This window comes from Rhodococcus sp. DMU1 (genome assembly GCF_012272955.1).
Classification (GTDB): domain Bacteria; phylum Actinomycetota; class Actinomycetes; order Mycobacteriales; family Mycobacteriaceae; genus Rhodococcus; species Rhodococcus aetherivorans.
On record NZ_CP050952.1, the window covers coordinates 1363012 to 1420682 of the forward strand.

General features: G+C 70.5%; 51 protein-coding genes (2 of these 51 only partly in view). 24 read left to right on the forward strand and 27 right to left on the reverse strand.

What is annotated here, in order from left to right:
- The 7 genes from HFP48_RS06430 to HFP48_RS06460 all read left to right on the forward strand — a co-directional run.
- On the forward strand, positions 1-477 hold the final stretch of the coding sequence (locus HFP48_RS06430; protein ID WP_006936246.1) for a cytochrome P450. Its footprint begins 735 nt before the window's first position; the window shows 477 of its 1212 coding nt (coding positions 736-1212); its start codon lies off the left edge, out of view; the stop codon is at positions 475-477.
- Positions 470-1270: an SDR family oxidoreductase gene (locus HFP48_RS06435; RefSeq protein ID WP_006936244.1), complete on the forward strand. Its 801-nt coding sequence runs from the start codon at positions 470-472 to the stop codon at positions 1268-1270. The genes HFP48_RS06430 and HFP48_RS06435 overlap by 8 nt, the downstream gene beginning before the upstream one ends.
- Positions 1267-2625, forward strand: coding sequence for a cytochrome P450 (locus HFP48_RS06440; RefSeq protein WP_168579240.1), 1359 nt, complete (start codon positions 1267-1269; stop codon positions 2623-2625). The genes HFP48_RS06435 and HFP48_RS06440 overlap by 4 nt, the downstream gene beginning before the upstream one ends.
- Positions 2626-2636: 11 nt before the next feature.
- A complete protein-coding gene (locus HFP48_RS06445; protein ID WP_006936239.1) occupies positions 2637-2831 on the forward strand; it encodes a ferredoxin in 195 nt (64 codons plus the stop codon).
- A 17-nt stretch (positions 2832-2848) separates the two neighbouring features.
- Positions 2849-3400, forward strand: coding sequence for a nuclear transport factor 2 family protein (locus tag HFP48_RS06450; RefSeq protein WP_168579241.1), 552 nt, complete (start codon positions 2849-2851; stop codon positions 3398-3400).
- On the forward strand, positions 3394-4653 hold the full coding sequence (locus tag HFP48_RS06455; protein WP_168579242.1) for a hypothetical protein: 1260 nt from the start codon (positions 3394-3396) through the stop codon (positions 4651-4653). Before HFP48_RS06450 ends, HFP48_RS06455 begins: the two co-directional genes overlap by 7 nt.
- Before the next feature lie 145 nt (positions 4654-4798).
- On the forward strand, positions 4799-5599 hold the full coding sequence (locus tag HFP48_RS06460) for a hypothetical protein (RefSeq protein WP_246872523.1): 801 nt from the start codon (positions 4799-4801) through the stop codon (positions 5597-5599).
- Between the two features lie 41 nt (positions 5600-5640).
- Here the strand turns inward: HFP48_RS06460 and HFP48_RS06465 are convergent, their stop codons facing one another.
- Together HFP48_RS06465 and HFP48_RS06470 are read right to left on the reverse strand one after the other, a co-directional pair.
- A complete protein-coding gene (locus HFP48_RS06465) occupies positions 5641-7110 on the reverse strand; it encodes an FAD-dependent oxidoreductase (protein ID WP_168579243.1) in 1470 nt (489 codons plus the stop codon).
- Positions 7111-7138: 28 nt separating this feature from the next.
- Entirely contained in the window at positions 7139-7990 is an 852-nt protein-coding gene (locus HFP48_RS06470; protein WP_168579244.1) for an LLM class F420-dependent oxidoreductase, read from the reverse strand.
- A gap of 160 nt (positions 7991-8150) precedes the next feature.
- On the opposite strand from HFP48_RS06470, the gene HFP48_RS06475 reads away from it, so the two are divergent.
- Positions 8151-8798, forward strand: coding sequence for a TetR family transcriptional regulator (locus HFP48_RS06475; protein WP_006936229.1), 648 nt, complete (start codon positions 8151-8153; stop codon positions 8796-8798).
- A gap of 48 nt (positions 8799-8846) precedes the next feature.
- On the opposite strand, the gene HFP48_RS06480 is transcribed toward HFP48_RS06475, so the two are convergent.
- From HFP48_RS06480 to HFP48_RS06505, 6 genes are all read right to left on the reverse strand, one after another.
- Positions 8847-9671: a hypothetical protein gene (locus HFP48_RS06480; protein ID WP_006946975.1), complete on the reverse strand. Its 825-nt coding sequence runs from the start codon at positions 9669-9671 to the stop codon at positions 8847-8849.
- A gap of 212 nt (positions 9672-9883) precedes the next feature.
- Positions 9884-10021 (reverse strand): methionine/alanine import family NSS transporter small subunit, encoded by a 138-nt coding sequence (locus HFP48_RS06485; RefSeq protein WP_072634473.1) that lies wholly within the window; start codon positions 10019-10021, stop codon positions 9884-9886.
- Positions 10018-11541 carry a sodium-dependent transporter gene (locus HFP48_RS06490; RefSeq protein WP_152103895.1) on the reverse strand — a complete coding sequence of 508 codons (1524 nt, stop codon included), beginning with the start codon at positions 11539-11541 and terminating at the stop codon, positions 10018-10020. Before HFP48_RS06490 ends, HFP48_RS06485 begins: the two co-directional genes overlap by 4 nt.
- A gap of 117 nt (positions 11542-11658) precedes the next feature.
- On the reverse strand, positions 11659-12816 hold the full coding sequence (locus HFP48_RS06495) for a YbhN family protein (protein ID WP_210432807.1): 1158 nt from the start codon (positions 12814-12816) through the stop codon (positions 11659-11661).
- Positions 12813-14246: an HAD-IB family hydrolase gene (locus tag HFP48_RS06500; protein WP_006946961.1), complete on the reverse strand. Its 1434-nt coding sequence runs from the start codon at positions 14244-14246 to the stop codon at positions 12813-12815. The genes HFP48_RS06495 and HFP48_RS06500 overlap by 4 nt, the downstream gene beginning before the upstream one ends.
- Positions 14243-16585, reverse strand: coding sequence for a glycerol-3-phosphate 1-O-acyltransferase (locus tag HFP48_RS06505; RefSeq protein WP_168579245.1), 2343 nt, complete (start codon positions 16583-16585; stop codon positions 14243-14245). The genes HFP48_RS06500 and HFP48_RS06505 overlap by 4 nt, the downstream gene beginning before the upstream one ends.
- Before the next feature lie 170 nt (positions 16586-16755).
- Here HFP48_RS06505 and HFP48_RS06510 point away from each other — a divergent pair, with 170 nt between their 5' ends.
- Entirely contained in the window at positions 16756-18237 is a 1482-nt protein-coding gene (locus HFP48_RS06510; protein WP_168579246.1) for an AAA family ATPase, read from the forward strand.
- A 52-nt stretch (positions 18238-18289) separates the two neighbouring features.
- Positions 18290-19015 carry a VIT family protein gene (locus HFP48_RS06515; RefSeq protein ID WP_006946958.1) on the forward strand — a complete coding sequence of 242 codons (726 nt, stop codon included), beginning with the start codon at positions 18290-18292 and terminating at the stop codon, positions 19013-19015.
- Between the two features lie 38 nt (positions 19016-19053).
- Here the strand turns inward: HFP48_RS06515 and HFP48_RS06520 are convergent, their stop codons facing one another.
- The 3 genes from HFP48_RS06520 to HFP48_RS06530 form a co-directional block, all read right to left on the reverse strand.
- Complete coding sequence (locus HFP48_RS06520) at positions 19054-19947, reverse strand: universal stress protein (RefSeq protein WP_044476559.1); 894 nt, start codon at positions 19945-19947, stop codon at positions 19054-19056.
- Positions 19948-19999: 52 nt separating this feature from the next.
- Complete coding sequence (locus tag HFP48_RS06525; RefSeq protein WP_168580529.1) at positions 20000-20992, reverse strand: zinc-binding alcohol dehydrogenase family protein; 993 nt, start codon at positions 20990-20992, stop codon at positions 20000-20002.
- 102 nt (positions 20993-21094) lie between these two features.
- On the reverse strand, positions 21095-22621 hold the full coding sequence (locus HFP48_RS06530) for a CYTH and CHAD domain-containing protein (RefSeq protein ID WP_168579247.1): 1527 nt from the start codon (positions 22619-22621) through the stop codon (positions 21095-21097).
- A 221-nt stretch (positions 22622-22842) separates the two neighbouring features.
- On the opposite strand from HFP48_RS06530, the gene HFP48_RS06535 reads away from it, so the two are divergent.
- Both HFP48_RS06535 and HFP48_RS06540 read left to right on the forward strand, forming a co-directional pair.
- Positions 22843-23376 (forward strand): flavodoxin domain-containing protein, encoded by a 534-nt coding sequence (locus HFP48_RS06535; protein WP_006946953.1) that lies wholly within the window; start codon positions 22843-22845, stop codon positions 23374-23376.
- The gene (locus HFP48_RS06540) at positions 23366-24373 is read left to right on the forward strand and encodes a nitroreductase family protein (RefSeq protein ID WP_044476558.1); all 1008 of its coding nucleotides are present in this window, start codon (positions 23366-23368) and stop codon (positions 24371-24373) included. Before HFP48_RS06535 ends, HFP48_RS06540 begins: the two co-directional genes overlap by 11 nt.
- A gap of 24 nt (positions 24374-24397) precedes the next feature.
- Here the strand turns inward: HFP48_RS06540 and HFP48_RS06545 are convergent, their stop codons facing one another.
- Both HFP48_RS06545 and HFP48_RS06550 read right to left on the reverse strand, forming a co-directional pair.
- Complete coding sequence (locus tag HFP48_RS06545) at positions 24398-24904, reverse strand: SRPBCC domain-containing protein (protein ID WP_006946948.1); 507 nt, start codon at positions 24902-24904, stop codon at positions 24398-24400.
- 29 nt (positions 24905-24933) lie between these two features.
- Complete coding sequence (locus HFP48_RS06550; protein ID WP_168579248.1) at positions 24934-25854, reverse strand: pseudouridine synthase; 921 nt, start codon at positions 25852-25854, stop codon at positions 24934-24936.
- 100 nt (positions 25855-25954) lie between these two features.
- Here HFP48_RS06550 and HFP48_RS06555 point away from each other — a divergent pair, with 100 nt between their 5' ends.
- Complete coding sequence (locus HFP48_RS06555) at positions 25955-26815, forward strand: universal stress protein (RefSeq protein ID WP_050034685.1); 861 nt, start codon at positions 25955-25957, stop codon at positions 26813-26815.
- Here the strand turns inward: HFP48_RS06555 and HFP48_RS06560 are convergent.
- Together HFP48_RS06560 and HFP48_RS06565 are read right to left on the reverse strand one after the other, a co-directional pair.
- A complete protein-coding gene (locus HFP48_RS06560) occupies positions 26812-27990 on the reverse strand; it encodes a site-2 protease family protein (protein ID WP_168579249.1) in 1179 nt (392 codons plus the stop codon). The two genes, HFP48_RS06555 and HFP48_RS06560, sit on opposite strands and share 4 nt — an antisense overlap.
- A gap of 2 nt (positions 27991-27992) precedes the next feature.
- Positions 27993-28892: a universal stress protein gene (locus HFP48_RS06565; protein WP_168579250.1), complete on the reverse strand. Its 900-nt coding sequence runs from the start codon at positions 28890-28892 to the stop codon at positions 27993-27995.
- A 141-nt stretch (positions 28893-29033) separates the two neighbouring features.
- Here HFP48_RS06565 and HFP48_RS06570 point away from each other — a divergent pair, with 141 nt between their 5' ends.
- Positions 29034-30023, forward strand: coding sequence for an alpha/beta hydrolase family protein (locus HFP48_RS06570; RefSeq protein WP_006946930.1), 990 nt, complete (start codon positions 29034-29036; stop codon positions 30021-30023).
- On the forward strand, positions 30016-30894 hold the full coding sequence (locus tag HFP48_RS06575) for an oxidoreductase (RefSeq protein WP_065922954.1): 879 nt from the start codon (positions 30016-30018) through the stop codon (positions 30892-30894). Before HFP48_RS06570 ends, HFP48_RS06575 begins: the two co-directional genes overlap by 8 nt.
- Here HFP48_RS06575 and HFP48_RS06580 read toward each other — a convergent pair.
- The 3 genes from HFP48_RS06580 to HFP48_RS06590 form a co-directional block, all read right to left on the reverse strand.
- Positions 30869-31615, reverse strand: a complete 747-nt coding sequence (locus HFP48_RS06580; protein WP_050034687.1) for an aspartate/glutamate racemase family protein — start codon at positions 31613-31615, stop codon at positions 30869-30871. The two genes, HFP48_RS06575 and HFP48_RS06580, sit on opposite strands and share 26 nt — an antisense overlap.
- 5 nt (positions 31616-31620) lie before the next feature.
- Entirely contained in the window at positions 31621-33192 is a 1572-nt protein-coding gene (locus HFP48_RS06585; RefSeq protein WP_065922953.1) for an NCS1 family nucleobase:cation symporter-1, read from the reverse strand.
- A gap of 127 nt (positions 33193-33319) precedes the next feature.
- Positions 33320-34060, reverse strand: coding sequence for a GntR family transcriptional regulator (locus tag HFP48_RS06590; RefSeq protein WP_168579251.1), 741 nt, complete (start codon positions 34058-34060; stop codon positions 33320-33322).
- Positions 34061-34227: 167 nt separating this feature from the next.
- Between HFP48_RS06590 and HFP48_RS06595 the strand changes: the two genes are divergently transcribed.
- On the forward strand, positions 34228-35097 hold the full coding sequence (locus HFP48_RS06595; RefSeq protein ID WP_168579252.1) for an oxidoreductase: 870 nt from the start codon (positions 34228-34230) through the stop codon (positions 35095-35097).
- A gap of 64 nt (positions 35098-35161) precedes the next feature.
- Here HFP48_RS06595 and HFP48_RS06600 read toward each other — a convergent pair whose 3' ends face one another.
- The 4 genes from HFP48_RS06600 to gvpJ all read right to left on the reverse strand — a co-directional run bounded on the left by HFP48_RS06600 (position 35162) and on the right by gvpJ (position 38897).
- The gene (locus HFP48_RS06600) at positions 35162-36232 is read right to left on the reverse strand and encodes a potassium channel family protein (RefSeq protein ID WP_168579253.1); all 1071 of its coding nucleotides are present in this window, start codon (positions 36230-36232) and stop codon (positions 35162-35164) included.
- Between the two features lie 96 nt (positions 36233-36328).
- A complete protein-coding gene (locus HFP48_RS06605; RefSeq protein WP_282597456.1) occupies positions 36329-36994 on the reverse strand; it encodes a TrkA family potassium uptake protein in 666 nt (221 codons plus the stop codon).
- Positions 36987-38318, reverse strand: coding sequence for a potassium transporter TrkG (locus HFP48_RS06610; RefSeq protein ID WP_168580531.1), 1332 nt, complete (start codon positions 38316-38318; stop codon positions 36987-36989). The genes HFP48_RS06605 and HFP48_RS06610 overlap by 8 nt, the downstream gene beginning before the upstream one ends.
- Positions 38319-38477: 159 nt before the next feature.
- Positions 38478-38897 carry a gas vesicle protein GvpJ gene (gvpJ, locus tag HFP48_RS06615; protein ID WP_006946912.1) on the reverse strand — a complete coding sequence of 140 codons (420 nt, stop codon included), beginning with the start codon at positions 38895-38897 and terminating at the stop codon, positions 38478-38480.
- Between the two features lie 395 nt (positions 38898-39292).
- Here gvpJ and HFP48_RS06620 point away from each other — a divergent pair, with 395 nt between their 5' ends.
- Positions 39293-40678 carry a wax ester/triacylglycerol synthase family O-acyltransferase gene (locus HFP48_RS06620; protein WP_043799852.1) on the forward strand — a complete coding sequence of 462 codons (1386 nt, stop codon included), beginning with the start codon at positions 39293-39295 and terminating at the stop codon, positions 40676-40678.
- Here the strand turns inward: HFP48_RS06620 and HFP48_RS06625 are convergent.
- From HFP48_RS06625 to HFP48_RS06635, 3 genes are all read right to left on the reverse strand, one after another.
- On the reverse strand, positions 40638-42953 hold the full coding sequence (locus HFP48_RS06625) for a DEAD/DEAH box helicase (RefSeq protein WP_006946907.1): 2316 nt from the start codon (positions 42951-42953) through the stop codon (positions 40638-40640). The genes HFP48_RS06620 and HFP48_RS06625 overlap by 41 nt on opposite strands.
- 146 nt (positions 42954-43099) lie before the next feature.
- Positions 43100-43522 carry an organic hydroperoxide resistance protein gene (locus HFP48_RS06630; RefSeq protein ID WP_168579254.1) on the reverse strand — a complete coding sequence of 141 codons (423 nt, stop codon included), beginning with the start codon at positions 43520-43522 and terminating at the stop codon, positions 43100-43102.
- Complete coding sequence (locus tag HFP48_RS06635) at positions 43519-44010, reverse strand: MarR family transcriptional regulator (RefSeq protein WP_029541744.1); 492 nt, start codon at positions 44008-44010, stop codon at positions 43519-43521. Before HFP48_RS06635 ends, HFP48_RS06630 begins: the two co-directional genes overlap by 4 nt.
- A 149-nt stretch (positions 44011-44159) precedes the next feature.
- Here HFP48_RS06635 and HFP48_RS06640 point away from each other — a divergent pair, with 149 nt between their 5' ends.
- The 6 genes from HFP48_RS06640 to HFP48_RS06665 all read left to right on the forward strand — a co-directional run bounded on the left by HFP48_RS06640 (position 44160) and on the right by HFP48_RS06665 (position 53364).
- A complete protein-coding gene (locus HFP48_RS06640; protein WP_168579255.1) occupies positions 44160-46586 on the forward strand; it encodes an ATP-dependent Clp protease ATP-binding subunit in 2427 nt (808 codons plus the stop codon).
- A 326-nt stretch (positions 46587-46912) separates the two neighbouring features.
- Positions 46913-47908: an MCE family protein gene (locus HFP48_RS06645; RefSeq protein ID WP_006946898.1), complete on the forward strand. Its 996-nt coding sequence runs from the start codon at positions 46913-46915 to the stop codon at positions 47906-47908.
- 365 nt (positions 47909-48273) lie between these two features.
- Complete coding sequence (locus HFP48_RS06650; protein ID WP_239010498.1) at positions 48274-49413, forward strand: 3-oxoacyl-[acyl-carrier-protein] synthase III C-terminal domain-containing protein; 1140 nt, start codon at positions 48274-48276, stop codon at positions 49411-49413.
- A gap of 10 nt (positions 49414-49423) precedes the next feature.
- Positions 49424-49939 (forward strand): isoprenylcysteine carboxylmethyltransferase family protein, encoded by a 516-nt coding sequence (locus HFP48_RS06655; RefSeq protein WP_006946895.1) that lies wholly within the window; start codon positions 49424-49426, stop codon positions 49937-49939.
- Positions 49932-50948: an NAD(P)/FAD-dependent oxidoreductase gene (locus tag HFP48_RS06660; RefSeq protein ID WP_168579256.1), complete on the forward strand. Its 1017-nt coding sequence runs from the start codon at positions 49932-49934 to the stop codon at positions 50946-50948. Before HFP48_RS06655 ends, HFP48_RS06660 begins: the two co-directional genes overlap by 8 nt.
- Positions 50949-50985: 37 nt before the next feature.
- A complete protein-coding gene (locus HFP48_RS06665) occupies positions 50986-53364 on the forward strand; it encodes an MMPL family transporter (RefSeq protein ID WP_168579257.1) in 2379 nt (792 codons plus the stop codon).
- Here the strand turns inward: HFP48_RS06665 and HFP48_RS06670 are convergent.
- Positions 53330-54727: a hypothetical protein gene (locus tag HFP48_RS06670; protein WP_029541761.1), complete on the reverse strand. Its 1398-nt coding sequence runs from the start codon at positions 54725-54727 to the stop codon at positions 53330-53332. The two genes, HFP48_RS06665 and HFP48_RS06670, sit on opposite strands and share 35 nt — an antisense overlap.
- Positions 54724-56562 (reverse strand): maltose alpha-D-glucosyltransferase, encoded by a 1839-nt coding sequence (gene treS / locus HFP48_RS06675; RefSeq protein WP_006946891.1) that lies wholly within the window; start codon positions 56560-56562, stop codon positions 54724-54726. The genes HFP48_RS06670 and treS overlap by 4 nt, the downstream gene beginning before the upstream one ends.
- Positions 56563-56867: 305 nt before the next feature.
- Between treS and HFP48_RS06680 the strand changes: the two genes are divergently transcribed.
- On the forward strand, positions 56868-57671 hold the 5' portion of the coding sequence (locus HFP48_RS06680) for a 3-deoxy-7-phosphoheptulonate synthase (protein ID WP_029541763.1). 279 nt of this gene lie beyond the right edge of the window; only the first 804 of its 1083 coding nucleotides appear in the window; it begins with the start codon at positions 56868-56870; the stop codon falls past the right edge of the window.

The following is a 57671-nucleotide window of genomic DNA, read 5'->3' on the forward strand; positions in this document are numbered from 1 at the left end:
CTGCTCGGCAACGCACTGTACTGGGGCGCGAAGAACAAGACCGAGGTGGCCCGCGTCCTCGGCAACCCGGACGCAGCCCCGGGCTGGGTGGAGGAGACGCTGCGCTACGACACCTCCAGCCAGATCGTCGCGCGCACTGCCGCCACCGACATCGACGTGCACGACAGCACCATCCGCGCGGGCGACAAGGTGCTGCTGCTCATCGGTTCGGCCAACCGCGACGCCGAGGTGTTCGAGGATCCCGACACCTTCCGCATCGGCCGCGACAGCGCGTCCAAGATCGCCAGTTTCGGTGGCGGCGTGCACTTCTGCCTCGGTGCCCACCTTGCGCGCCTCGAGGCGAACATCGCGCTCGAACAGTTCGCCGCGCGCGTCGCCGACTACGACGTCGACTTCGACCGCTGTGAACGCGTCCACTCCACCAACGTCCGAGGCCTCGCGGCCCTGCCCGTAGAGGTGACCCGGCGACATGCCTAGATTCGAACCCAATCCGCCGCGCCGGCCCGCGATCGTCAGCGGCGCCTCCTCCGGCATCGGTACGGCCACCGCCTTCGCGCTCGCCGCCCTCGGTCACCCGGTCGCCCTCGGTGCGCGGCGCGTCGAACAGTGCGAGGCCCTCGCGGAGAAGATCCGCGGCGAGGGCGGCGAGGCCTTCGCGCACTTCCTCGACGTGGCGTCCACCGAATCGGTCGACGAGTTCGTCGCCGCCGCCGAGAAGGCCCTGGGTCCCACCGAGATCGTCCTGTCCGGCGCCGGTGACATGGATTTCCGGCTCGTGCACGAGATGGATCCGGACCGGTTCGAGTTCCAGGTGAACGTCCATCTCGTCGGCACGCAGCGTCTCGCCCATCGCGTGCTGCCGGGGATGATCGAACGGCGCCGCGGCGACTTCGTCGTCATCGGTTCGGACTGCGCCGACGTCGCGCGGCCCCGCATGGGCGCCTACGTCGCCGCCAAGACGGGCCTCGAGGCGCTCGTGCGCCAGATGCGGATGGAACTCGAGGGCACGGGGGTTCGCGCGTCGGTGGTGCGTCCCGGCCCGACACAGACCGGGATGGGACTCGATGCCCCCGCGGAGATCATCGAGCCGCTGATCGCCGACTGGACCAGATGGGGCTTCGCCCGGCACTCCTACTTCCTCCGCGCCTCCGAGATCGCGAACGCCGTCGTCGCCGTCGTCTCGGCCCCGCGCGGAACCCACCTGGTGCTGACCGAAGTGCAGCCGGAAGCGCCTCTGCAGAAGGATTCTCGGGGAAAGGACCCTGAATGACCACGATCACCACCCCCACGCGCGTCTCGGGGGGCGAGCACGAACACGGCCACCTCGAGGAACTGCGCACCGACCCGATCGGCCTGATGCAGCGAGTCCGCGAGGAGTGCGGCGACGTCGGCGCCTTCCAACTCGCCGACCGCAACGTCGTGCTGCTCTCCGGGGCTCGGGCCAACGAGTTCTTCTTCCGCTCCGCCGACGAGGACCTCGACCAGCAGGCCGCGTACCCGTTCATGAAGCCGGTCTTCGGGGAGGGCGTGGTCTTCGATGCCAGCCCCGAGCGCCGCAAGGAGATGCTGCACAACTCCGCGTTGCGCGGCGAGCAGATGAAGGGCCATGCCGCCACGATCGAACGCGAGGTCCGTGACATCGTCGCCGGGTGGGGTGACGAGGGTGAGATCGACCTGTTGGAGTTCTTCGCGGAGCTGACCATCTACACGTCCTCGGCCTGCCTGATCGGCAAGAAGTTCCGCGACCAGCTCGACAGCCGGTTCGCGAGCCTCTACCACGACCTGGAGAAGGGCACCGACGCCCTCGCCTTCGTCGACCCCTACGCGCCCATCGAGAGCTTCCGTCGCCGCGACGAGGCCCGCCGCGGGCTGGTCGCCCTCGTCGAGGAGATCATGGTCGACCGCATCGCGAACCCGCCCCATGGCAAGGAGGATCGCGACATGCTCGACGTCCTCGTCTCCATCAAGGACGAGAACGGCAAGGAGCGGTTCAGCGCGGACGAGATCACCGGCATCTTCATCTCGATGATGTTCGCCGGCCACCACACCACGTCGGGGACGGCGGCATGGGCGTTGATCGAGTTGCTGCGCAATCCGGAGTACCTGCGCGGGGTCACCGACGAGCTCGACGTCCTCTACGCCGACGGTGAGGGCGTGAGTTTCCATGCGCTGCGGCAGATCCCGATGCTCGAGTCGGTACTCAAGGAGACGCTGCGGTTGCACCCGCCGCTGATCCTGCTGCTGCGCGTCGCGCGCGGCGAGTTCGAGGTCGAGGGGTACCGGATCGGCGAGGGCGACCTCGTCGGCGCTACCCCGGCGATTTCCAACCGCATCCCGGAGGACTTCCCCGAGCCCGATGCCTTCGATCCGGGCCGCTACCTCGATCCGCGGCAGGAGGACATCGTCAACCGCTGGACCTGGATCCCGTTCGGGGCCGGCCGGCACCGGTGCGTGGGAGCGGCGTTCGCCCTCATGCAGCTCAAGGCGATCTTCTCGGTCCTGCTGCGCGACTACGAATTCGAGATCGCTCAGCCGGCCGACACCTACCGCAACGACCATTCCAAGATGGTGGTGCAGCTCGCGCAGCCGTGCGCCGTGCGCTATCGCCGTCGCACCCGGATGTAAGGACTCGCGCCGTGAAAGTGGAAGCAGACCTCGATCTGTGCCAGGGCCACGCGATGTGCTCGCTGGAGGCACCGGACGTCTTCGACGTTCCCAAGCACGGCAAGGTCCGGATCCTGATGGACGACATACCCGAAAAACTCTGCGGCGACGTCCGATCCGCCGTACGGTACTGCCCCACCCGAGCCCTCCGCATCGTCGAGGACTGATCCAGAGGAGACAAGTCATGGCACCCTTCGACCGAGCAGAACTCGACGAGATGATCGAGCGCTGGATCGAGGCCAACAAGAAGGCCGAGGCAGCCGGTGACTGGAAGCCCTTGGCCGACATGTACACCGAGGACGCGACCTACGGCTGGAACTACGGTCCCACGGCCGACTTCATGGCCGTCGGGCGCGAGGAGATCCGCGAACTCGCGCTCGGTCAGGAGATGGCCGGCCTGGAGGGCTGGCAGTATCCCTATCAGCGGTTCGTCGTGGACGAGCGGACCGGCGACGTCATCGGCTTCTGGAAACAGGTCGCCGACGCCACCCGCGACGACGGGTCGCACTACGAGGTGCACGGCTTCGGCGGCAGCTGGTTCCGCTACGGTGGGAACTTCCGATGGTCCTGGCAGCGTGACTTCTTCGACTTCGGGAACGTCTCCCACCTCTTCCTGGAGATGATCACGGGCAACGCCCTGTCCGACGGCATGAACAAGCGGATCGAACGGTCGACGTCGACGAAACGTCCTCCCGGCTGGTATCCGGCCGGACAGGCGCCGGTTCCGCTGTGGTGAGCCCGGTGAACGTCCGCGACTCCTTCGCGGCGCTCTCCCGGGCCGACCTCGCCGTCCTCGTCCCCGAACTGCTCCTGTGCGGTCAGCTCATCGACCGCTCCGGGATGGCGCACCTGATCTCGGCGTTCGGACGGGAGGGAATGACCGAGGTCGCCGTCGAGGAGTGGCAGGCGTCGAGCCCGTGGTACACCCGGCGCATGCAGCGGGCCCTGCGGTACGAGGGCGACGGTGTCGAGACGATCTTCAAGGGGCTGCAACTCGACATCGGCGCGCCCCCGCAGTTCATGGACTTCCGGTTCCGCGTCGACGACCACGACCACGGTGAGTTCCGGCTCGACCACTGCGGCGCGCTCATGGACGTCGAACCGATGGGCGACGCGTACGTGAAGGCCATGTGCCACGACATCGAGGACCCCACGTTCGACGCGACCGCCCTTGCCACCAACCCGCACGCCCGGGTGCGGCCGATCCACCGGCCGCCGCGCCGGCCGGTCGGCCGCCATCCGCACTGCGCGTGGACGGTGACGATCGACCCGTCGCACGTTCCGCCGCAGGCCGCGCCCCACACCGAGGCGATCGGGCGTACCGCGGCCGTCGCAGTGGAACTCAGCGCGATCGACCCGGCGGACGAGGGACTCGGCGACTATTCCGGGCCCCTGCTCTCCGACCTGCGGTTCGCGGACTTCTCGCACTCGGCCCTGGTGCGGATCGCGGAGGAGGTGTGCCTGCAGCAGCATCTGCTCACACTGGGTTTTCTCATCGGCGTGCGCAAACGCACGGACGAGGACGCCGCGCTGGCCCTCACCCGCAAGCAGTTGACCGGCATTGCCGGGCTGGCGTCCGAGCGGATACGCGACGCCCTCGGCCTGCCGCGCGACTTCGAGGGACTGGCGACGGTGCTGTCGGTCCACCCCGTGTTCGCGCCGAGGCAGTACGTCCAGCGCGACATCCGGTGGGAGCCGGACAGACTGCGCCTGCGCCTCGGGCGAGCCGGGGGTGCCGACGCGGACGGGTCGTGGCCGACTCTGGTCGACGGGCACCACCTCGAGCCGCTGCAGGCGCTGGTGCGCGGCGTCGACCCGCACTTCACCGCGCACGTGGTGTCCGAGGACGCACACGCGCTCACCGTCGAGGTGATCCGCCACGCCGAACCCGCGAAGGAATGCGGCGAGGTGGCGATCACCCGCTTCAGCACCGGTGCGAACTTCACGTTCGCCGACCGCGGAATCCCCCTGCCGCTCACCGTCGTCTGAGCGTCCCGTCCATTCCCACCCCCACCCCCACGCGCCCCCAGGTGAGCGAATGTATCGTTCTGTCGGCCTGAAGAGGTGAGCGATACATTCGCTCGGGTGGCTGCGTGCAGTCAGGGTGGTCGGCAGTTCCCTTCTCTACCAAGGGATGACGCTGCAGCCCGACGGTGAGCGTTTCGCGCAGAGCGTGTCGTCGCGCATCGACTACGACCTGCTCGCCGCCGAGCGCTTTCCCCGCGTGGCGCGGACGCTGCGCCTGCAGACCATCCCCGACGATCTGCTGAACCACGAGCGCTACCGCTCGTCGAGGCAGTTCCTCGACCGGGTCGCCGAGGAGGGCTTCGAGCCACTCCGTGTGCCGATGCCCATCGACTGGGAGTTCGCCCGGCGGGAGCTGGCCGGCGAACTGGCGCCGTCGTACACCAACGGCGACCTGATCTACGGCGTGAACAACGGCGGCAAGTTCTCCGTCGACGTGACGTACCTGGCGGAGGCCGAGGCGACGGGTCACGTCCGCATCGAGACGCTGCACCGGGTCAACGACATCGAGCGCGGACGGGACGGCACGTGGATCGCGCATACGGACCGGATCTCCATGGACGGTGTGGTACTCGAACGCAAGCGCATCGTCGCCGACGCGCTGTTTCTCGGTGCCGGATCACCGGGTACCACAGGGATTCTCGTCAAGGCGCTCGCGAAGGATCTGATCCCGGATCTGCCCGACGCCGTGGGAACGGGATGGGGCAACAACGGAGACCGCGTGTTCTCGGTGACGACCTCGCTGCTCGGTCCGGGTGCATGGCAGGGCGGTCCCGCGTGCGTCGGCTTCAAGGACCTCGGGAATCCGGCCGGTCCGCTCATGATCGTCACCGGCCCGGTGCCGTTCCCGGCCGACCTGCTTCTGAGCACCCCGAACCGGCCGAATGTCACATGGGTTCGATTCGATTGAACCCATGTGACATTCGGCCACACAACGGGATTCGGGAACGCTCAGTTCTCGGCGGCGGCGGCGACGCCGGCGCGACGGCCGAAGAAGCTGCTGTCCCCGAGCGACGTGCCGCTCGCGTAGCCCCCCGCACACACGCCGGAGGTGCACCGGCCCGCGGCGAACAGGCCCGGGATCGGTTCGCCCGAGACGTGCAGGACCTCCGAGTTCACGGTGGTGCGCAGGCCGCCGAGGGTGAAGCCCGCGGTGCAGTTGCGCAGGTCCAGGGCCGCGACGGGGGTGCCGATCGGCGTGACCCACTCCGGCTTCTTCCCGAGGACGGGATCGGTGCCGGCCGCGGCGTGCCGGTTGTACACCTCGACGGTGGCCTGCAGCGTGCCCTCCGGCAGGCCCATGTCGGATTCGAGTTCGGCGACGGTCTCCGCCGCCCACTTCGGCGGGAACCGGAAGTACGGGGTGGAACTCGTCGTCGTGCAACCTTCCTCGTATGCCGCCTCGTCGATGATCAGGTACGCCTGGTTGTCGTTCTCGAGGAGGGTGAGCTGCCCGATGCGTCCCGGGTAGGTGTCCTCGGGAACGTACCGCTGGCCGCGGCCGTTGACGAGGATGCCGCGCGCCATCAGCTGCGGGTCGGCGAAGAACGCCACCTCGGTGGCGTTCATGTGCGCGAGGTCGGCGCCGAGGGCCTGGGCCATCCGGATGGAGCAGCCGTCGTGCTCCTCGATCGCGGCGCCCGGGCGGCCGATCAGCTGCGGGGCGAACGAGGTGACCATGGCCTCGTTGTAGGCGAAGCTGCCGGTGGTGAGCACGACGCCGCGCCGCGCCCGCACGAAGACCTCGTTCCCGTACTTCTTGGCGGCGATCCCGACGACCCGGTCCGTGTCGTCGACGATCAGCCGCTGCGCCCGGATGTCGAAGACGGATGTCACGCCGAGGGATTCTGCCGTCTCGGCGAGCGGCTTCATCAGCATGTACCCGCCGCCCTGCTCACCGGTGCGCTTGTTGCTCATCTGCGGCACATGGCCGCGCGGGGCGGGTGTGGCGATCTCGTTGAACGGCGCGGAGTTCTCGCCCCCCGAGTACATCAGACCGTCGTCACCGGGGATCTCCCATCCGGGCTCGCCCCAGAACGCCGGTTTGAAGACCACTCCGTTGTCGGTGAGCCAGTGGTAGTGCTCGACGCTGCCGTCGCAGTATTCCGAGATCTTGGCCTCGTCGGCGCCGGGGCCGAGAGCGGCGAGCATGAATCTCTTCATGTTCTCCGGGGTGTCCTCGAACCCGAGCTCGCGCTGCAGCGGGGTGCCGCCGCCGAGGTAGACGATTCCCCCGGACGGGGAGGCGGCACCGCCCCAGCCGCCGGTGCGTTCGAGGATCAGCACGTCGGTGCCGGCCCGCGCGGCCTCGATGGCGGCCGAGACGCCGGCGATGCCGTAGCCGGCGACGACGATGTCGGCTTCGTGGTCCCAGGCGGTGACCTCTGCGGCACGGAGCGGGCGGAAGGGAGCTGTGGTCATGGAGGTGTTTCCTTCTCGGTCGTGACCGTCAGCGGGTCGGTTCCAGCGTGGCGGCGAGCTTGTCCAGGTAGGCGAGGATCTCGTCCTCCGAGCGGTCGGGCAGGCCGAACATCACTTCGGTCACGCCGAGGTCGCGCCACTGCTGGAGCTTGGTGGGGTCGGGCCGGCCGGCGAGGACGACGATCTCCGGGGCGCCGGCGCGGCCGGCCTCGGCCCAGGTGGCGCGCAGCCGCTCGACGTTGTCGTCGATGTCGCGTTCGATCGGGGTGGTGATCCAGCCGTCGGCGGAGCGGGCGATCCACGCGAAGGTGCGCTCGCTGCCGCCCGCGCCGATCAGCACCGGTGGGCGGGGCTGCTGGATCGGCTTGGGCCAGGCCCAGCTCGGGCCGAACGAGACGAACTGCCCGTCGTAGGAGGCTTCCTCCTCGTTCCACAGCGCCTGCATCGCCTCGAGGTATTCGCGCAGGGCGGTACGCCGCTTGCCGGGAGGTACGCCGTGGTCGGCGAGTTCCTCGGCGTTCCAGCCGAAGCCCGCGCCGAGGACGACGCGCCCGCCGGAGAGGTGGTCGAGGGTCGCGACGGTCTTGGCCAGCGTGATGGGGTCGTGCTCGAGGGGCAGGGCGACCGAGGTGCCCAGCCTGATGGTCGAGGTGACGGCCGCGGCGAGTCCGAGGGCGACCCACGGGTCGAGCGTGCGGCGGTACCGGTCGTCGGGCAGCGTCGCGTTGCCGGTGCCGGGGTGTGCGGATTCGCGGCGCACGGGGATGTGGGTGTGTTCGGGGACGTAGAACGAGTCGAAGCCGCGTTCCTCGGCCGCTCGGGCGGCCGTCTCGGGCCGGATACCGCGATCGCTGGTGAACAGGGTGATGCCGTGACGCACGGAAGCTGCCTCCCTACTTGTCGGGTCCCCGCAACTGTAACGCGTTCTAGTGGTTGGTGGAACCTGTTCCAGACACCTGTCCATTTTTTCGGTCAGGTCCCGGCGCCGGCCCGGGGAAGGCGCACTACGCTGGCGGGCAGGCGTACGAAAGGTGAGGACGATGGCGGAGCCGAGTGCAGCATCCCGAACGAAGGCGCGGTCCGCTTCGCTTCTCGGCGCGGACCTGAAGCCGGCCCAGCGCGCCCGCTACCTGAGGATCATCGAGGCCGCGAAGGAACTGGCCTCCGAGGGCGGATACGACGCGGTCCAGATGCGTGCCGTCGCCGAACGGTCGGGCGTGGCGCTGGGCACCGTGTACCGCTACTTTCCGTCCAAGAACCACCTGCTGGTGGTGGCGATGGTGCTGCTGTTCGAAGATCTGAGCAACAGGTTCGGCGACACCGACATCCCCGGCGACTCGGCTCACGAACGGATCATGTCGGTGCTGCACGGCTACATCGGCCGGCTCGAGAGCGACCACAACCTCTACGACGCGCTCGTGCGTGCGGCGATGTTCGCGGACGCCTCGTCGTCGGCCGAGCTCGACCGGCTCGGAGCGATCATCACCGGGATGTACGCCCGGGCGGCCGGGGTCGAGGTGGTCAGCGAGCAGCTCCTCAACGCGGTGCACGTGATCGCGGATGTGTGGATGTCGAACCTGGTGAGCTGGGCCGCCGGTCGGGCCACGGCGGATCAGGTGATGGCGCACATGGACAGCGTGGTGCGGCTCGTGTTCGACCGGCTGGAGAAGCTGCAGGCGATCGGCTGACGCGGCCGCTGCGTCCGGGGCGCGCATGCGCGCCCCGGACGCGACGGATCAGGCGGGAACCTCCACGATGCCCACGGTCGGGAGGAAGAAGCACGACGTCTCGCCGTTCTGCACCGTGCCGAACACGGCGGCCAGGACAGTTCCCGAGCCGGTCGCGACCGGTGCCGCGCGGACTCCGCCGAGCGGGACCGCGCCTGCGAAGAAGTTCTGCACCGCGGCGGCGACGAGGGGCTTGGCGAACTCGGGCAGGCCGCCGGGCACGGCGAGGGCTGCGGCCTCGGCGATGGTGCCCATGGGCACGAACCCGCCCTGGAAGGTGTTGACGTTGAACCAGGCGACCTGCATGCCGGTGGTGTTCCCGCTGTCCTTCTCGACGCCCATGGGCACGAAGGCGAACAGGGTTTCGCCGGGATCGACGGCATTGACGGGACCGACCATCGGGATGTTCAGGTTGGGCCACGGGCCGGGAGCCGCGCCGGCGACGGCGGGGGCGATACCGAGCGGCAGGCTGCCGCCCTCGGTGCAGAAGGGCGCGCCGGTGGGGTAGAGGAACGGTTCGATGCCGAGGCCGCGCAGGAACTCCACGGCGTCCTCGTAGGCGGAGAGCGGCGAGTTCTCGGCGACGTCGGTGGCACCGCCGCGGGCGGAGCCGATGGCCTCGGCGGCGGCGAGCGCGAGCGCATCGGCGCCCGGCTGGGCCCGGAGCGTCTCGAGGGCGCCGAGGAGCGGGTCGGGCGCCGGCGCCGCGGCGACTGCGGGGTCCGCGGGGGGTTCGGCGGCCGCGACGGTCGGCAGCGCCAGAGCAGCGGCCACGGTGAGGGAGGCTGCGGCGGTGAGCCGGCGCAGCCTGCGCCGGGTGGTCCTGGTGGTCATGCTTCGCTCCTGTACGTGGTCGGAACCGGAACACCCCCCGCCCCGGAGTCGTGCGACGGCTCCGGGGCGGAGACCCATGGGTCTGGTGTTACTCGTGTGACTCATGGTGTTGGTGGGATCTAGCAGACCACAGGAAGAACAGACCGGCCAGTCCGGCGCGGCGTGGCGTTATTCAAACGAAACGAGTTGTGGCCGGTTCGAGACCGGACATTTCAGTCGTGGTGGGGTTCAACCGGCGTCTGCCCCGACGTCTCGTCCGGATTCCGGCGCAGATGCAGCAGGCTGACGGTGAGACCGCCCCACACCAGCCCCAGCGCGACGAGCATCATCCCGATCGCAGATCCACTCACAGTCTCTCTCCCGCTTCCGTCGATTCGGTATGCGCCAGCTCGGCGTCGGTCAGGCCCCACGGTGCGAAGGACAATGCCACCGCGATCACGATCACCAGCGCCTGCACGCCCCACCCGAACGTCATGACGAGTGCATCCGGCAGGTCGTTGTAGCCCTCCCGGCTCCGATCCACGATCTCGCTGATCAACATGTAGCCGAGCACGATGGGTGTGAGGACGCCGGCGAAGACCCGCCAGAGCAGGCCTACCCGGAACGACGACACCGAGTTCAGGTGGTCCTGCAGTTCGGGCAGCCGGCGCAGCCCCCACGCGAGCACCACGAGCGTCGCGAAGGCGACCCCGACGATGCCGAACTGGTTGGCGAAGCGGTCGACCACGTCGAGGGTGTTCAGGCCGGTGGTGGTCGGGAACAGCAGCAGCGAGGTGACGCTTGCGACGCCACCGACGATCAGGACTGCCGGCACGCGGGTGAGGCCGGTCTTGTCCTCGACGGCCGACACGCACACCTGGATGATGCTGATCAGCGACGTGAAACCCGCGAAGACGAGCGAGCCGAAGAACAGCAGGCCGAACAGGGAACCGCCCGGCATCTCCGAGACGATCGTCGGGAACGCGATGAACGCCAGCCCGATACCGCCGCTGACCACCTCGTCGACGGCGACGCCCTGCGCCTGTGCCATGAAGCCGAGCGCCGAGAACACGCCGATTCCGGCGAGGATCTCGAAGCTCGAGTTCGAGAAGCCGACGACGAGACCGGAGCCCGTGAGGTTGGTCCGGTGCTTGAGGTACGACGAGTAGGTGACCATGATGCCGAACGCGACGGACAGCGAGAAGAAGATCTGCGCGTAGGCGGAGATCCACACCCCGGTGTCGGTCAGCGCCGACCAGTCCGGCCGGAAGAACGCGTCGAGACCGGTGGCGGCGCCGTCGAGGGTCAGCGCCCGCACCACCATGCCGGCGAACAGCACCAGCAGCAACGGCACGAAGAACCGGTTCGCCGCGCCGATGCCGCGCTGCACGCCCAGACCCAGGATGACGAGCACCACGAGCCAGATCCCGAGCAGCGGCCACGCCACGCCCGGGACGAAGTCGAGGCCGAACGTGGCGTCCGCGTTCATCTGCAGGAAGTCCTGCAGGAAGAAGGTCTCCGCGTCGTCGCCCCATGCCTGCGTGGCCGAGAAGAACGTGTAGCGCAGCGCCCACGCGATGATCACCGCGTAGTACACGCCGATGACGAAGCAGATGCCCACCTGCCACCAGCCGAGGCTCTCGGTCGCGCGCTTGAGGCGGTGGAACGCCAGCGGCGGCGACCCGCGGAACTTGTGACCGATCGCGTAGTCGACGAACAGCAACGGGATGCCCGCGGTCAGCAGGGCCACCAGATACGGCACGATGAACGCACCGCCGCCGTTCTCGTACGCGATGTACGGGAAACGCCAGATGTTGCCCAGCCCGACCGCCGAGCCGATGGCGGCGAGAATGAACACCGACCGGCCGGACCAGACCTCTCTCTTGCGCACCGCTGCGTCCTCTGTCACTGACGTACCTTTCCTCGGTTACAGACTGTCGACGCTAGCGCTCCCGCGGCTGCCTCGCGGCTGATCCGGGAGGGCGGACGCGGTGTGTCGGAGCGGAGCTCAGTCCCGCCACAGTTTGTCGAGTTCCGGACCCGGTTCCTCGTCCGGCGGGGCGCCGCGGTAGCGCAGGGCGAAGATCACCCAGCCGATCGACGCGATCATCAGGAAGCTCACGAGCCGGTATACGACGACGGCGGCCAGGGCCTGCGCGCCGGTCATCCCGCTGGCCGTCAGCGCGGGCACGAGCACGGCGTCCATCACCCCGAGCCCGGCCGGCAGGAGGGGGATTGCGCGGCTGGCGGCGGTACCCGCGGCGTACGCGACGGCGATGCCGGCCAGGCTGGGCTTGCCGCCGATCGCGTACGCGGCGAAGGCGAGGCACGCACCGTCGCACAGCCAGTTGAACAACGACCAGCCGAAGGCGCGCGCGGCGTGGGTGCGGTCGAGCTGGACCGCCTGGAGCTGCGCCACGATCCGCTTCCAGGCGCGGGCGCCGGCCCGCGCGGGCTTCTTGCGCAGGCGGTTCACGCCGCGCAGCGCGATGATGCCGATCGACTCGAACGCATCCGGCCGGCTTGCCGCGTACTGCACGAGCACCACGAACGCCGCGAATCCGCCGAGGGAGAAGATGAGCGAGAACGGGTTGGTGGTGGCACCGACGAGCAGCGCGCCGACCAGGCCGAGCAGCGCCAGGCCCGCGGCCTGCAGCAGACCGGCCATCACCAGCTGCCAGGTGGAGACGACGGGGCTGGCCCCCCACTTGCGCATCTGACGGTAGGTGAAGGTGGTGGCCACCACGGGTCCGCCGGGCAGGGTCACGCTCATCGAGTTCGCCGCGTACGCCACCGACAGGGACTGGCGCTGCGTCACGGGGACCCCGGCCGCGGACAGGAGGGTGCGCTGTACCCGGGCAAAGCTCGACATCTCGGTCAGCGCGGCCAGGATCGCCGCGCCCACCCACCACCAGCGCAGGTCGCCGAGGCTGCCGACGCTGGTCTTCAGTTCCGGCCAGACGAGAACGACCTCCACGGTGAGGACGACGACGAGCACGAGGCCGAACAGCCACTTGAGGCGCCGGCGCCGGGTCGGCGACATTCCGCCGTTGCCGTTGCCGTTGCCGTTGCCGTTGCCGTTGCCGTTGTCGTTGTCTCTTCCGTGGCTCGGGGTGTGGTCGTGTTCGCCCACGGACGCGCCCCCGTTCTCACCCGCATCGGTCATGTGGTCGTGGGCCAGTTCGCCAGCGTCTTCCGGTACAGGTCCTCGACCTCCGCGACCCGTGTGCCGAGCTCCTCGAGGGTCCAGTCGCTCACGTCGATGGGATCGAGGACCACCACGTCGACGGTTCCCGGCCGCAGGACCGTGGAGTGCTTCCACAGCACCTCCCCGGCGTTGCGGATCACCACCGGCACGATCGGCACGCCCGCCTGCATCGCGATGTGGAACGCGCCCTTCTTGAACCGGCCGATCTCCGGGGTCAGGGAGCGGGTGCCCTCCGGTGCGATGATCACCGAGGTGCCCTCGCGCAGCGTGTCGACCACAGGACCGAGTGCGGCCTTCGCCTGCTCAGTGTTGGCCCGGTCCACGAACGCCGCACCGACGAAGCGGAGCACCAGCCCGAACAGCGGGTCGCTGGCCATCTCCTTCTTCGTGACCCCCGTGAAGCTGTGCCGCAGCACCCGCGCCATGATCACCGGATCGAGCTGGCTCTGATGGTTGAAGATGAACACCGCGGGGCGATGTGACCAGGCGTTGGCCTCGTTCCGAATGTTCACGTCGATGCCGGCGAGCGCGAGGGGCACCTCGCCGGTGAGGGTGGCGATCGAGTCGAGCGCCACCTTCTTGTTGCGGTTGAGCAGGCCGAGGCCGACGCCCGTCCACACCGAGCCGAACAGTCCGCCGTACGCCGCGAGGGTGCGGATCACCTCCTTGGTGCCCGGCGTTCCGCGCGGCCTGAATCGCAGGATCGGCCAGCCTTGCTCGGCGGCGGTGCGCTCGAGGTTCCGGTCCGGATTGGTCGGCGTCGGATTGCCCATCGTGGCGAGGAAGTCGGCGTCCTCGCCCCCGTTGGAATACGTGTAGCTCTGCTCGCGATCGATGTTGTTCGCCTCCGCGAACGCCACCACGGCCTGCGCTTTACCGCTGCGCCACAACGACTTCCCGTCCACACGGCCCGTGAGCACCCCGTCGCGCACCTCGAGGGGGCTGAACAGGACGTGCTCGACGCCGAGCGCATCCGCCGTCGCCTGGATCTGGTAGCGCGACGCCGAGGACGCGATCACCACCGTGTGCCCCGCCGCCTGATGCGCCCGGATGAGCTGCCACGCCTCGGGATAGATGTGGCCGGCGATCGTGGAGGCGAACAGCCGGCGCCCGATCTCGTACAGCTCCTCCTCGGTGTGCCCGCCCCACGCCTTGAACGCCACCGCGACGAACCGCTCGAAGTCCGCCTCGGTGTCGTGGCCGCGCAGGCCGTTGAGCATGGTTGCGGCGAGTTCGGCGGCGCCGACCTTCCCGGCGAGCAACCGGTCGCGGAAGAAGTGCAGACCGGAGAAGCCGTGGACGATGGTGCCGTCGAAGTCGAAGAATGCCGCGATCTCCGGACCCTTCGGCCCGGTACGCACGCGCTCGAGCGCTTCCTCGAGGATCACCGCTCCGCCTTTCTGTTGGATACGTCGAGAGACTCGGCGAGCCGGACCCGCTCACCCACCGCCAGCAGCTGTACCGCGAACTCCTCCCGCTTCTGCCGAATCTCCTCGCCCCCACGTTCCAGCAGCCCGCGGTTGGCGGCAAGCTGTAACGCCGTCGTGAACAGTTCCGACGAGACCGATTCGGGTCCGAACAGCCGGCCCTGCAGCAGCATCTGCCGGCCGACCGCGACGCACTCGTCCAGGAACGCCTTGCGGTCGACCTGCAGGGACGGGTCGCGCCGCGCGAGCCGCTCGGCGACGACGAGCTGCGCGTCGAAGAAGGACCGCAGAGCTCGGTGCACCATGAAGAACCCGGTTTCGAGGAGCGCGGCCAGCGCGAGTTCCACGTCCGGCAAGGCGTTGCGCCAGGACGGCATCAGCAGGGCGATCTCGTCGCGCATGTCGGCCTCGAACCGGTCCCGGTCGGGGAAGAAGAACTCGAACTTGAGCAGGTCGCGCGCCGCCTTGGCCTCCTCCCACGCCGCCCGCACCGGGTCGAGGCCCGGATTGGCGTGCGCGTGGAGGATGGCCAGCTCCATCAGGGCACGGTTGACGAACCAGTGCACGCCGCTGTTGCGATAGAACGCCGCGACCAGGTGCTGCCCGGGCTGGATCGCGTAGACCGGCTCGTCCCCGCCGGCGTAGGTGGTGACCACACCGGCATCGCTCAGCGAGGCGAGGACGTTCGCGAGGCCGCCCTCGATGTCGAGGACGCCGAGTTCGCCCTGGGGTATCCCGCGGGCGTCGATGTACCGGCGCACCGGCGCGATCACCGCCCGCACCTCGTCCAGGGTCAGCGCCCGGTCCCGGACGCCGAGCAGAGCGAGGGTGACCAGGCAGTTCACCGTGACCGGGGTGTGGCAGTTGATGCCCACGGCCACCTCGAACGCGACCTTCTGCAGCGCCTTGCGGCTGCGCTCGCTCCCGGGCTCGGCCGGCTCCCCGGACAGCTCGGGGTCCCCGCTCGTGGCGAGCTGCGAGCGCATCGACAGCGGTTCGCCGAACCGCACGTACACGTTGCCCGCACGACGCCGCTGATTGCGCGCGTACCGGGCCAGCCAGGCCAGGCCCTCGGGCTTCTTCTGGGCGCCCGTCTGTTCGGCCGCGACGGCCGCGACCTCGGCGAGCCCCTCGTAGGTGATGGACACCGGCACGAGCATCGCGTCCTCGACCCGGCCGCTCCGGATGGCGTTGGCCACATAGTTGAGCAGGCCGTAGCGGGGCGCGCGGAGTTTGCCGGTGCGGGTGCGGCCACCCTCGAAATACCATTCGAGGTTGAACCGCTTGGTCAGCAGATACGCGAAGTACTCCTCGAGAGCCGCCTTGTAGACGGCGTCGTCGCCGAAGCTACGGCGGATGAAGACGGTGCCGGTTCGCCGGGCGATCGGGCCGATCGGCCAGAACGTCAGGTTGGCGCCACCCATGAGGTGATTCCGCGGAAAATCGTTCTGGGCCAGCACGTCGCCGAGCACGAACGCGTCCGCGTAGGACCGGTGCGACGGCAGGAACACCAGCGGATACCGCCGGTTGACGTCGCGCAGGCTCCGCAGCCCGGACTCGTCGGCGTGCACGGTCCATGCCGCGGAGTGCAGCGGGCGCATCATCTCGGTGAACAGGTCGGTCACCAGCCGGGACTGGACGGCGACGAGTTCCCCGAGGGCGGACGTCGCTCGTAACCGGACCTCCTCGGGCGCGATGTTGTGCTCGGTGCTGATCGCGTCGAGCCGCCGCCGGAACGACGCCGAATCCATGATCTGCTCCGCCACCAGCCTCGGCACCTTGTACCGGTCGCCGATGACGGCACGCTCGGCCCGGTCGAGGCCCACCACCGCGCGGTGCGTCACGAACCGGGCGAACGACTCGGGTGCCGGGTCGCCGTCCTCGGCCAGGTGCCGGGCCCGCAGCTCGCTCAGCCGCGCCGGCTCGGCGAGAACGATCCGATACCGGTCGGGAGACCGCCCGACCAGCCACTTCTGCAGGAGCCGGTTCGGACTGCGCGGGTTGGTCAGCGCCACGACGTCGGAGAACCGGACCCGGCGCTCGCCGTCCCGGGCCTCCGGCAGCCACACCACCCCGACGGGGAGCACGAGGGGATCGTCGTCCCGGTTCACGAGATCGCGCGCGAGCCGGCGCGGGTCGAGTTCCATCTCCTCGACCGGCCCGTCGGCGCGGTACTCCTTCGGCACCCGGTCCGACCGCAGCCAGCTCGCGATCAGCTTGCGCTCGATCGGTGTCGTCGTCTCGGCGACGACCACCGTCGGTTGTCTCCCGGATTCCGAGCCTCGCCCGTTCGTGCTCATGTCACCCCATTCCCGGATAGCCCGAGTGAAACGTACCGCGTCTCCGGCACCGGCTCCGGTGCAACCACACGAGAGACCTTCGGCACTTCTGCCGGCGCGCGATCCGGTCCACCCTGAGGCAAGGTGGGCAGCGTACCGACGTTCGACAAGCCTCATCGGGGAGGAACTCCGTGACCGGCACCGACCGATCCGAACCCGCATACGCGGCGATCCGCGAGACCCACACCTCGGTGGTGTTCTTCGTCGGGGGCCGCGTGCACAAGCTCAAGAAGCCACTCGATCTCGGGTTCCTCGACAACCGGACCCGGCAGGCGCGGGAGCGGGCCTGCCACCGTGAGGTCGAACTCAACCGGCGTCTCGCCCCGGACGTCTACCTCGGCGTCGCCGACGTGCACGGGCCCGACGGGCAGGTGTGCGAGCACCTCGTCGAGATGCGCCGGCTGCCCGACGACCGGCGGCTCGCCGCGCTGGTGCAGCGGGGCGAGCCCGTCGCCGGGGTCGTCACCGCCGTCGCGCGGCAGGTCGCGGCCCTGCACGCCGCGTCGCCGCGCGATCCGGCCATCGACCGGTGTGCCACGGCGCAGTTCCTCGACGGATTGTGGCGCGAGAGCCTCGACCACCTCGACCGCCTGCCCGTCGGGGCCGAGGCCGGCGACGCGCTCACCGCGATCCGGGACATGGCCGGCCGCTATCTCGCGGGCCGCGGACGGGTGCTCGACGAGCGGATCGCCGCCGGGCGGGCCGTCGACGGCCACGGTGACTTGCTCGCCGACGACATCTTCTGCCTCGACGACGGCCCCCGGATCATCGACTGCCTCGAGTTCGACGACCGGCTGCGCTACGGCGACGCCGCACTCGACATCGCCTTCCTCGCGATGGATCTCGAACGGCTCGGCGGCGAGGCGGCGGCGCGGCAGCTGCTGCCCGCCTATGCCGAGTTCTCCGCCGACGCGTTCCCGCCGTCGCTGATGCACCATTACATCGCGTACCGGGCCGTGGTCCGGGCCAAGGTCGCCGCGCTGCGGCACGAACAGGGTGACGAGCACTCGCGCGCCGGCGCGCTCGCGTTCCTGGACCAGACGCGGCGCAACCTCGACCGGGGCCGGGTCCGCCTCGTCGTCGTCGGAGGTCTGTCCGCCACCGGCAAGACCACCGTGGCCCATCTCGCCGGGCAGCACCTGGGTGCGACCGTGCTGCGCAGCGACGTGGTCCGCAAGGAACTGGCCGGTCTCGCCCCGACCGCCGATGCGACCGCCGCCGTCGGTGCCGGGCTCTACAGTGCCGCCCACACCGACGAGACCTACGGGGAGGTGCTGCGCCGCGCCGCTGTCGCGCTCACCCACGGCGAGTCGGTCGTGCTGGACGCGACGTGGCTCACCGAGGCTCGTCGCGCGGCGGCGCGTGCGGTTGCGGCCGCCGCGACCGCCGACCTCGTCGAGATCGAGTGCCGGGCGGACCCGGCGGTGCTGGTCCGCCGCATCGTGGCCCGGCGCGAGCGGGGCGACGACGCGTCCGACGCCACGCCCGCCGTCCTGGACGAGCAGCTGCACGTGCGCGACGAGTGGCCCACGGCTCGCGTCGTGGACACGAGCGCCGGCGCCCTCCCCGATGCCGCGTGGCTGGAGCGGGAACTCGGTCCGGGACCGTGGTGAGGACAGGCTCGCATTGCTACCGCGGCGCGCGGAATCGCCCTAGCCTGGCGGCATGTCGACCGATCCTTCCCTCAATCACGCCGACGTCGAGCCGCACTCCGGAGGCATCTCGGCGAAACTGAACTGGCTGCGCGCCGGCGTGATGGGCGCGAACGACGGAATCGTCTCCACGGCCGGCCTCGTCGTCGGTGTGGCCGCCGCCACCACCGACGAATCGACGATCCTCACAGCGGGTTTCGCCGGGCTCGCGGCCGGCGCGGTGTCGATGGCCCTGGGGGAGTACGTGTCGGTCAGCACGCAGCGTGACACCGAGCGGGCGCTGCTGCACAAGGAACGTCGCGAGCTCGAGGAGATGCCGGACGCCGAACTCGAGGAGCTGACCGCGCTGCTCGAGGGCAAGGGGATGTCGAGGGCGACGGCGCGCTCCGCGGCGAAGGAGATGACCAAGCGCGACGCGCTGGCCGCGCACGCCGAGGTCGAACTCGGCATCGATCCCGAGGCGCTGGCCAATCCGTGGGCCGCGGCGTTGTCGTCGGCGGTCTCGTTCACCGTCGGCGCCCTCGTGCCGCTGCTCGTGATCGTGCTGCCCCCGGCGAGCTTGCGGATCCCCGTCACGTTCGTGTCGGTGCTCGTGGCGCTGGCCCTGACGGGTTCGGTCAGCGCGTGGCTCGGCGGCGCGCGCCGCGGCCGGGCGACGTCCCGCGTGGTGATCGGCGGTGCGCTCGCGATGATCGTGACGTACGCGGTGGGTATGGCGTTCGGGACCGTGACGGCCTGAGCCGGTGCCGCCCGGCGACGGGCGGCACCGGCCGGTTGTCATTTCTTGCGGCTGATCATGATCGGGCAGGGCGCGTTGTGCAGCAGGTTCTGGCTCACCGACCCGAGCAGTGCGCCGGTGAACTGGCTGCGGCCGTGGCTGCCCACCACGACGAGCTGTGCGTCCTCGAGCTGGCGCAGGATCACCTTCGCGATGGGGCCCCGGTCCACGACGCGGCGGACCTCCACGTCGGGGAACTTCTCGTGCCAGCCGGCGAGAGTCTCGGACAGGACCGCGGATTCGGACTCACCCACCGCCTCCCAGTCCACCAGCGTCGCGACCGTGCCGACGCCGAGGGCGGCGTCCCCGATCCAGGAGTGCACCGCGACCAGCGGCACACCGAACAGCGAGGCGTACTCGAAGGCGTGCCCGACCGCGGCCGTCGACAGCTCGCTGCCGTCGACGCCGACGACGATGGGCCGGGTGTCCGGCAGCGGTCGTGCTGTGTCGCCGCGCCACACCACCACCGGGCACGGGGCGTGGTTGGCCACGCGCAGCACGGTCGAGCCGAGCAGGAAGTTCTCCACGGCGTTGGCGCCGGTGGCGCCCATCACCACGAGGCGGGCGTCCTCGGCGGCCTCGAGCAGCGAGTTGGCGGCGGGGCCCGGACCGATGAAGCTCTGCACCTCGAGATCCGGATGGTCGGAGCGGACCACGTCGGTGACGTTCGACAGGATCGCTTCGCCGTCCTCCCGGAGCTGGTCGACCATCTGCGCCTGGATGAGCACCGCGGCCTCGCTGTAGAAGATGCCCTCGCTGGGCAGCGAGTGCACCAGGTGCAGGGGCGCGCCGAGACGAGCGGCGAGGGCGGCCGCCCACCGGGCCGCACTCGTGGCGACGGCGGAACCGTCCACGCCCGCTACGACGGCATTCCGGTTGGCAAGTGTGCTCATTCGAACTCCTTCTCGGTGCATTCTCCGCGCTCGGGGGCGCATGTCGAGTGTTTCACGGAACCAGGACCGCCGCGCCGCCGAAACGCCCCGCGGACAGGTCCTCGAGCGCGCGGTCGGCACGGTCGAGCCCGTACGCGGTGGTGGTGACGCGCAGGCGGTGTTCGTTCGCGAAGCCGAGGAACTCGTGTGCGTCGGAGCGGGTGTTGGCCGTGACGCTGCGCACCTGGCGTTCGCGGAACAGGTGCTGCTGGTAGTTCAGCGGGGGCACGTCGCTGAGGTGGATGCCGGCGACGGCGAGCGTGCCGCCGGCGTCCAGTGCGGCGAGAGCGGTGGGCACCAGTTCCCCGGCGGGGGCGAACAGGATCGCCGAGTTCAGCGGCTCGGGCGGCTCGTCGTATGCGCCCTGCGCGGAGGCCGCGCCGAGTTCGAGGGCGAGCCGCCGGGCGGTCTTGCCGCGGGTCATGACGTGCACGCGGGCGCCCCGGGCGAGGGCGACCTGCGCGGCGAGGTGGGCGCTGCCGCCGAAGCCGTACAGGCCGAGCACGCCGCCGTCCGGAACCTCGGCGCGCAGCAGCGCCCGATAGCCGATGATGCCGGCGCACAGCAGGGGGGCGAGTTCCGCGTCGGCGTACCCGGACGGCAGCGGCAGTGCGAAAGCGGAAGGGACGGTGGCATATTCGGCGTAACCGCCGTCCGCGTCCCAGCCCGTGTAGGTGGAGTTCGGGCACAGGTTCTCGTCCCCGCGCAGGCAGTACCGGCACCGGCCGCACGTGCTGCGCAGCCACGGGATGCCCACCCGGTCGCCTACCCGGTGCTCGCCGAGGTCGCCACCGACCACCTCGCCGACGACCTCGTGGCCGGGGACGACGTGCGGCCGGTGCACCGGCAGGTCGCCCTCGCTCACGTGCAGGTCGGTACGGCACACCCCGCACGCGAGGACACGCACCAGCAGTTCCCCGGGCGCCGGTTCGGGAATCGGTTCCCGGACCGGTCGCAGCGGATGCTCCGCCGCGGGGCGTGGGATGTCGACACGCCATGCTCGCATCTCTCCAGGGGTGCTCATGCGCGCCTCCTTCCGTCGTCCGGGCTCAGCATGCCCTTTCTCGGCGGTGGTCGGCCAGGGGACAAGGACACGGTCGGCAGTGGTTCACTTCCACAGCGGTTTCGCCGCCCGCCGCGCCCGCTTCCACGCGCGTTCGAGCTGCGCGACCTGCGCTTCACCGATCTCGAGTTCGCGCTGGTAGGCGATCCCGAGGCCGAAGCTCGACTCGGCGGTGTGGTCCTGCTCGGAGACCATGTCGAGCAGGTGCTCGCGGGCGACCACCGAGTCCTGGAATTCGCCGAGCAGATCCTGGAAGTCGTCGAAATGATCGAGGGCGCGCTGGGCGCGCTTGCGATGCAGCGGCCGCAGCACCTCGATGGCGTAGCGCATCCGCTTGGCGCCCTTGCGGGCCCGATGGACGAGTTCGTCCCGCTCGGCGTGCGTGGCTGCCTCCCCGGCGTTGCGGACCCGGCGCGAGACCTTCTTCGCGAGGCGGGCGAGGGCGCGGTCGAGGTCCTTCGGGCGAACCTCTCGTCGCTGTTCGCCTGGACCGGATCCGACTGCCCCCCTCGCCAGCCCGTCGATCAGTGCGTCGAGCGAACCCAGCAGGGCCGCGTAGCGGTCCGAGTCGAGGGTGCCGACGGCCTCGAGCCGGGCCGCGTCCGACCGGGCGGAGAAGTACTCGTCGACGCGGGCGCGGATGGCCTCGCGCTGCGCTTCCACGGGCACCTCCCCGACGCGGTCCACGATGCGCTCCCACTGCACCTCGAGGTCGCGCGAGGGGCTGAGTTTCCTTCCCGTCCAACGTAGTTCGTCGACCAGGCTGTCGTCGATCGCGAAGGTTCCCGCATACGTCTGCAGGGCACTGCGGATCCGGCGCAGGGCCTTGCGCATGCTGTGGACGGCGTCCGGGGCGTCCCGGCGCACGCCGATCTCGGCGAGCTCGAGGGTGCGCAGCTCGCCGCGCAGGTAGTCGCGCAGGTGCCCGGCCGGGCCGGGCACCGGCTCCTCGGTGGGCAGCAGATCGGCGAGCGCCCGATGCAGCTTGGAGGGATTCGGGGCGCGCTCGATTCCGGCGGCGGTCAGCCGATCCTCGACGACATCGAGCAGATCGGTTCCGGCCGAGGCGAGCTCGACCTCGATCTCGCGCCACCGCTGCGGCTCGCTGCCCTCCCCTCGGGTCGCGACGACGTCGTCGACGACGATCTCGGCGAGGGCCCGCCCCTCGTCGTCGATCAGGCGGTGGCGCCACCGCTGCGTGTTCAGCACCGCCGCGAGCGCGACGGGACGCGCACGGCGCACCCCGTGCAGGAGGGCGAGCAGTTCGGCCGGTGGCCGGGCGGTGTCGTCGCCGAGGGGGAAGCGCACCTCGGTCCGGGTGTCCGTGCCGGCCGGGAGCTTCACGTGCCAGCCGGCGTCGTGACCCCCCTCGCGGCGGCGCAGGGTGATCCCGGCGCGCAGCAGTCGCAGATCGTCGGTGTCGTAGTACCGCGCCGACAGCTGCTGAAGGTCGGGTTCGGGGTGTCCGGCGACGCCGGGCAGGCCCGACAGGTCCGGCAGCTGCTGCGCGTGCCCGACCGCGTACTTGCGTTCCGATTCCTGAACCGCGTCGATCCTGGGCGGCGTGGTCATGCGATCCGACTCCTGTTCCGGCGGTTGCCCTGCGTGTCCTCGTCGCACTCGTCGGCGGCGTTCGTCAGACCACTCTGCCACCCCGGCGCCGACCTGTGCCCGTCGCACGTGATCGCCGCAACGGCCCGGCTGCGGCCGGCCCGGGAGCGGGGCCCTTCGACTCTGTCCGACCGCGTGCCCGTCGGGCGATCATCGAATAACCTGGGCCGGGGAGGACACAGATGAGGATTCTGGTGACGGCGGCGAGCAGGCACGGCTCCACCACGGAGATCGCCACGGCGCTCGCGGCCGCCCTGCGCGACAAGGGAGCGCACGTCGACGTCGTCGCGCCCGAGCAGGTCGACGCCGTGGACGGCTACGACGCGGTGGTCCTCGGCAGCGCCGTCTACCTCGGGCACTGGTTGCATCCCGCCAAGACCTTCGTCGATCGGCACGCCGGCGCGCTGCGGGAGCGCGCCGTGTTCCTGTTCTCCTCGGGCCCGATCGGCGACCAGGACCGCCCCGTGAACAGGCCGTACGACGCCTCCCTGGCGACGGAGCGCACGGGCGCGCGCGAGCACCGGATGTTCGCCGGGAAACTGGATCCGGAGGTGCTCGGCGCCGGCGAACGCGTGGTTGCCCGCATGACCGGAGGACGCACCGGAGACTTCCGGGACTGGGACGCGATCGGGACCTGGGCCGCGCAGATCGTCGAGTCCGTGGAGCGGCATGCGGTCGAGTCGAGCGGCTGGGGGAGAGACAACGATGGTTACTGAGATCCGGCCGGACACCGCGGCGATCCGGGATGCGGTCGAGTCGGCGTGCCGGGCGCCATCCCTGCACAACAGCCAGCCGTGGCGTTGGGAGTGGACGGGCGAACGGCTCGAACTGTATGCCGTCGCCGAGCGCATGCTCGGCCACACCGATCCGAGCGGCCGGCAGCTGGTTCTCGGCTGCGGGGCGGCGCTGCACCACGCCCGCGTCGCGCTGTCCGCCGCGTCGTGGATCCCCACCGTGACCCGGCTTCCGGATCCGTCGCGACCGGACCTGCTGGCCGTTCTCGACTTCGACCGGCCCCACACGGTCGACGCCCGTGACGCCGCCCTCGCCCTCGCGATCGGCGCCCGGCACACCGACCGGCGGCCGTTCGCGGCGCCCACGACCCTGCGCGAGAGCCTGGTGGATCTGGAGAACGCCGCCCGCCGGGAGGGGGCGTCGCTGTCGATCCTCGACGCCGAGGCCCGCTCGGACCTCGCGCGGGCGTCGGAACTGAGCGCGGCGATCCGCGAGGGCGACGAGGCATACCGGCAGGAGCTGGCCTGGTGGACCGGTCGCGCGGAGCCCGGCGACACGGGCGTGCCGGCGTCCGCGCTGCTCGACGACGAGGCCGCCGGGGACATCGATGTGGGACGGCGGTTCCCCACGGGCGCAGGAACTCTGGACACTGCGCAGCCGAAGGCGGACGCGTCGGCGCTGGCGGTGCTCAGCACCCGGGCCGACGAGCGGATCGACTGGCTGCGGGCGGGGGAGGCGATGTCCGCGGTACTGCTCGAGGCCACCGCGGCGCATCTGGCGACGTGCCCGCTCACCCACGTGACGGAGATCGAGGCCAGCCGCGGCATCGTGCGCACGGCGACGGCGCGGACCGGGGAGGTCGCGGGATTTCCCCAGGTGGTGATCCGGTTGGGGGCCCGCAGCGCGCGGGGACTGCCCACCACGTCGCGACGTCCGGTCGACGAGGTCTTCGTCGACCGGAGCGGACGGGACGGATAGCCGCCGGCAACCGGACGAGTGGGATCAGTCGGACGGGTTGCGGTACTTGTCGGCGAGTTCCCGGGCGCGTTCCCACGGCGACCAGTTCACGTCCCGGCCCTCCAGCTGGGCCTCGAGCACCTCGAACCCGGCGTGCCAGTCGGCGCCGTGCGCGTAGGCCGAGTCCTCGTCCTCGACGGTGTGCGTGAGCGTCAGCCAGCAGCCCCCGGACCCGTCCGGCACCAGTTCCCAGTGCAGGACCTCGGCGTCCCACATGTACTCGAGGATGCGCCCGGGATGCACGGAGATGACGGTCCCCGTGGCGGTGTGGTCGGCGGGCAGCCCGAGGCGCTCGGCCTGCTGCTCGGTGGCATGGAAGACGAGCTGGGCACCGGGGGTGAGATCCAGTTCTACGCGGGCCGGGAACCAGGCGCGTAGGTACTCGGGGTCGGTGATGACCCGCCATACGCGGTCCGGGGGATGGGCGAAGGCGTGCTGGAAGCGCAGGGCGACGCGGCCGTCGTAGGTGCGCGAGACGGTGCCGTTATCCATGGGGTCCTCCAAGACGTGAGCCCGTGCGATCAACGGGGTCCTGGTGTGCTGTGCCTCCATGCTGCCAGGTTTCGGGCGCTGGCGAAGCGGGTCCGTCGACCTGTATACGGATCGTCGAACTCCACGGCGCGGGCCAGCAACTGCAGTGGTCGTGAATAGTCTTGGGGCGCAACGTCATATACATCGGGATACAGGTTGTCCCCGAGGATCGGCAGGCCGAGCGAATTCATGTGCACGCGCAACTGGTGCGTCTTGCCGGTGCGGGGCAGCAACCGGTAACGGCCCAGCCCGGCGTCCGTTTCGAGCAGTTCGACGCGGCTGAGGGCGTTGATCTCACCCCGCACCTCCCGCGCCTGCAACACGCCGCGCTCCTTGACGATGCGGCTGCGCACCTCGCGCGGAAACCGCATCCCGGGCACGTGCCGGGCCACGGCCTCGTACTCCTTGTCGACCCGGCGGGCATCGAAGAGCGACTGGTAGGCCCGGCGCGCACCGGCGTGGACGGTGAAGACCAGCACGCCCGCCGTGAGTCGATCGAGCCGATGGGCCGGGCTCAGCTCCGGCAGGTCGAGTTCCCGGCGCAGCCGCACCAGCGCCGTCTCGGCCACCCACGACCCACGCGGTGTCGTCGCCAGGAAGTGCGGCTTGTCCACCACCAGCAGATGCTCGTCGCGATGCAGGACATCGATCTCGAACGGCACCCGCTCCTCGACCGGCGGATCGCGGTACAAGTACACGAATCGGCCTGCCGCGTACGGGGTGTTCCCGGTGATCGCCGCGCCGGCACCGTCGACGACCTCACCGGCCGCGACCTTCTCCTGCACGCGCGCCGCGTCGGCGGGGAAGCGCGCCAGCAGAAACTCCGCCACCGTCGCCCAGGAGCCGCCGTCGGGCAGGCGCAGGCGGGTCGGATTCAGGCCGTCGCGGACGGGCAGCGGGGCACGGCGCACACCCGCACGGTAACTGTTTCCGCCAACCGACCGCGCGGCGACCGCAGGATGGCGACACTGGTGGCGGAAGAACCGGACGGAACGGGACAAGGAGCGGGCGATGAATGATGCGCCGATCGTGGTCGGGGTCGACGGATCGGCGCCGGCGCGCGCCGCGCTGCGGTGGGCGGCCGGCGAGGCCGTCTCCACGGGGGTGCCGCTGCTGCTCGTCTCCAGCGCGAACGCCGGCGGGATCGGCGCCTCGTCGCCGTTCGTCGACGAACTGCGATTCACCGCGCGACGGAACCTGGCGTCCGCCGCGGAGACCGTGGAACGCGAGCACCCCGAGCTGTCCGTACGCACCGAACAGTCGAGCCTGGTGGCCGCACAGGCGCTGCTCGGGTATTCCGGTCGGGCACGGATGCTCGTCCTCGGCCGGCGCGGTCTCGGCGAGTTCACCGGCGGACTGGTCGGATCGGTGACCTCCGCGGTGGTCGCGCACGCGCACTGTCCCGTCGCGGTGATCCCCGGGCCCGACGAGAGCGGACGGGGCGCGGACGGCCCCGTCGTGGTCGGTGTCGACGGCTCGCCGGCGAGCCTGCACGCCCTCGACGTCGCGTTCGAGGCCGCAGACCGCTACAAGGCGCCGCTGGTGGCGGTGCACGCATGGTCCGACCGAGACCTCGTCGACGTCGTCGCCGGCACGCCCGGAGCCACCTGGGAGGACGTCGACCAGCAGGAGAGCGTCGTGCTCGCCGAGTCCCTCGCCGGCCGCACGCAGGACTATCCGAACGTCGACGTGGAACGGGTCGTCGTGCGGGACCGCCCGGTGCGCCACCTGCTCGAGCGGGCGGAGAACGCCCGGCTGCTCGTCGTCGGCAGCCGCGGCCGCGGCGGCTTCGAGGGCATGCTGCTCGGCTCGACGAGCCGGGCGCTGCTGCACACGACGCCGTGCCCGCTGCTCGTGGTCCGGCGCGACTAGGGATACCCGGGTCGGGTCTGCTCGTCCGGCGGCGGTGTGCGGCGGATGGGCAGGCCCAGCGCGCTGCGATCGCAGGCCCGCACCAGGTCCGTCGCCGTGACGATGCCGACCAGTCGTTCGCCCGACACGACGGCCACGAGGTCGAGCCCCGGCCGCAGCAGCACCCGGCTCGCGACCTCGGCGAGCGACGCGTCGGCGGGCACCCGCGCCGCCGCGGGCAGCGGCCGGGCCCGGTCCGAGACCGCGACGACCGTGCGCTCGCCCTCCGGGACGGGCGTCAGGTCGGACAGCGACACCACCCCGGTGGGCCGGTGGCCGTCGTCGACGACGGGGAAGACCCGGTGGTGCGAGCCGCGGGCCGCGACGGCGAGGAGCTGCGCCACGCTCCAGCGCGCGGGGGCGGCCACCGGCGACGGCGTCATGACGTCGCCGATCCGGGTGTCGCCGAGCTGATGCCGTAGCGACGCGTTCGCGAGCTCGGCGTTGGCCGCGGTCCGCAGGAACCAGCCGAGGAGCATCAGCCACAGGCCGCCCGCGCTGCCGAGGGCGAGCGTCTCGGCGGCGCCGAGCAGGATCAGCGCCAGCCCCACCGCGCGGCCGGAGCGCGCGGCGCCGCTCGCGGCCGCGAGGCGGTCGCCGGTGCGGCGCCACAGCACCGCCCGCACGACCCGTCCCCCGTCCAGCGGCGCACCCGGCAACAGGTTGAACACGGCCAGCACCAGGTTGGTCGCGCCGAGCCAGCCGATCGTCGCGGTCACCAGCTCCGGGACGGGCGGGCCGAGGAACGAGGCCGCCGCCAGCGCGACGACGCCGATCCCGACGCTCGTGAGCGGTCCGGCCAGCGCGATACGCAGATCGGCTTTCGGGTTCGGGGGTTCGTCGCGCAGCTCGGAGACGCCGCCGAGCAGCCACAGCGTGATCCCGTCCACCCCGACTCCGTAGCGGCCCGCCACCACCGAGTGCGCAAGTTCGTGGGCGAGCAGCGACACCAGCAGGCCCACCGCCGCGGCGACGCCCGCGATCCAGAACTGTGCGGGGCTCGGACCGCTGATCCGGGCGGGCAGGATCGCCCCGGCAAGCAGCCACGACAGCAGCCCGAGCGTCGCGAGCAGCGACCAGTGGGCCCGGATCTCTATCCCCGCGACCCGGCCGAGCCGGATCGATCCGCGCAGCATCGTCACACCCCCGGACGGCAGATCATGGTCGGGCACGGCGCGTGGTGCAGCAGCGCCTGACTCGTCGAGCCCAGGAGCAGGCCGCCGAGCAGTCCCCGGCCGTGGCTGCCGACGACGCTCAACTGAGCGTGCGTCGCCAGTCGCAGCAGCAGGTGCCGGGCGCCGATCTGCTCGACGATCTCGGTGACCGGCACGTCCGGGTACCGCTCGCGCTGCCCGGCGATGCACTCGGACAGCAACGCGGTCTCCTCGGCCTCGACGACTGCCCAGTCGATCAGTTCGAGCGCCGAGGTGCGGCCCGCCACCTCCCCGGCACCCCACGCGTGCGCGGCGAGGACGCCGACCCCGAGCGCCGCGGCCATGTCGAACGCGGCGGTGACCACCGGGCCGGCGTCCTCGCTGCCGTCGATGCCGACCAGCACCGGCCGGCGGTCCGTGCCCGGTTCGGGGACCGGATCGCCCCGCCAGAGGACGACCGGGCAGGTGGACCGGTTGGCGACCCGCAGCGCGGTGGAGCCGGTGAGCAGCGAACCGAGCGCACCCGTGCCGGTGGCTCCGAGCACGAGCATCCGGCTGCGGTCGCCGTGTTCGAGCAGCGCCAGGTCGGGTGGGCCGTCATCGACGGTTGTGACCACCTCGAGATCCGGGTGCTGCCGGTGCAGCGCGGCCGCGGTGTCGTCGAGCAGTTCACGGCCGATTTCGGCGAGGCGCTGGGTGTATTCGGTCCGCGCGCGCAGCGCGGCGTCACTGAAATAATTCCGGGGTCCCGGCAGCGAATGGACGAGCTGCAGGTTCGTGCCGAGCCGCGCGGCGACGGCTGCGGACCAGGTCGCAGCCTGTTTCGCGGCGTCGGAGCCGTCGATTCCGACGGTGACCGGCCGCCTGCCGAGGTCGCTGCTCATTGCGCCTGCCTTTCGGTTCGGCTTTGCTCGATAACGATTATGTGCAAGCCTCGTACAGGCCGACGTGGACCTCTACCGTGTTGTTGCGTAACTGTCGGGGCCACAGTTGTTGTTGCTACAGATGTGCTGATGGAGCCTGGTGTGACTCATACTTCCAGAACCAAGGCCGGACGTCGGGGGGTTCGGGCGCTCGTCCGATTCCTGATCGCGGCGCTCGTGCTGCCGCTCGCGGTGGCCTTCGCCGGCGCGGGCACCGCCTCGGCGGACCCCTACTCCCGCCTGCGGGAGCACTGGGTGCCGGCGCCGGGCGGGGTCGGCCAGATCAAGGTCCGCATCTGGCTGGCGAACAACGGCAGCAACAAGGCCATGTACCTGCTCGACGGCCTGCGCGCCACCAACGACGTGAGCGGCTGGGAGCACGAGACGAACGCCGCGTGGCTGTCGGATCACGGCGTCAACGTGGTGATGCCGGTCGGCGGCCAGTCCAGCTTCTACACGGACTGGTACGCGCCGAGCAACCTCAACGGCCAGCGCTACACCTACAAGTGGGAGTCCTTCCTCACCCAGAACCTGCCGGACTTCCTGGCCGGTACGTACGGCATCGACCGTTCCAGCAACGCGATCGTGGGCCTGTCGATGGGAGGCAACGCGGCGCTGATCCTCGCGGCCTACCACCGCGACCAGTTCCGCTTCGCCGGTTCCATGTCCGGTTACCTGAACCTGTCCGCGCCCGGTATGCGGGAGGCGATCCGCCTCGCGATGATCGACTCCGGCGGCTACAACGCCGACTCGATGTGGGGCCCGCCGTGGAACTCGGCGTGGCTGCGCAACGACCCGTTCGTCGCCGCGCCCAGCATGCGGGGGCTGCCGATGTGGATCTCCGCGGGCAGCGGCCTGCCCGGCCAGCACGACCGGCCGAACTCCGCGATCGGGGTGTTCAACACGGGTAACGCGATGGGACTCGAGGCGCTCGCCCTGGCGCAGAACCGCGCGTTCCAGGTGCGGTTGGCGACCCTGGGCATCAACTCCGCCCACTTCGACTTCCCGGCCGCCGGCACCCACACGTGGGGTTACTGGCAGGACCAGCTGTGGGCGATGCTGCCCATGATGAAGTCCTCCATCGGTGCCTGAACGGTTCTCCGCGCCGGCACCCGGCACCCTGCGGGGCCGCACCTTCGTGGTGACCGGCGCGAACAGCGGCCTCGGTGCGGCCACCGCCCGGGCGCTCGGTGCCGCCGGTGCCGACGTGGTGCTCGCGTGCCGGAATGTGGCCAGGGGCGAGGCGGTCGCGCGGGATATCGGCCCGCACGCGCAGGTGCGCCGGCTCGATCTCGCCGACCTGGCGTCGGTGCGGGAGTTCGCGTCGGGCATCGAGACCGTCGACGTGCTCGTCAACAACGCCGGCGTGATGGGTGTGCCGCTGAGCCGCACGGTGGACGGCTTCGAGATGCAGATGGGCACCAACCACCTCGGGCACTTCGCGCTGACCGGGCTGCTGCTCGATCGGCTCACCGACCGCGTGGTCACCGTCTCGAGCATGAGTCACCGGTTCGGGCGCATCCATCTCGACGACCTGAACTGGGAGCGCCGCCGGCACTACAGCCGCTCGCTGGCCTACGCGGAATCGAAGCTGGCGAACCTGATGTTCAGCCTCGAGCTCGGGCGCCGGCTGGCGGCCGCCGGATCGCCGCTGCGGGCGGTGGCCGCGCATCCGGGCTACGCGGCCACCGACGTCGGCACGCACACCGGAACGTGGTTCGACCAGTTGTTCCGCCTCGGGAAGAGAGTGCTCGAGCGCACCCCGGCCCAGGGCGCCGAATCCGTGGTGGTGGCCGCCGCCGATCCCGAGGTGACCGGCGGCTACATCGGGCCGGACCGCTTCTTCGAGCTGTACGGCCCGCCGACCGTGGCCGCCTACAGCCGCCGCGCCGGAGATCCGGACACCGCCCGGCAACTGTGGGAGCTGTCGGAGAAGCTCACGGGCGTGCGGTTCGAGCTCTAGCGAACGGCGCCAGCAGGCCCGCGTACGGCTTCGCCGGCGGGACGGCGAACTCGCCCCGTTTGCCGGTGCGCAGACCCAGCGTGACCAGGGACTGGACGAACAACGTCGCCGCGGCCACCCCGTCCACGACCGGGGCGCCGAGCTCCTCGGAGATGTGTGCGCACAGGTCGGCCATGCCGGCACACCCGAGCACGACGGCGTCGGAGCCGTCCGAGTCGAGCGCCTCGAAACAGGCCTCCGTGACGATCTTGCGGGCGTCGGGATCGGTCTCGAGGTCCAGCACCGGCAGCTCGCACGCGTGCACGCCGAGGCAGGACCGGCGCAGGCCGTACCGTTCGGCCAGATCCCACGTCCGGCCGGTGGTCCGGCCCAGCGTCGTGACGACGGAGAAGCCACGACCCAGGAGCGCGGCCGCGTGCATGGCGGCCTCCGCGATGCCGACGACGGGTCCGGCGGCGATCTCCCGCGCTGCGTCGAGCCCCGGGTCGCCGAAACAGGCGATGACGTATCCGTCGACGCCGGCCTCCTCGCCCGCGGCGATCTCGGCGAGCACACCCGGTACGGCGAGCGCCTCGTCGTAGTGGCTCTCGATCGAGGCGGGACCCATCGTGGGGCTGACCGCCTCGACATCGGTGCCCGGGCCGGCGACGGCCCGGGCACACGCCTCGATGGTGGCGGTCATCGACCGGGTGGTGTTCGGGTTGACGACCTTGATGCGCATTCCGATCAGCCCACGCTCACCGGTTCGGCGGAACCGTCGCCGACGCGGACCGCGAGGGCGGTGCGGGTGGCGAGGACGTAGTAGACGGCCAGGCCGAGGCCGCACCCGATGAACCAGCTGTACTGCGCGGCGGTGTACATGCCGGGCGCGGACTTGACCAGCACCGGGATCACCGCGACGGCGGCGCCGACGACGGTGGCGATCACCGCGGCGGGGTTGTAGCCCTTGCGGTACCAGTACGCGCCGCGCTCGGACATGGTGAACAGATCGTCGACGATCACCTTCTGCCTCCGCACCAGGTAGTAGTCCGCGATCAGGATGCCGAACAGCGGACCGATGAATGCGCCGAGCGTCTCGAGGGTGTAGTGGATGACATCGGGGTTGTTGTACAGGTTCCACGGGGTGATCAGCACCGAGCCGACGGCGGCGATCATTCCGCCGGCGCGCCAGCTGATCCGCTGGGGGCTGACGTTGGAGAAGTCGAAGGCGGGGGAGATGAAGTTGGCGACGATGTTGATGCCGATGGTGGCGACGGTGAACGTCAGGGCGCCGAGCACGATCGCGAAGGTCGAGTCGATGCGGGCGACCGTTTCGACGGGATCGGTGATCAGCTCGCCGTACACGGGCAGGGTCAGCGACGCGGTGATCACCACGAGTAGTGAGAACACCAGGAAGTTGACCGGCAGGCCGAGGAGGTTGCCTTTCTTCACCGCGGCGAAGGACTTTCCGTAGCGGGAGAAATCGCCGAAGTTCAGCATCGGTCCGGAGAAGTAGGACACCACCAGCGCAATCGCGCCCAGCATCACCGGAATCGCATCCAGGCCCGTGTAGGTCACCGAGCCGAGATTCAGATCGATTGCGCTCCAACCGGCCTGGGAGATCAGGTAGCCGCACAGCAGGAACATCACGACATAGACTGCGGGACCGCAGAAGTCGATGAACCTACGGATCGACTCCATGCCGCGCCAGAATACGCAGGCCTGCACGACCCACAGGGTCAGGAAGCTGCCCCAGCCCAGGGCGGAGAGTCCGGCGAAGCCGTAGTCCTCCACCACCGCGTACGGGGCCAGCGACGGGAACAGCTTGATCAGCACCACATCGAGCGCCGCCGAGGCGAGGAACGTCTGGATTCCGTACCAGGCCACCGCGATCAGGCCGCGGATGATCGCGGGTATGTTCGCGCCGAGCACCCCGAAGACGCTGCGGCAGATCACCGGATAGGGCACGCCGGTCACCTGACTGGGCTTGGCGACGAGGTTGCAGAAGAAGTAGACGATCGTGATGCCGGCGAGCAGGGCCACCAGCACCTGCCAGCTGGCCAGGCCGAGGGCGAAGAGGCTGCCGGCGGTGACGTAGCCCCCGACGCTGTGCACGTCGGACATCCAGAACGCGAAGATGTTGTACGAGCCCCAGCTCTGCTTCTTCAGCGGGGCGAGGTCCTCGTTGGTGAGCCGCGGGTCGTAGTCCGGCTCGACCAGCCCGCCGCCGACGGGGTGGCCCGCCGCTTCGACGAGGTCGTCGGCGCCGAGCACGGCGCCGCGCGGCAGATCACGGCGGGGAGAGATCAATTCGGTCATGGGTACTCCTGGACGTCGACGACCGGCGGGGTGCCGATCGGTTCGGCACGGCGCAGGTCCGCGAGGAAGGCAGTGGACCCGGAATCTCAGCGACGGTGGTGAATTCCGATGAGGTGAACGGTAACGATCAGGTGTTGCCGGTGGGTTTCCCGATCGGTATATCTTCCGGGGTCAGCAACCCGGCGTCGGCGGGCAGCGTCGCGATCACGGAATCGAGCCGATGGTTGTGGGCGTCGGCGGCGGCGAGGAGCCCCGCCGTGTCCCGGGCCAGGAACGCGGTCAGCATCCGCTCGTGCTCGGCATGCAGAACCGTCCGCTGCACCGCGGACACGTGCACCATCGGTTGCACGGGTTCGGTGATGTTCCAAGCCGATTCGAGCATGTGCAGCAGCCGGTGCATGCGCGACGGGCCGGTCAGCGCCAGGTGGAACTCGCGGCTCTCGCGGTGGTAGGTGTGCGGATCGTCGTCGGCGACGGCGCGTTCGAGGCGTGCGTGGACCCATGCGGCGTGGGCGTGATCGGCTTCGGTGGCCAGCGCCACCGCCGCCGTCAGTGCTGCCGTCTCGAGGGTTTCCCGCACGAGATACATCTCGCGGAGTTCGGCGGCGGTCAGCCGGGCGACGGTGTATCCGTGGTTCCGCCGGTGGTCGACGAGTCCCTCGCCGATGAGGGTTTTCAGCGATTCCCGGATCGGGATGCGGCTGACGCCGAACAGTTCCGCCACCTCGGGTACCGGGATGGGGGTTCCCGGCGGGACGGCGCCGGAGAGGATGACGCGGCGCAGTTCGTCGAGGATGGCCTGCTGGGGACGGCCGGGGGTCCCGGATTCGAGCCGGTCGAGCAGTATCGACCTGCGACGTGGCGGCACGGGACCCCTCCTACTGCTCCCTTCGGAATTCCGGCGCGACGGGTGACGGAAGCGAGGCGACCCTATCGCCGGCCTGTTTCGGGAACGTGTCGGCGACGTGTCGGCGCCGGGCGGGTGGCCGAGCGGGTTCCTTTCCCGGATGTCCCGTTCCCCGTAGGGTGGCCGACATGACGGCTTGGACCACACGCGACATCCCGAAGCAGGACGGCCGCACCTTCGTGGTGACGGGCGCCAACAGCGGCCTGGGCGAGGTGGCGGCCCGCGCACTCGGGGCCGCGGGGGCGCGGGTGGTGCTGGCGTGCCGGAACGTGGCCAAGGGCGAGGCCGTGGCCCGGGAGATCGGGCCCAACGCGCGGGTGCGGCGCCTCGATCTGGCCGACCTGGCATCGGTGCGTGAATTCGCCGGGGACGTCGACGAGGTCGACGTGCTGGTCAACAACGCCGGCGTGATGGCAGTACCGCTGCGCCGCACCGTCGACGGATTCGAGATGCAGATCGGAACCAATCACCTCGGCCACTTCGCCCTCACCGCCCTGCTGGGCGAGCGCGTCACCGACCGCGTGGTGACGATGTCGAGCGGCATGCACCGGATCGGCCGCATCGATCTCGACGACCTGAACTGGGAGCACCGTCGCTACGACCGGTGGCTGGCGTACGGGCAGTCGAAGCTGGCCAACCTGCTGTTCACCCACGAGCTGCAGCGCCGGCTCACCGAGCAGCAGTCCCCGGTCGTGGCGGTGGCCGCGCACCCGGGATACTCCTCGACGAACCTGCAGTCACACACCGAGTCGATCCAGGACGTGTTCCTGGGCGTGGCGAACCGGCTGGTGGGGCAGTCCCCGCAGACCGGAGCGCTGCCGCTGCTGTACGCGGCCACCGCGCCCGGCGTCGAGCCCGGCGGGTACTACGGTCCCGGTGGCCTGTTCGAGCTGCGGGGCGCCCCCGAGCGTGTCGAATCCAATTCGCGCTCGCACGACGAGGCTGTCGCCCGCGGACTCTGGGAGCTGTCGGCGCGGCTGTGCGCCCCGGCCGGATAGCGGAACCCGGGACGGCAACCGCACGGTCGGTCCGAGACGCCCCGGCCGGTCCGGGACGTTCCGATCAGTCCGAGACGCGCCGGAGGTAGAGCAGCCGGTCGCCGGCCTCCACCGCCTCGACCTCCGGGGACCCGACACGCAGCAGGCGGCCGTTGCGTTCGACGCCCAGGACGATGTCGGGGAGGTGCCGCGGTGAGCCGCCGACCTCGCCGGGTTCGACCTCGCGTTCGGCGATCGCGAAGCCTTCCTCCGGGGTGAGCAGGTCCTCGATCATTTCTACGACGTTCGGGGTGATGGTGGCGGCTCCGAGCAACCGGCCCGCCGTCTCGGAGGAGATCACCACCGTGTCGGCGCCCGACTGGCGGAGCAGGTGGGTGTTCTCCGATTCGCGGATGGCCACGACGATCTTGGCGGCGGGGGCGAGTTCACGGGCGGTGAGGGTGACGAGCACCGCGGTGTCGTCGCGGTTGGCGGCGACGACGATCGAGTCGCAGTGCGGCACCCCGGCCAGGCGCAGCACGTCGGACTTGGTCGCCGAGCCCTGGACGGTGACCAAGCCCTGGCCGCTGGCGGCGTCGAGCACCACCGGGTCGGTGTCGACGACGACGATGTCCGACGGCGCAGCGCCGTCGCCGAGCATCGCCTCGACCGCGGTGCGGCCCTTGGTGCCGTAGCCGACGACAACGGTGTGGTTGCGCACGCGGTGTCGCCAGCGTTGGATGCGGAAGGTTTGGCGGGAGCTCTCGGTCAGGGCGGAGAGGGTGGTGCCGACCAGGATGATGAGGAAGAAGATCCGCAGCGGGGTGATGACCAGGACGTTGACCAGGCGGGCCTGCGGTGTGATGGGGGTGATGTCGCCGTAGCCGGTGGTCGAGAGCGACACCGTCGCGTAGTAGAGGCAGTCCAGCAACGACAGTTCGTTGTCCTGGGCGTCGGAGTAGCCGTCGCGGTCGAGGTAGACGACGAGCACCACCAGGGCCAGGGCGATCAGGGCGTACCCGATCCGGCGCACGATCGCCCGGCCCGGGCTGGTCTGTAGCTGCGGCACCCGCAGGATGCCCACCAGCGCGAAGTCGGGTCGCTCGGTCAGGGCGTCGGAACGGCTGAACCGGGTCCTCAGCGTGCTACCGGGCACGACCGGTGCCGTTCGGTGCCGCGGCCGGGTGGGGGTCCGGTCGCTCCTGGTGCGCTGTCGGTGACATCGTCTGCAGCCTACGTCGTTCCGGTGCTGTCAGGTGAGTTCGCTGAATCGTTCGGTATTCCGGACCCGCCCGGAGACGATGATGGTGTCGCCGGGGGCGAGGACGGTGTCGGCGGTGGCGTAGGTGAAGTCCTCGCCGGGACGTTTGATCGCCACGACGGTCACGCCGAAGTCGGAGCGGACGGCGGTGTCGCCGAGGCGCCGGCCGATCGCGAACGCCGGCGGGGTCGTCTTGACCATCGCGAAGCCGTCGTCGAACTCGATGTAGTCGATCATCCGTCCGCGCACCAGGTGGGCGACCCGCTTGCCCATGTCGTGCTCCGGCCGCACGACGTGGTGCACCCCGATCTGGGTGAGGATCTTCGCGTGCGCGTTGCTGATCGCCTTGGCCCAGATGTTGTGCACGCCCAGGTTGATCAGGGCGGAGGCGGTGAGCAGGCTGGCCTCGAGATCGGAACCGATTCCCACGACGGCGCGGCCGTACTCGTGCACCGACAGTTGCCGCAGCGATTCCTCGTCGGTGGTGTCGGCGACCACGGCGTGGGTCAGGCGGTGGGCGACCTTCTGCACCACGGCGTCGCTGGAGTCGATGCCGAGGACCTCGGTGCCCTGGCTCATCAGCTCGAGCGCGAGCGACTTGCCGAACCGCCCGAGCCCGAGCACGACCACCACGTCGGAGGCGGATTTCCTAGCCAATGAAGGGCCTTTCTTCCGGGAGTTCGTAGCGCCGGCCGCGATCGCGGGCGGCGAGAGCGCTCACCAGGGTGATCGATCCGATGCGGCCCAGATACATCAGGAGCACCAGGATCAGCTGCCCCCAGACGGGCAGCTGCGCCGTGATCCCGGTGGACAGGCCGACGGTGGCGAACGCGGAGGTGACCTCGAACAACAGGACGTTGAGGTCGAACGAGGTCCCCGCCAACAGGGCGATGGTCGGCACCATCACCAGGGCGACACCGATCAGGGCCACCGACAACGCCTGACGCTGGACCCGGGTGTCGATGCGCCGGTCGAAGACGATCACCGAGCGCTCGCCGCGGGCCTCGGCGAGGATGACGAACAGCAGAAGGACGAAGGTAGTGACCTTGATTCCGCCGGCGGTGCCGCCGCTGCCGCCGCCGATGAACATGAGCACGTCCGTCACCAGGAGGGTGGCCGGGTCCATCTGGGCGTAGTCGACGCTGTTGAAGCCGGCGGTGCGGGGCATCACGCCCTGGAACGCGGCGACGAGCAGCTTCTGGCCGAAGTGGTAGTGCTGCAGGGTGCGGGTCCACTCGAGCACCAGCACCAGCACCGGTCCCACCACCAACAGCACCGCGGTGACGGTCACGGTCAGGCGGGTGTGCAGGCTCCAGCGGTGGCTGCGGCCGCGCAGGTGCCGGGTCACTTCGAACAGGACCGGGAACCCGATGCCGCCCAGGATCACCGCGAGCATCAGCGGCACGCAGATCCACGGATCGTCGGCGAAGCCGATGATGTTGTCGCTGTAGAGCGCGAAGCCGGCGTTGTTGAACGCCGAGACGGAATGGAACACTCCCAGCCACACCGCACGCAGGGGCGGTTCCTCGTAGCCGAGCGCAAACCGCAGGGCGAGCGCCACCGCGGTGACCGACTCGATGAACACGCTCATCCGCACGACGCCGACGACGACCGAGCGGACGTCGCCGAGCCCCGACGCACGCACCTCGGCCGCGGTATTCAATCGGGCCTTGAGGCCGATCCGGTTCGCGAGCAGCAGACCGACGAGGGAGGCCATGGTCATGATCCCGAACCCGCCGGCCTGGATCAGGGCCAGGATGATGCCCTGGCCGAAGCCGGACCAGTGCGTGGGCGTGTCGACGACGACCAGGCCCGTCAGGCACATCGCCGAGGTCGCGGTGAACAGGGCGTCGACGAGGGAGGTCGCGGTACCGGGCAGGCTCGCCGCGGGCGTGAGGAGCAGGAGCGTGCCGACGGCGATCGCGGCGGCGAAGCTCAGCGCCACGACCCGGACAGGAGTGAGCGTCGCCCGCGCCGCCATGCGCCGCAGCAGGGACGGCGCGAACGCACCGGTGCGTGTCCTCACCCGGAGGAGACTAGACCCGCTCCGGGCCGCCGGGGAACCGGACGGCGGTGGCCGGAGTTCGGACCCATGCCGTGACGGCGGCGGGTGCGGGCCGCCGATCGGCGGAGGTGAACGTCACCGGTCTCTGCTGCGGGATCGGCGTGGCGCCGGCTCCCGTTCGTCCTCGTTGCCGGCGAGCAGGCCACGGACCCGTTCGCCGGCGGAGTCCAGTGCGCCCTTCGTCTTGTGCTCGGCGGCCTTCTCGACGACGTTCCCGGCCACGCCGCCGACGACGTCCGTCAGGCCCTTCGGCTCGGTCGTGGAGATCTCGAGCCTGTTGACTGCCTCGGCGAAACGCAGGTAGGTGTCGACGCTCGCCACCACGACCCGTGCGTCGATCGTGATGATCTCGATGCCCACGAGCGAGACGCGGACGAATGCGTCGATGACGAGTCCCTTGTCGAGGATGGTGTCGATGACGTCGGCGAGGCCGGACGAGTTCGGCCGTGCCATCGTGCCGCCGCCCCCACCTCCGCCTGCGGATTGGATGGTCATGGTCCGCGCTCCTGTCGCTCCAACGGTCCGCGAGCCGCCGCGCCGCGCGGGAGACCTCTCGTGGGGCGGTGCCCGTGTAAGGGCTATAGCCACGCGCTCCCGAGTCGAAACACGCCCGCGCGGAGAAATAAGGGCGGGACCAGCTCCAAAGACATACCGTGCGACCGGTTTGTTGCTATCGTCGCTTCGGGCCGCGATCCCGGCAGGGAGGTCACTCCGCCTGGCATGCGAGCGGGGAGTCCCGGCCCCCTACGTCTCCGCGTCGTCCGGGACTGGACGAGGGGTAGTCCCCGCGGCGCGGAGACGTCACACCATTTCCGCGCGTCGCGGGCACGTCCCTGCGGAGATGGCCGGGTTACCGCACGCGCGGGCTGTTTCGGCGCCACGATGGGGGAATGCAGGTGATGAGCCTTCCCGAGGCGCTGTTCGTGCTGCTCGAAACCTCGTCGCGTCCACTGCACCTCGGGGCTCTCGCGTTGTTCGAGCCCCCGCCGGATGCCGGGGACGACCACGCCCGTCGCATGTACGAGACCCTGCTCGCCCACGACGAGGTGGCGGATGCGCTGCGCCGGCGTCCGGTGCGGACGCTGCGCGGGGCCGGCTACCCGTGGTGGTCGCGTCCCGAGGACGTCGACCTGCGGTTTCACGTACGTCACACCGCCGTGCCCGGATCCGGTTCGATGGCCGACCTGCTGGCCCTCGTCTCCCGGATCCACGGCTCCCCGCTCGACCCGCTCCACCCGATGTGGGAGGTGTACGTCATCGAGGGACTCGAGGACGGGCGCACCGCGATGTACGCGAAGATCCACCTGTCCCTCGCCGACGGCCCGGCCGGCCTGCGCCTGCTGCACCGGAGCATGTCCACCGACCCCGGCGCCCGCGACTGCCCCGCGCCGTGGAGCCCGGAGGTGGTGGCCCCCCGGGCTCGGCTGTCGCCCCTTCCCACCTCGTGGCTGCGCGCCGGGCTCCGGGTCGGCGCGGAGGTGTTCGCGATGACCCCGGAGATCGGCAGGCTGGTCACGGAGGGCGTGCGCCGGCACCAGGTGGCGCTGCCGTGGCAGACGCCGCCCACGATGTTCAACGTCGCGGTGGGGCGGGGCCGGACCCTCGCGGCGCGCTCCTGGCCGATCGAGCGGCTCCACTCGGTTGCGACGTCGGCGGACACCACGATCGACGCGGTCGTGCTGACGATGTGCGCCGGCGGCCTGCGCGCGTATCTGTCCGAGCGGTACGCGCTCCCGGAGGCACCGCTGACCGCGATGCTCCCGGTGCCGATGAACCTCGGTGGCGCCGCGGTCGGTCCCGGCGGCCGCGAACCCGGCGTCGGAGCGATGGTGATCGGCCTGGCCACCGACGAACCCGATCCCGCGGTGCGGCTCGCCCGGATCGCCGACTCGCTCGTCCACACCGACCGGGTGGTCACCGCGCTGAGCGGAACCCAGTTCCTGATGCTCAGCGCGTTGTCGCTGAGCCCGCTCGCGCTCGAGCCGGTGCGGCGGTTCGTCGACGAGATCCCGCCGCCGTTCAACGTGCTGATCTCCTACCTGCCGGGACCTTCCCGCACCCGGTACTGGAACGGTGCGCGGCTGACCGGCATCTACCCCGTGCCGGCCGTGCTGAACGGGCAGGCACTGAGCATCACCCTCACCGGGAACGACGGCCGGCTCGATCTCGGGGTGGTCGGCGACCGCCACGCGGTGCCCGCCCTCGACCGGCTGGTCGAGCTCCTCGAGGGCGCGCTCACCGAACTGGAGAGCGCTGTGGGTACCCGGCCGCGGTGAAGCCGGCCGGCTCCACCGGGCACTCGCCCCTGCCGATCTGCCCGAGCAGGTCGAGGGTGCGCAGGTAGCGCCGGACGAGATCGCCCGCCGACAGATCCGACTCCGCCGCCTCGCGCAGGGCCGCGGACACGCCGTCGCCACGGGCCCACCGGTGGATCGCGCGCATCGCCACCGGATCCGGTTCGGGGCCCGCGGGCAGGCCGTGCCGGCGCTCCGCGTCGGACAGTTCCCGCCACAGCCGGACCGTCGCGCGGTACGCGGCGTCGACACCGGCCGTGGGGGCTCCGCCGCCGGGCGCCGGCCGTCGCGATTCGCCGAGCACACTCGACACGACGGCGGCCAGCTCGGCCGGATCGAGGCCCGCCCACACGCCGGTTCTCAGGCACTCGGCAACGAGAAGGTCGCTGCCGCAATAAATCCGGCCCAGCATCCGGCCGTGGTCGGTGGCCACCGCCTCGCCGGTGTACGGGTCGGACAGGATGTACCCGCGTTCGTCGAGCAGCCCGAGGACACGGTCGAACGTCTCCACGAGCCGGCCGGTGGCGGCGGCGACCTGCCCGCGCAGCACCTCGGTGTCGGCGGCCAGCGCGCGACGGCGCTCGGCGACGGTGATCAGGCGTTCCCGATCGGCGTGCCGGTGCCCGGGGTGCGAACGCACGGCCCGCGCGAGAGCGGTCACCGCGTCGGCGGTGCCGCTGGTGCGCGCCGCGGCCAGCCGCTCGCGCAACTGCTGGTACTCGGCGAAACCCTCGGCGTCCCCGAGTTCGTCGTCGAGCCGGTGGAGCGTCGCCGCGTTCGTCGTCGCCGCGGTGGCCAGCGCGGCCACCGAATGCTCCGCCTGGAACTGGGCGAAGGACCGGCCGAGCAGGTCCCGGGCTCCGGCGACGCCGAGCCGGTCGACGAGGTTGACAGCGGTGTTGTAGCCCACCCGCAGGGAGCTGTTCAGCGGGTAGGTGCGGGTGGAGGCGAGCCCCGCGACGGTGGCCGGCTGCACTTCCGGGCTCCACAGCACGACCGCGTGGCCCTCCCGATCGATGCCGCGACGGCCGGCCCGTCCCGTCAACTGGGTGTACTCGCCGGCGGTGAGGCGGACCGGCCCGGCGGTGGTGTGCTTGACGAGGCGTTCGAGCACGACTGTCCGTGCGGGCATGTTGACGCCCACGGCGAGGGTCTCCGTGGCGAAGACGATCCGGACGAGGCCGAGGCCGAACAGCTCCTCCACGGCGTGCCGGAATACCGGCACCATGCCCGCGTGATGGGCGGCGAAGCCGCGTTCGAGTCCGTCGAGCCAGTCGGCGAATCCGAGCGCGTCGAGGTCGGCGGGGGAGAGGCCGGCGGTGTGCCGGTCGACGATGCGGCGGATGCGGGTGACGTCGGCGGCCTCGGTGAGACGCAGCGACGAGCGCAGGCATTCGGCGACGGCCTCGTCGCAGCCGCTGCGGCTGAAGCGGAACCAGATCGCCGGCAGCAGCGACTCGGCCTCGAGCCGCGCGACGAGCTCGGGCCGGTCGACGCCGGCCGGGCCGGGCGTGGCCGTGCGGCGGCGCCGGCGACGCGACGGGACGGCGGGGGCGGCGTCGACGAGCTGGCGATGCGCGACGTACCGTACGAGGTTCTCGTCGATCGCACCGGTGGTGGGGGAGAACAGGTCGAACAGCCGGCCCCCGGCGAGCACGTGCTGGTGCAGCGGAACCGGCCGGGTCTCCTCGACGACGACGGTGGTCGCGCCGCGGACCCGGCCCAGCCAGGCACCGAACTCCTCGGCGTTGCTGACCGTCGCGGACAGGCTCACCAGGCGCACGGTGCCGGGTAGATAGAGGATGGCCTCCTCCCACACCGCCCCGCGCTCGCGGTCGGCGAGGTAGTGGACCTCGTCCATCACGACGTGGGTGAGCCCGTCGAGCAGGGGCGAGCGGCCGTGCAGCATGCTGCGCAGCACCTCGGTCGTCATGACGACCACGGGTGCGTGCGGGTCGACCGAGACGTCTCCGGTGAGCAGGCCGACCCGCTCGTCCCCGAGTTGCGCGGCGAGGTCGGCGTGCTTCTGGTTGCTCAGGGCCTTGATGGGCGTCGTGTAGAAGCACTTGCCGCCGGCGGCGAGCGCCAGGTGCACCGCGAACTCGCCGACGATCGTCTTGCCGGCGCCGGTGGGGGCACAGACGAGCACGTCCCGGCCCTCGTCGAGAGCGCGACAGGCGCGGACCTGGAAGTCGTCGAGCGTGAAGCCGAGTCCCGCGGTGAACTGCGCGAGCCGCGGCCCGTCCTGCCTGCACACGCAATCCACGCTACGCGTGCCTGGGGACGGACCGCGGCGAGCCGCGCGAGAGTGACCGCGGCGAGCCGCGCGGGTGTGACCGCGGCGAGCCGCGCGGGTGTGACCGCGGCGAGCCGCGCAGGTGTGACCGCGGCGAGCCGCGCGGGTCAGTCCTCGGTGACCTCGAGCTCGACATCGATGTTGCCGCGGGTGGCGTTCGAGTACGGGCACACCTGGTGGGCCTTCTCGGTCAGTTCGAGGGCCTGGGCGCGCGGCACGTGGGGCAGCGACACCTCGAGCGTGACCTTCAGGCCGAAGCCGCCGCCGTCGGTGCGGCCGATGCCGACGCGTGCTCCGACCGCCGAGTCGGCGACGTCGGCCTTGTCCTGCCGGGCGACGAGCTGCAGCGCCGAGTGGAAGCAGGCGGCGTATCCCGCGGCGAAGAGCTGCTCGGGATTGGTGCCCTCGCCGGTGCCGCCCATTTCGGTGGGGATGGCGAGGCCCAGGTCGAGCGTGCCGTCGGAGGTCCGGGCGCGGCCGTTGCGACCCTCTCCGGTGGCGAGTGCTTCGGCGGTGTAGAGCACGTTCATGGCTTCTCCTGTGGGGTGGCGGGATGGGGATCGGGTGTTTCGGGGCGGTGCAGCGCCTCGGTCATGCGGTGGAGCGTGTCGCGAAGGGCGGCCAGCTCGTCGGCCGCGAGGCCGCTCGCGCGGGCCATGCGCGCGGGGATGTCCTCGGCGCGGGCGCGCAGCTCGCGCCCGGCCTCGGTGAGGTGGATCTGCACGCGGCGCTCGTCGCTGCTCTGCCGCCGGCGTTCGAGCAGTCCGGCGCTCTCGAGCCGCTTGAGGAGCGGGGAGAGGGTGCCGGTGTCGAGGTCGAGGGCGTCGCACAGGTCGCGGACGCCGCGGCCGCCGTGGTCCCCGCGGCTTTCCTGTTCCCACAGGGCCAGGAGTACGAGGTACTGCGGGTAGGTGACGCCGAGCCGGTCGAGCATGCCGCGGTAGGCGGCGGTGGTGGCCCGGGAGGCGGAGTAGAGCGCGAAGCAGACCTGCCGGTCGAGCGCGAGATCGTCGGACACGAGAAATAAAGTAGCGCACCGCTATGTTGTGCACAACTGAAATTCGGGCCTCGGGGATATGGCGCACATCACACCATCTGTGGAATTGACAGGGGACCCGACACGTTAGTTGAGTGAGAAAGACTCAAGTCCGAGAGAGAGGCTTCGGAATGCCGGCATTCTTCGGGCCTGGTGGCCCTGGGCGTATCGACATCACCCGCTACCTGAGCCGTGGCACCCAGGAACTCATGGCCGCTGCGGCCCGATTCGCCGCCGAACGCGGCGACACGGACCTCGACGCGCTCCACGTCCTGCACGTGATGGCGGAACAGGACCCGGTCCGGTCGGTCATGACCCGCGCCGGGGCCGATCCCGCCGAGGTCCTGGCCGCGGTGGAGCAACGGCTCCCGCAGGAACAGACCCGCACCGCGGTCACCGCTCCCGCCCTCACCGGCGCGATCAAGACGGTGCTGCTCGAGGCGCACCAGCTCACGCGCGCCCTCGGCGCGACCTACATCGAACCCCAGCACCTGTTCGTGGCCCTCGCCGCCGACCAGGAACACGGGGTCGGAGGGCTGCTCGTCTCGGCCGGGATCACCGCTCAGTCGCTCCAGGCCGCCCTGCAGCCCGCCGCGCCCGCCGAGGCGGCGCAGGAGCAGTCCGCCACCCCCACCCTGGACAAGTACGGCGTAGACCTGACCGAGCGTGCCCGCGGCGGCGGCATCGACCCCGTCATCGGCCGTGCCGACGAGATCGAGCAGACCGTCGAGATCCTCTCCCGCCGCACCAAGAACAACCCGGTTCTGGTCGGTGAGGCCGGTGTCGGGAAGACCGCGATCGTCGAGGGCCTGGCCCAGCGCGTCGTCGACGGCGACGTCCCGGACAGCCTGCGCGGCAAGCGGATCGTGCAGCTCGACCTGACCGGTATGGTCGCCGGCACCCGGTACCGCGGCGACTTCGAGGAGCGGCTGACCAAGGTGCTCGACGAGATCGCCGCGCACTCGGACGAGCTGATCGTCTTCGTCGACGAGATCCACACCGTCGTCGGCGCGGGCGGCGGCAACGAAGGCGCGATGGATGCCGGCAACATTCTCAAGCCCAAGCTCGCCCGCGGGGAACTGCACATCGTCGGCGCCACCACGCTCGACGAGTACCGCAAGCACATCGAGAAGGATCCAGCGCTCGAGCGCCGCTTCCAGCCGGTCACCGTCGGCGAACCCGGCCACGACGACGCGGTCGCGATCCTGCGCGGCCTGCGGGACCGCTACGCCGAACACCACGGTGTGCGGTACACCGACGACGCGCTCGACGCCGCCGTGGACCTGTCGGTGCGGTACCTGCCGGACCGGCACCTGCCGGACAAGGCGATCGACCTGATCGACCAGGCCGGTGCCCGGCTGCGGCTGCGCTCACCGCGCGTCGACGAGAAGGCGTTGCGTGAGCAGCTGGCCCGGCTCGAGGCCGACAAGGACCGGGCCGTCGCGGCGGAACGCTACGAGCAGGCCTCGCGACTGCGCGACCAGATCACCGAGGTGCAGGCCCGTCTCGATGCCGGCGCCCCCGCCGGTGCCGAGGTGCCCGAGGTGACCGCGGAACTGATCGCCGAGGTCGTCTCCCGCGCCACCGGCATCCCGGCGACGCGGATGACCCAGGCGGAGAAGGAGCGGCTGCGCGGCCTCGAGGACGAACTGCACCGGCGCGTCGTCGGGCAGGACGAGGCCGTCCGGGCCGTGGCCCGGGCCGTGCGGCGCAGCCGCGCCGGCATGAGCGATCCGCATCGGCCGGTCGGCAGCTTCCTGTTCCTGGGTCCCACCGGCGTCGGCAAGACCGAGCTGGCGAAGGCGCTGGCGGAGGTGCTGTTCGGCGACGAGCGCAAGATGCTGCGGGTGGACATGAGCGAGTTCGGCGAGCGGCACACGGTCAGCCGTCTCGTGGGGGCGCCCCCGGGCTACGTCGGCTACGGCGAGGCGGGTCAGCTCACCGAGCAGGTGCGGCGCAACCCGTACTCGGTCGTGCTGCTCGACGAGATCGAGAAGGCGCACCCGGACGTGTTCAACACCCTGCTGCAGGTGCTCGACGACGGCCGGCTCACCGACGGCCAGGGCCGCACGGTCGACTTCACCAACACCGTGGTGATCATGACCAGCAACCTCGGCTCGGACATCATCTCGAGCCGCGGCGGGGCGCTGGGCTTCAGCACCGGGGACGCCGAGGCGGCCGAGAAGCCGCTGCGGGACCGGGTGATGGGCCGTCTGCGCGAGTCGATGCGGCCGGAGTTCCTCAATCGCATCGACGAGATCGTGATCTTCCGCAAGCTCGACACCGAGCAGCTGCACCGGATCACCGACCTGCTGTTGGACGACAGCCGCAAGCAACTGCACGCCAAGGGAATCGAGATCGAGTTCACCGAGGCCGCCGTCGACTGGATTGCCGAGCACGGCCACCAGCCGGAGTTCGGGGCGCGGCCGTTGCGCCGGTCCATCCAGCGCGCCGTGGACGACCGCATCGCCGACCTGCTGCTCGACGACGTGCTCGTCGAGGGTGGGCAGGTCCGAGTCGACGTCGCCGACGACGAACTGGACCTGATGGTGCGCTGACGCTGCCACCGACGCGCAAGGACGCGGGGCGGTGACCGGAACCGGTCACCGCCCCGCGCTCTGCGCAACGGGTCCACCGTCCGCGGCTCGTCGTCGAGCCCGGCTCCGACCGGGCGTCGGCGACGCGGCCCTGTTTCGCCGGCCCCTGCGGCATTTGTCCGTTGTCCGGGCGCGCAACTTGTCACCCGCAGTGACAGTGATCACACTGACTGGGCAGTGGTCTGCGATCCCGTGCGGGCCCAGGGTCGCAACGAAGGAGCCGCCCAGGTGGATGTGCAGCAGGGGGAGACGCGGATCGCGGTCGACGAGGAGGAGTTGCAGACGCCATGGCCGAACCTCGCAGCCCGGCCGCGGTGGGGGCCCTCGCCATCCTCGTGATGCTGCTGGCGACGCTGGCGGTCTTCTCCTTCGATTCGCTACCGCTCCTGGGAGCCGGCGCCCTCTACCGTGCCGAGTTCACCGAAGCAGCGGGCCTGAGACCCGGCAACGAAGTCCGGATCGCCGGTGTCAAGGTCGGCAAGGTCATGTCGGTCGAACTCGAAGGCGACCACGTCGAGGTGACGTTCGGAGCCAAGGACGCGTGGATCGGTGACAACACCTCCGCCTCCATCCAGATCAAGACGATCCTGGGGCAGAAATACCTGGCCCTCGACCCCCGTGGCTCCGAGGTCCTGAATCCGCGGGAGGTGATCCCACGCGACCGCACCACGTCTCCCTACGACGTGCTCGAGGCCTTCTCGGCGGCGGCACAGACCATCGGGGAGATCGACTCCACCCAACTCGCCCAGAGCCTGACGGTGTTGTCCCAGGCATTCGACAACACCTCCGACGACATCCGCGCCTCCCTCGACGGCGTCACCCGACTCTCACAGACCATCGCGAGCCGCGACCGAGAATTGCGCAGACTGCTCGACGCGACCGAGCACACCACAGGGGTGCTGGCCGACCGCAATGCCGAATTCACTCAACTGATCACCGACGCCGGACTGCTCATCGGGGAACTGAACAGCCGGCAGCAGGCGATCTCCCAGCTGCTCACCGGAACCCAGCGCCTGTCCCGGCAACTGACCGGACTCGTGCGCGACAACGAAGCCACCATCGGACCGGCACTCGAACAACTCCGCGGCGTCGTGCAGATCCTCGACGCCCGCAACGACGACCTGAACCGGGCGCTGGAGCTGTACTACCCCTTCATCCGCATGTACACGAACATCATCGGCAACGGGCGCTGGTTCGAGGGAGTCATCGTGAATCTCACCCCGCCCGGGTTGCCGGATATTTCGGCGCCGCGCAGTCCCATTCGCACGATGGAAGGCAATTGACCGGCAGACGTCGCATGAGGCCGCAGCGCAGACAGGTCACGCCGCTTCGCCCGCACCGCCACCGGCCCACCTCCGCTCGCCGACACGGGACTTGCACATCCGAGCAGTTGCACCGGCATCCCCAACCGAGAGATGATCGTTCGGTCCGGCGCCCACGTCCCATAGCGGCCGCACGCTCCGAAGACGTGGCCCCGGCGGCGGGACGCCGTTCCGGGTTCCGAACCGGACGTCCCCGCGCTCCCGGCTCTCACCCCAGGGTCACACTTCTCACCCCTAGGGTGGCTATCGAGGCTCCCGATCCCGGACAAGTGTCGAGCTGGGTAAGTGGCGCGGCGCCACAAGCCGCGCGATGCGAGGAGTCACTCATGAGCATCGTCAACCTGCAGGCAGACCCCCGGGCCGGTCCGGGGCAGCGCTCCACACCGAAACCCCTCGTCGAGGGGACGACGCTGGCGGGGGTGTGCGGCGTCGTACCACCGCACCGTTACGCTCAGGCCGAGCTCACCAAGATGTTCGCCGACTACTGCCTCGGCGAGGACGGCGACATCAGGTTGCTGCAGCGGCTGCACGCCAATGCCGAGGTCCGGACGCGACACCTGGTGCGCCCGCTCGAGCGCTATCCGGAGCTGCACGACTTCGACGATTGCAACAACACGTTCATCGAAGGTGCGATCGAGTTGGGTGCGGCCGCCGTGACCGGCGCGCTCGCCCAGTCCGGGATTCGACCCGACGAGGTGGACTTGATCATGTCCACCACGGTCACCGGTGTCGCCGCCCCGTCGATGGAGGCCCGGATCGCGTATCGGGTCGGGCTGCGACCCGACGTCAAACGGGTGCCGATCTTCGGGCTCGGGTGCGTTGCCGGTGCGGCGGGAACAGCGCGTCTGTACGACTATCTGCTCGGGCACCCCGACGACGTGGCCGTCCTGCTGTCCGTGGAACTGTGTTCGCTGACGGTGCAGCGCAACGATCACTCCATCGCCAATCTCGTGGCGACCGGGCTGTTCGGCGACGGTGCGGCAGCGGTGGCCGCCGTCGGCGCCCGGCGCGCCGAACGGACCCGGGCGCGCGGGCCCCGGGTGATCGCGTCGCGCAGCCACCTGTACCCGGACACCGAGCGGACCATGGGGTGGGATGTGGGGTCGAGCGGCCTGAAGATCGTCCTCGATGCCCAGGTGCCCGCCGTGATCGAAAAGTACCTCGGTGCGGACGTCCGCTCGTTCCTGGCCGAACACGGATTGCGGACGGACGACATCACCGCATGGGTCTGCCATCCGGGAGGGCCGAGGGTGATCCGCGCGGTCGAGTCCGAGCTCGGTCTGTCGTCGCAGGCGTTGGAGATGACCCGCCGGTCGCTGGCCGCGGTGGGGAACCTGTCCTCGTCGTCGGTCCTGCACGTGCTGCGGGACACGCTCGAACAGCGCCCCCCGGAACCGGGAACTCCGGGGCTCATGATGGCCATGGGGCCGGGGTTCTGCTCCGAACTCGTCCTCCTCGAGTGGTAGCGCGGACGCCATGTTCTATCTCCTGCTCGTCGCCGCGGTCGCCACGGAGCGGCTTGCCGAGCTGGTGGTGTCCCGGCGGAACCTGGCGTGGAGCATGGAGCGCGGGGGCCGGGAGAGCGGCCGCGGACACTATCCGGTGATGGCGTCACTGCACGCGGGGCTGCTGGCCGGATGCCTGATCGAGACGTTCGGCGTCGGCCGCCGGTACGTGCCGGCTCTCGGCCGGCCGATGCTGGCACTCGTCCTGGCGTCGCAGTGCCTGAGATGGTGGTGCATCCTCACCCTCGGACACCGCTGGAACACCCGCATCGTGATCGTGCCCGGATTGCCCCTGATCCGCCGTGGGCCGTACCGCCGGCTCCGGCACCCCAACTACGTGGCCGTCGTCGTCGAGGGTGCGGCACTGCCGCTCGTCCACTCCGCGTGGGTGACCGCGGTGACCTTCACTGCGCTCGATGCCGTGGTACTTCGGGTGCGGATCCGCGCCGAGAACGCCGCCCTGCGCGAACTGGTGCGCGATGCATGACCTGATCGTCGTCGGCGCCGGCCCCGCGGGGCTGGCCACGGCCCTGTATTCCGCCCGGGCCGGCCTCGATACGGTCGTGATCGAGTCGAGGCCGTCGCCGATCGACAAGGCCTGCGGGGAGGGTCTGATGCCGGGCGCGGTCGCCTGCCTGCGCGAACTCGGTGTGCCGGTCGACGGACATCCCCTCCGGGGGATCCGGTACACGGACGGGCACTGCCGGGCCGAGGCCGGCTTCCGCGACGGCCACGGCTTGGGGGTGCGCCGCACCGATCTGCAGGCAGCATTGCAGTCCGAGGTCGTGACACGAGGTGTTCCGGTGCTGCAGCGCCGGGTCTCCGAGATCACGCAGGATGCCCGGTGCGTGACGGCCGCAGGCGCCACGGCGCGGTACCTCGTCGCGGCCGACGGGCTGCACTCCGCCATCCGACGGCAGCTGGGCCTGGACCGCCCACCGTCCGGTCACCACAGGTGGGGGCTACGCCGGCACTTCGAGGTGGCCCCATGGACCGACTTCGTGGAAGTGCATTGGGCCCGCGACCGCGAGGCCTACGTCACCCCGGTCGGTCCCCGCCTCGTCGGCGTGGCGCTGCTCTCCGCTACCCGCGGGTCGTTCGCCCGGCAGCTGGCCGAATTCCCCGCCCTTGCCCAGCGGCTCCCCGACACCGCGGCGACCGCCGTCCGGGGGGCGGGACCGATGCGTCAGGACGCCAGGGCCCGCGTCGCGGGCCGTGTGCTGCTCGTCGGTGACGCGGCCGGATACGTGGACGCGATCACCGGCGAAGGCATCGACGTCGCTCTGAAATGCGCACGCGCCCTTGTGCAGTGCCTCGAATGCGGGCAACCGGCACGCTACGAACGGGCATGGTCGCGGGCGTCGCGGCGCTCACGCCTGCTGACCTCCTCCCTGCTGTGGGCGCGTCGGCAACCCCGCCTCGGCCCTGTCATCGTGCCGCTGGCTGCGCGGTCACCACGCCTGTTCGCTGCCGCCGTCCATCAGGTCGCACGATGACGATGTCGACGTCCCCGACCCGGCCTCCGCCACGGCCATGACCCGCTGGGCCGCATTTCTTCTCGCACGCCGGTGGCTCGTGCTGATCGTGACCGTCACCGCGCTGGTGCTCGGCGGCGCATGGGGGCTGGGGGTCTTCCCCCATCTGAGGTTCGAGGGCTTCCTCGACGACGGGAGCGAAGCCGCGCACGTCACGCACCAGGTGGAGGAGCACCTCGGCCGCCGGGAGCCGGACATCGTCGCCATCTACACCGCCCCACCCGGGCAGAGCATCGACGACATCGGACCCGAGGTGGCCGGGCACCTCGCCGCTCTCGATCGCACCCGGGTCGAGCGCGTCGACACCTACTGGACGGTGCCCGTGGTCGAGAAACCGTACTTGCGCTCCGCCGATGGCACCCGAGCGCTCGCGACGGTGACCCTGCAGCATTCCGGGTCGGGTGATCGGCCGCCGTACCACGATCTGCTGTCCGTGCTGCAGGTTCCCGGAGTCGACACCCAGCTGACCGGCAAGACCGTGGTCGACGATTCGTTCAACACACAACTGAAGACCGACCTCGTCGTCGCCGAGTCGGTGTCGCTTCCGCTGACCCTGATTCTGCTGGTGATGATCTTCGGCGGACTGACCGCCGCGGCGGTGCCGGTTCTCGTCGCCGCGCTGTCGGTGCTCAGCGCGCTCGGGACGCTTCGGCTGCTGACCATGTTCACCGAGGTCAATGCCTTTGCCCTCAACGTCACCTCTCTTCTGTGTCTCGGTCTGGCCATCGATTACGGACTGTTCATCGTCAGCCGGTTCCGGGAAGAACTCCGCTCCGGCGCCTCGCCGAACGACGCGGTTCGGCGGACCGTTCTCACCGCGGGCCGCACCGTGTGCTTTTCCGCGCTGCTGCTCGTATGTGCCTTCGCCGGAATGCTCGTCTTTCCCCAGGAGGTGATCCGGTCGCTGGGTTTGGGCGCCATCTCGGCCGCCCTCAGCGCGGCCCTGCTGTCCTTGACCGCCGTGCCCGCGGCCCTGGCCGTTCTGGGTGCCCGGATCAACAGTCTGACCTGGCGCCGCGGGGCGGTCGAGCGCGGCGAGGTGCGAGCCCACCGATTCTGGGGAGCCGTCGCCGACCGGGTGATGCGCCATCCGCTGCGCGTCGCAGTCCCGATCACCCTCGTGCTGGTGGTGTTCGCGGCCCCGGTCCTTCTGACGCGGTTCGGCTCGATCAGCTACACCTCGCTGCCGCCCGGCAATCCGGTTCGCGCGGCCACCGAACAGCTGGTCCAGGAATTTCGGTCACCTGGTGGCGACATCACCGTCCTGGTGCACGGAACAGCCGGCTCGCCCCCGCCCCTGCATGCGAGCCTCGGGTTCGTGGCACAGGCCGATGCCGTCGACGGGGTCACCGGGGCGCAGCCCATCGCCACGACCTCGGATTTCACCGTCATCTCCGCGGCGGTGACCGACCGATCGGACGTCGAGCGCGCGAACGCGGCCGTCGCAGCACTGCGCGAGCTGGCGCCGCCGGCAGGAACCCGGATCGAGGTCGGCGGACCGTTCGCCCTCGAGGCCGACAACAATCACGCGATCACCGAGGCGCTGCCCACCATGATCGCCGTCATGGTGGGCGCGACACTGCTGCTGCTGTTCCTGGCCTTCGGCACGGTGGTGCTGCCGGTCAAGGCGGTCGCCATGGCGGGACTGAGCCTCGGGGCGACCTTCGGGCTGCTGACCTGGATCTTCCAGGAAGGACACGGCGCCGGTCTCATCGGCGTGGCTCCGGAGCCCGTCCAGCCCACCCTGGTCGTGTTGATCCTCGCCGTCGTGTTCGGCCTGTCGACCGATTACGAGATCTTCCTGATGTCGCGGATGGTCGAAGCGCATGCTGCGGGGGCGTCGACCGAGACGGCGGTGCACACCGGTACCGCCCTCACCGGTCGTGTCGTCACCTGCGCCGCGCTGATACTCGGTACGGTCACCGCGGCCTTCGCGCTCTCCCCGATGACGATCATGCGGTTCATCGGACTGGGAATGATCTTCGCCCTCGTCATCGACGCCACGCTGGTCCGCATGCTGCTGGTTCCCTCACTGATCAAGCTGATGGGCGACGCGAACTGGTGGGCGCCGGCACCCCTGGCACGCCTGCACCGACGCATCGTGCACGGATGGTCCGAGGGCCCGGGCCCGCGCCACCGGGCCACCGCGAGAGGCCGGTCGACACCCGCCGCGGGCCGGCACCGGTCCTCCGTGGACCTGCGCCGACCACGCCGGAAAGGGTCCTCCCCGGACCGGGGGGCGGCCGCGATCGACCCGGTCCACCGGCCGCATCGGGGCGGACTCGACGACCCGGCACCCTCGGGTGAGGATCTCCTGGCGGATACCACCGACGGCCACAGCCCTACGTCGCCTGCACCAGCCGACGGATCGCGTTGAGCGGCAGCCGGATCCACTGTGGCCGGTGGCGGGCCTCGTAGACCACCTCGTAAACGGCCTTGTCCAGTTCGTACGCGCGCAGCAGCGCGGCCGACTCGCGCGGATCCGCGCCGGACGCGCCCGCATAGCCGTCGCAGAACGCGGCGGAGTTGCGCTGCGCCCATTCCTGCGCCCGGAACTCGCGTTGCGCGGCGGCAGCCTCCGACGTCGCATCGTGCAGGGAGTGGTGGGCCGCGTAGTCGAACGAGCGGAGCATCCCCGCCACGTCGCGCAGGGCGCTGTCCGGTTCCCGCCGTTCGTCGAGGGACTTGGCGGGCTCGCCCTCGAAATCGATGAGCAGCCAGTGTTCCGGGGTGCGCAGCACCTGCCCGAGGTGCAGGTCCCCGTGGACCCGCTGCACCGTGGTCGTGCCGGTGGCCGCCGCCTCCGCCAACCGCTCCCGCACCGCCGGGGCGAATTCCGCCAGTTCCGGTACGACGGCACCGGCCGCGTCCAGGCGGCGCAGCATGCCGTCGACGATCTCGCCGACGGGTCGCTGCGACGTCCCGAGGGACTGCGCCAGCAGCGCGTGCACCTCGGCCACGGCCGCGCCCATCCGCTGCGATTCGCCGGCGAAGTCCGTGCCCACCTCGTCCGCCCGCAGGTCGGCCTCGAGCAGCAGGTCCCGCACGCTGCCCAGAGCCATCGACCAGCCGTCGGCGGAGTTGGCCGCGAAGTCCTGCACCATCGCCAGCGTCGTGCGCACGCCGCCGATCTCGGCGTCGATCCACGCGCGCACGGGGGCGACCGACCGGCAGCCCGCCTCGCCGAGCGCGAGGTGCAGTTCCACGTCGGGGTTGACGCCCGGAGTGATCCGGCGGAAGAGCTTGAGCAGCAACTGCTCGCCCAGCACGACGGAGGTGTTGGACTGCTCGGCGCTGAGCGCCCGCCCGCGCAGTCCCTCCTCGATGACCGTGCCGGGCACGGTGTGCAGCTCGACCGGGCCATACACCTGCCCGGTAGCGATCGAGTGCGCGTACAGGTCGATGATCTCCTGGTCGCGCAGGCCGTCGTAGGCGTGGGGGCGGTCGTCGCCGCTCCCGTCGGGCCGCGGCAGCGCCCAGGGTGCCAGCTCGTCGGGCAGGTGCGGGCGATACCCGAGCGGCACCTGGTAGATCTGCTCGGCGCCGGATTCGAACTCGACGGTCACCAGCAGGTGGTCCGCTCCGAACGCGGGGGTGTCGGTGAGCGGTTCCCGCAGCATGATCCGGACGGCGGCGACGGTTCTGCCCTTGGCGGCGAACCAACGCTGGTGGGGAAGCCACTCGGCCAGCAGGGCCTCGAGCTCCGCATCGGAGTAGTGCTGCACGTTCGGATCCCTCATGGCTGCACCGCCGCCTCGGCTTCGCTGCTCACCGGATGTTCGCCGACGCCTTCCCTCGTCGGATCGGGCTGCAGCGCGAACCAATAGAAACCGTGACCGGGCAGGGTGATCATGTACCCCTCCTCCGTGATCGGTGGGAACGGGACGGAACCGGTGAGCTCCACCGGAATCCACCCTGCGAACCGGGACAGGTCCAGGATGACGGCCTGGGGATACCGGGATAGGTTGTTCACACACAGGATGACGTCGCTGTAGTTGCGGTCCGGGCCGAGCGGCATCTCCCGCAGGTACGACAGGACGGCCGGGTTGGCGCTGCCCAATTCGGTGAAGGCGGCCTTGCCGAACGCCGGATGCTGCTTGCGGACCTGGATCATCCGGCGCGTCCAGTGCAGCAGCGTGTTCGTCGAGTTCATCTGCCGCTCGACGTTCACGGACTGGTAGCCGTAGGTCGGATCCATGATCGTCGGCAGGTACAGCCGCGCGGGGTCCGCCCGCGAGAAGCCCGCGTTGCGGTCGGGTGTCCACTGCATCGGCGTGCGCACGGCGTCGCGGTCGCCGAGCCAGATGTTGTCGCCCATCCCGATCTCGTCGCCGTAGTAGAGCACCGGCGAGCCGGGCAGGCTCAACAGCAGAGCCGTGAACAGCTCGAGCTGGTTGCGGTCGTTCTCGAGCAGCGGGGCCAGCCGGCGCCGGATGCCGATGTTCGCCCGCATCCGCGGGTCGGTGACGTACTCGGCATACATGTAGTCACGTTCTTCGTCCGTGACCATCTCGAGGGTCAGCTCGTCGTGGTTGCGCAGGAAGATGCCCCACTGCGCACTGCTCGGAATCGGCGGTGTCTGGGCGAGGATCTCGGAGATGGGGAACCGGTTCTGGCGCCGCACCGCCATGAAGATGCGCGGCATGAGCGGGAAGTGGAACGCCATGTGGCACTCGTCGCCGACCTCCGGCTCGCCGAAGTACTCCACCACGTCGCTGGGCCACTGGTTCGCCTCCGCCAGCAGCACCCGGCCCGGATACTCCGCGTCGATCACCGCGCGGCACTTCTTCAGGAACGCGTGTGTCTCGGGCAGGTTCTCGCAGTTGGTGCCCTCGCGCTCGAACAGGTAGGGCACCGCGTCCAGCCGGAACCCGTCGATCCCCAGGTCGAGCCAGAAGCGCAGGACGTCGATCATCGCGTCCTGCACCTCGGGATTGTCGTAGTTCAGGTCCGGCTGGTGCGAGAAGAACCGGTGCCAGTAGTACTGCTTGCGCACCGGATCCCACGTCCAGTTGGAGGATTCGGTGTCGACGAAGATGATGCGCGCATCCGGGTAGCGCTCGTCGGTGTCGGACCACACGTAGAAGTCGCCGTACGGGCCGTCCGGGTCCGTACGCGACTCCTGGAACCACGCGTGCGTGTCGGACGTGTGGTTCATGACCAGGTCGGTGATCACGCGGATACCGCGCTTGTGCGCCTCGTCGAGGAACGTGACGAAGTCGTCGACGGTGCCGAACTCCGGGAGCACCGCCCGGAAGTCCCGGATGTCGTACCCGCCGTCGCGCAGCGGGGAGTCGTAGAACGGTGGTAGCCAGATACAGTCGGCGCCCAGCCAGGCGATGTAGTCGAGCTTCTCGGTCAGCCCGCGCAGATCACCCGTCCCGTCGTGGTTCGAGTCGTTGAAGGCGCGCACCAGGACCTCGTAGAACACCGCGGTCTTGAACCAGTCGGGATCCACCGCGAGGTTTCTGGCATGGGAGAAGTCCTCGGACTGGGCCTCGACGAGATGGCCGTCGGCTGTGTGTTCCGGTTCGTTCGACCGGTCCCTGGACTCGTGTGAACCTTCGAGCGGCATAACACCTCGGCGATCGTCTCGGCGGTACGGGCAGTGTTCTCGGTTCGTTCCGATCGTAGGGGGGTCGGCGCCGTCGCGCTGGCAATGCGGACTCGCCCCGGGCCCCCGATGTGCACCCCCGCGGGGGCTCGGGTAGGGTGTCCGTCATGCAGCGTGCATATTTCTGGTTTAGCAGGCCGGCCCGGGGTGGGTCGGTCGGCGTAACCGCGCGCTGACTTCTTCCACCTACGAGCCGGACACGGACCGGCTCGCTGGGATCTTTCAGGTTCAGCCAGGGTCGGCCCGGGAACAGGAACCGAACCCCGATGACCACCAGCACCTCCATCTCCACCGCGAATCTCGACGAACAGCGGACCGTGCGGATCAGCCCGCTCGTCGCCCCGGCCGTCGTCCGCGGCGAGCACGCCCCCGACGAGGTGGCCGCCGCCACTGTGCGCTCGGGCCGCGCCGACACCGTGGCGATCCTCGACGGCACCGACGACCGGCTGCTCGTCGTGGTCGGGCCGTGCTCGGTGCACGACCCCGCCGCCGCGATGGACTACGCGCGCCGCCTCGCCGCCAAGGCCGACGATCTGCGCGACGACCTGCACGTGGTGATGCGGGTGTACTTCGAGAAGCCGCGCACCACCCTCGGGTGGAAGGGCCTGCTCAACGACCCGCACCTCGACGGCACCTACGACATCAACACCGGTCTGCGCATCGGCCGCAAGCTGCTGCTCGACGTGTCCGGCCTCGGACTGCCGGTCGGGTGCGAGTTCCTCGACCCGATCCTGCCGCAGTACTACGCGGATCTGGTCACCTACGGCGCGATCGGGGCCCGCACCGCGGCCAGCCAGGTGCACCGGCAACTGTGCAGCGCACTGTCCATGCCGGTCGGCATCAAGAACTCCACCGAGGGTGACGTGCAGGTGGCCGTCGACGGCACCCGCGCCGCCGCCGCGAGCCACGTGTTCCCCGGCACCGATCTCGACGGGCAGGCCGCGCTCATCGAGACCGTCGGCAACCCCGACTGCCACGTCATCCTGCGCGGCGGTTCCGCCGGCCCCAACTACGACGCCGGGACGGTCGCCGACACCATGGCCCGCCTGCGCAAGGCCGGTCTGCCCGAG

What these genes read in the sequence shown, in the direction of transcription:
- HFP48_RS06640 (WP_168579255.1), top strand. Translation starts at nt 44,160, where the DNA reads ATGCCGGCATTCTTCGGGCCTGGTGGCCCTGGGCGTATCGACATCACC.
- HFP48_RS06465 (WP_168579243.1), bottom strand. Translation starts at nt 7,110, where the DNA reads ATGACCACAGCTCCCTTCCGCCCGCTCCGTGCCGCAGAGGTCACCGCC.
- HFP48_RS06460 (WP_246872523.1), top strand. Translation starts at nt 4,799, where the DNA reads ATGACGCTGCAGCCCGACGGTGAGCGTTTCGCGCAGAGCGTGTCGTCG.
- HFP48_RS06660 (WP_168579256.1), top strand. Translation starts at nt 49,932, where the DNA reads ATGCATGACCTGATCGTCGTCGGCGCCGGCCCCGCGGGGCTGGCCACG.
- HFP48_RS06495 (WP_210432807.1), bottom strand. Translation starts at nt 12,816, where the DNA reads ATGACCGATGCGGGTGAGAACGGGGGCGCGTCCGTGGGCGAACACGAC.
- HFP48_RS06555 (WP_050034685.1), top strand. Translation starts at nt 25,955, where the DNA reads ATGAATGATGCGCCGATCGTGGTCGGGGTCGACGGATCGGCGCCGGCG.
- treS (WP_006946891.1), bottom strand. Translation starts at nt 56,562, where the DNA reads ATGCCGCTCGAAGGTTCACACGAGTCCAGGGACCGGTCGAACGAACCG.
- HFP48_RS06620 (WP_043799852.1), top strand. Translation starts at nt 39,293, where the DNA reads ATGCAGGTGATGAGCCTTCCCGAGGCGCTGTTCGTGCTGCTCGAAACC.
- HFP48_RS06610 (WP_168580531.1), bottom strand. Translation starts at nt 38,318, where the DNA reads ATGGCGGCGCGGGCGACGCTCACTCCTGTCCGGGTCGTGGCGCTGAGC.
- HFP48_RS06450 (WP_168579241.1), top strand. Translation starts at nt 2,849, where the DNA reads ATGGCACCCTTCGACCGAGCAGAACTCGACGAGATGATCGAGCGCTGG.
- HFP48_RS06525 (WP_168580529.1), bottom strand. Translation starts at nt 20,992, where the DNA reads ATGCGAGCATGGCGTGTCGACATCCCACGCCCCGCGGCGGAGCATCCG.
- HFP48_RS06435 (WP_006936244.1), top strand. Translation starts at nt 470, where the DNA reads ATGCCTAGATTCGAACCCAATCCGCCGCGCCGGCCCGCGATCGTCAGC.
- HFP48_RS06535 (WP_006946953.1), top strand. Translation starts at nt 22,843, where the DNA reads ATGAGGATTCTGGTGACGGCGGCGAGCAGGCACGGCTCCACCACGGAG.
- HFP48_RS06440 (WP_168579240.1), top strand. Translation starts at nt 1,267, where the DNA reads ATGACCACGATCACCACCCCCACGCGCGTCTCGGGGGGCGAGCACGAA.
- HFP48_RS06560 (WP_168579249.1), bottom strand. Translation starts at nt 27,990, where the DNA reads ATGCTGCGCGGATCGATCCGGCTCGGCCGGGTCGCGGGGATAGAGATC.
- HFP48_RS06650 (WP_239010498.1), top strand. Translation starts at nt 48,274, where the DNA reads ATGAGCATCGTCAACCTGCAGGCAGACCCCCGGGCCGGTCCGGGGCAG.
- HFP48_RS06585 (WP_065922953.1), bottom strand. Translation starts at nt 33,192, where the DNA reads ATGACCGAATTGATCTCTCCCCGCCGTGATCTGCCGCGCGGCGCCGTG.
- HFP48_RS06540 (WP_044476558.1), top strand. Translation starts at nt 23,366, where the DNA reads ATGGTTACTGAGATCCGGCCGGACACCGCGGCGATCCGGGATGCGGTC.
- HFP48_RS06595 (WP_168579252.1), top strand. Translation starts at nt 34,228, where the DNA reads ATGACGGCTTGGACCACACGCGACATCCCGAAGCAGGACGGCCGCACC.
- gvpJ (WP_006946912.1), bottom strand. Translation starts at nt 38,897, where the DNA reads ATGACCATCCAATCCGCAGGCGGAGGTGGGGGCGGCGGCACGATGGCA.
- HFP48_RS06515 (WP_006946958.1), top strand. Translation starts at nt 18,290, where the DNA reads ATGTCGACCGATCCTTCCCTCAATCACGCCGACGTCGAGCCGCACTCC.
- HFP48_RS06665 (WP_168579257.1), top strand. Translation starts at nt 50,986, where the DNA reads ATGACCCGCTGGGCCGCATTTCTTCTCGCACGCCGGTGGCTCGTGCTG.
- HFP48_RS06520 (WP_044476559.1), bottom strand. Translation starts at nt 19,947, where the DNA reads ATGAGCACACTTGCCAACCGGAATGCCGTCGTAGCGGGCGTGGACGGT.
- HFP48_RS06480 (WP_006946975.1), bottom strand. Translation starts at nt 9,671, where the DNA reads ATGACCACCAGGACCACCCGGCGCAGGCTGCGCCGGCTCACCGCCGCA.
- HFP48_RS06545 (WP_006946948.1), bottom strand. Translation starts at nt 24,904, where the DNA reads ATGGATAACGGCACCGTCTCGCGCACCTACGACGGCCGCGTCGCCCTG.
- HFP48_RS06565 (WP_168579250.1), bottom strand. Translation starts at nt 28,892, where the DNA reads ATGAGCAGCGACCTCGGCAGGCGGCCGGTCACCGTCGGAATCGACGGC.
- HFP48_RS06505 (WP_168579245.1), bottom strand. Translation starts at nt 16,585, where the DNA reads ATGAGCACGAACGGGCGAGGCTCGGAATCCGGGAGACAACCGACGGTG.
- HFP48_RS06670 (WP_029541761.1), bottom strand. Translation starts at nt 54,727, where the DNA reads ATGAGGGATCCGAACGTGCAGCACTACTCCGATGCGGAGCTCGAGGCC.
- HFP48_RS06630 (WP_168579254.1), bottom strand. Translation starts at nt 43,522, where the DNA reads ATGAACGTGCTCTACACCGCCGAAGCACTCGCCACCGGAGAGGGTCGC.
- HFP48_RS06655 (WP_006946895.1), top strand. Translation starts at nt 49,424, where the DNA reads ATGTTCTATCTCCTGCTCGTCGCCGCGGTCGCCACGGAGCGGCTTGCC.
- HFP48_RS06645 (WP_006946898.1), top strand. Translation starts at nt 46,913, where the DNA reads ATGGCCGAACCTCGCAGCCCGGCCGCGGTGGGGGCCCTCGCCATCCTC.
- HFP48_RS06475 (WP_006936229.1), top strand. Translation starts at nt 8,151, where the DNA reads ATGGCGGAGCCGAGTGCAGCATCCCGAACGAAGGCGCGGTCCGCTTCG.
- HFP48_RS06530 (WP_168579247.1), bottom strand. Translation starts at nt 22,621, where the DNA reads ATGACCACGCCGCCCAGGATCGACGCGGTTCAGGAATCGGAACGCAAG.
- HFP48_RS06580 (WP_050034687.1), bottom strand. Translation starts at nt 31,615, where the DNA reads ATGCGCATCAAGGTCGTCAACCCGAACACCACCCGGTCGATGACCGCC.